Annotated in this window: 39 protein-coding genes (1 of these 39 running past the window's edge); 31 read left to right on the forward strand and 8 right to left on the reverse strand. The window is 46.4% G+C overall.

The annotated features are described in order from the left end of the window. Positions 1-86: 86 nt before the first annotated feature. Positions 87-1,013 carry a sugar phosphate isomerase/epimerase family protein gene (locus SFV55_RS23680; RefSeq protein WP_320032044.1) on the forward strand — a complete coding sequence of 309 codons (927 nt, stop codon included), beginning with the start codon at positions 87-89 and terminating at the stop codon, positions 1,011-1,013. 126 nt (positions 1,014-1,139) lie between these two features. Continuing rightward, entirely contained in the window at positions 1,140-2,567 is a 1,428-nt protein-coding gene (locus SFV55_RS23685) for a c-type cytochrome domain-containing protein (protein WP_320032045.1), read from the forward strand. A gap of 324 nt (positions 2,568-2,891) precedes the next feature. On the opposite strand, the gene mqnB is transcribed toward SFV55_RS23685, so the two are convergent. Then, complete coding sequence (gene mqnB / locus SFV55_RS23690) at positions 2,892-3,590, reverse strand: futalosine hydrolase (protein WP_320032046.1); 699 nt, start codon at positions 3,588-3,590, stop codon at positions 2,892-2,894. 3 nt (positions 3,591-3,593) lie between these two features. Then, positions 3,594-4,415, reverse strand: a complete 822-nt coding sequence (locus tag SFV55_RS23695; protein WP_320032047.1) for a hypothetical protein — start codon at positions 4,413-4,415, stop codon at positions 3,594-3,596. 161 nt (positions 4,416-4,576) lie between these two features. Here SFV55_RS23695 and SFV55_RS23700 point away from each other — a divergent pair, with 161 nt between their 5' ends. Further along, entirely contained in the window at positions 4,577-5,626 is a 1,050-nt protein-coding gene (locus SFV55_RS23700; protein WP_320032048.1) for a PorP/SprF family type IX secretion system membrane protein, read from the forward strand. A gap of 465 nt (positions 5,627-6,091) precedes the next feature. Here the strand turns inward: SFV55_RS23700 and SFV55_RS23705 are convergent, their stop codons facing one another. Together SFV55_RS23705 and SFV55_RS23710 are read right to left on the reverse strand one after the other, a co-directional pair. Then, complete coding sequence (locus tag SFV55_RS23705) at positions 6,092-7,120, reverse strand: MlaD family protein (protein WP_320032049.1); 1,029 nt, start codon at positions 7,118-7,120, stop codon at positions 6,092-6,094. Between the two features lie 160 nt (positions 7,121-7,280). Further along, complete coding sequence (locus SFV55_RS23710; RefSeq protein ID WP_320032050.1) at positions 7,281-8,786, reverse strand: N-acetylmuramoyl-L-alanine amidase; 1,506 nt, start codon at positions 8,784-8,786, stop codon at positions 7,281-7,283. 137 nt (positions 8,787-8,923) lie between these two features. Between SFV55_RS23710 and SFV55_RS23715 the strand changes: the two genes are divergently transcribed. Next, positions 8,924-11,587: a putative LPS assembly protein LptD gene (locus tag SFV55_RS23715; RefSeq protein WP_320032051.1), complete on the forward strand. Its 2,664-nt coding sequence runs from the start codon at positions 8,924-8,926 to the stop codon at positions 11,585-11,587. Positions 11,588-11,814: 227 nt separating this feature from the next. On the opposite strand, the gene SFV55_RS23720 is transcribed toward SFV55_RS23715, so the two are convergent. Next, positions 11,815-12,585 (reverse strand): GLPGLI family protein, encoded by a 771-nt coding sequence (locus SFV55_RS23720; protein ID WP_320032052.1) that lies wholly within the window; start codon positions 12,583-12,585, stop codon positions 11,815-11,817. A 189-nt stretch (positions 12,586-12,774) separates the two neighbouring features. Here SFV55_RS23720 and SFV55_RS23725 point away from each other — a divergent pair, with 189 nt between their 5' ends. From SFV55_RS23725 to SFV55_RS23855, 27 genes are all read left to right on the forward strand, one after another. Further along, the gene (locus tag SFV55_RS23725) at positions 12,775-14,223 is read left to right on the forward strand and encodes a HAMP domain-containing sensor histidine kinase (protein WP_320032053.1); all 1,449 of its coding nucleotides are present in this window, start codon (positions 12,775-12,777) and stop codon (positions 14,221-14,223) included. A gap of 6 nt (positions 14,224-14,229) precedes the next feature. Then, positions 14,230-14,925, forward strand: a complete 696-nt coding sequence (locus tag SFV55_RS23730) for a response regulator transcription factor (RefSeq protein ID WP_320032054.1) — start codon at positions 14,230-14,232, stop codon at positions 14,923-14,925. Between the two features lie 348 nt (positions 14,926-15,273). Beyond that, a complete protein-coding gene (locus tag SFV55_RS23735; protein ID WP_320032055.1) occupies positions 15,274-28,953 on the forward strand; it encodes a GEVED domain-containing protein in 13,680 nt (4,559 codons plus the stop codon). 93 nt (positions 28,954-29,046) lie between these two features. Next, a complete protein-coding gene (locus SFV55_RS23740) occupies positions 29,047-29,541 on the forward strand; it encodes a T9SS type A sorting domain-containing protein (protein WP_320032056.1) in 495 nt (164 codons plus the stop codon). Between the two features lie 61 nt (positions 29,542-29,602). Beyond that, the gene (locus SFV55_RS23745) at positions 29,603-31,426 is read left to right on the forward strand and encodes a hypothetical protein (RefSeq protein WP_320032057.1); all 1,824 of its coding nucleotides are present in this window, start codon (positions 29,603-29,605) and stop codon (positions 31,424-31,426) included. Between the two features lie 50 nt (positions 31,427-31,476). Continuing rightward, the gene (locus SFV55_RS23750; protein WP_320032058.1) at positions 31,477-33,360 is read left to right on the forward strand and encodes a hypothetical protein; all 1,884 of its coding nucleotides are present in this window, start codon (positions 31,477-31,479) and stop codon (positions 33,358-33,360) included. 412 nt (positions 33,361-33,772) lie between these two features. Beyond that, positions 33,773-34,147, forward strand: a complete 375-nt coding sequence (locus tag SFV55_RS23755; protein WP_320032059.1) for an NADH-quinone oxidoreductase subunit A — start codon at positions 33,773-33,775, stop codon at positions 34,145-34,147. 66 nt (positions 34,148-34,213) lie between these two features. Further along, entirely contained in the window at positions 34,214-34,753 is a 540-nt protein-coding gene (locus tag SFV55_RS23760) for an NADH-quinone oxidoreductase subunit B (protein ID WP_320032060.1), read from the forward strand. A 12-nt stretch (positions 34,754-34,765) separates the two neighbouring features. Further along, positions 34,766-35,278 carry an NADH-quinone oxidoreductase subunit C gene (locus tag SFV55_RS23765; protein WP_320032061.1) on the forward strand — a complete coding sequence of 171 codons (513 nt, stop codon included), beginning with the start codon at positions 34,766-34,768 and terminating at the stop codon, positions 35,276-35,278. Next, positions 35,278-36,492: an NADH-quinone oxidoreductase subunit D gene (locus tag SFV55_RS23770; protein ID WP_320032062.1), complete on the forward strand. Its 1,215-nt coding sequence runs from the start codon at positions 35,278-35,280 to the stop codon at positions 36,490-36,492. The genes SFV55_RS23765 and SFV55_RS23770 overlap by 1 nt, the downstream gene beginning before the upstream one ends. 3 nt (positions 36,493-36,495) lie before the next feature. Continuing rightward, positions 36,496-37,005, forward strand: a complete 510-nt coding sequence (gene nuoE / locus SFV55_RS23775) for an NADH-quinone oxidoreductase subunit NuoE (protein ID WP_320032063.1) — start codon at positions 36,496-36,498, stop codon at positions 37,003-37,005. Further along, positions 37,002-38,360, forward strand: a complete 1,359-nt coding sequence (nuoF, locus tag SFV55_RS23780; RefSeq protein ID WP_320032064.1) for an NADH-quinone oxidoreductase subunit NuoF — start codon at positions 37,002-37,004, stop codon at positions 38,358-38,360. The genes nuoE and nuoF overlap by 4 nt, the downstream gene beginning before the upstream one ends. Positions 38,361-38,529: 169 nt before the next feature. After that, positions 38,530-39,480: a 2Fe-2S iron-sulfur cluster-binding protein gene (locus tag SFV55_RS23785; protein WP_320032065.1), complete on the forward strand. Its 951-nt coding sequence runs from the start codon at positions 38,530-38,532 to the stop codon at positions 39,478-39,480. Continuing rightward, the gene (gene nuoH / locus SFV55_RS23790) at positions 39,477-40,496 is read left to right on the forward strand and encodes an NADH-quinone oxidoreductase subunit NuoH (RefSeq protein WP_320032066.1); all 1,020 of its coding nucleotides are present in this window, start codon (positions 39,477-39,479) and stop codon (positions 40,494-40,496) included. The genes SFV55_RS23785 and nuoH overlap by 4 nt, the downstream gene beginning before the upstream one ends. 15 nt (positions 40,497-40,511) lie before the next feature. Then, on the forward strand, positions 40,512-41,042 hold the full coding sequence (locus tag SFV55_RS23795; RefSeq protein WP_320032067.1) for an NADH-quinone oxidoreductase subunit I: 531 nt from the start codon (positions 40,512-40,514) through the stop codon (positions 41,040-41,042). A 5-nt stretch (positions 41,043-41,047) separates the two neighbouring features. Then, positions 41,048-41,542: an NADH-quinone oxidoreductase subunit J gene (locus tag SFV55_RS23800; RefSeq protein ID WP_320032068.1), complete on the forward strand. Its 495-nt coding sequence runs from the start codon at positions 41,048-41,050 to the stop codon at positions 41,540-41,542. Positions 41,543-41,544: 2 nt separating this feature from the next. Further along, positions 41,545-41,868: an NADH-quinone oxidoreductase subunit NuoK gene (gene nuoK, locus SFV55_RS23805; RefSeq protein ID WP_320032069.1), complete on the forward strand. Its 324-nt coding sequence runs from the start codon at positions 41,545-41,547 to the stop codon at positions 41,866-41,868. An 82-nt stretch (positions 41,869-41,950) separates the two neighbouring features. Next, the gene (gene nuoL, locus SFV55_RS23810; protein ID WP_320032070.1) at positions 41,951-43,846 is read left to right on the forward strand and encodes an NADH-quinone oxidoreductase subunit L; all 1,896 of its coding nucleotides are present in this window, start codon (positions 41,951-41,953) and stop codon (positions 43,844-43,846) included. Between the two features lie 11 nt (positions 43,847-43,857). Next, the gene (locus SFV55_RS23815; RefSeq protein WP_320032071.1) at positions 43,858-45,294 is read left to right on the forward strand and encodes an NADH-quinone oxidoreductase subunit M; all 1,437 of its coding nucleotides are present in this window, start codon (positions 43,858-43,860) and stop codon (positions 45,292-45,294) included. Between the two features lie 23 nt (positions 45,295-45,317). Beyond that, positions 45,318-46,697 (forward strand): NADH-quinone oxidoreductase subunit N, encoded by a 1,380-nt coding sequence (locus tag SFV55_RS23820; protein WP_320032072.1) that lies wholly within the window; start codon positions 45,318-45,320, stop codon positions 46,695-46,697. Between the two features lie 354 nt (positions 46,698-47,051). Next, a complete protein-coding gene (locus tag SFV55_RS23825; protein WP_320032073.1) occupies positions 47,052-47,891 on the forward strand; it encodes a MotA/TolQ/ExbB proton channel family protein in 840 nt (279 codons plus the stop codon). A gap of 87 nt (positions 47,892-47,978) precedes the next feature. Then, on the forward strand, positions 47,979-48,641 hold the full coding sequence (locus tag SFV55_RS23830; protein ID WP_320032074.1) for a biopolymer transporter ExbD: 663 nt from the start codon (positions 47,979-47,981) through the stop codon (positions 48,639-48,641). Positions 48,642-48,685: 44 nt separating this feature from the next. Continuing rightward, the gene (locus tag SFV55_RS23835) at positions 48,686-49,270 is read left to right on the forward strand and encodes a biopolymer transporter ExbD (RefSeq protein WP_320032075.1); all 585 of its coding nucleotides are present in this window, start codon (positions 48,686-48,688) and stop codon (positions 49,268-49,270) included. Between the two features lie 153 nt (positions 49,271-49,423). Continuing rightward, positions 49,424-50,155 (forward strand): TonB family protein, encoded by a 732-nt coding sequence (locus tag SFV55_RS23840; RefSeq protein WP_320032076.1) that lies wholly within the window; start codon positions 49,424-49,426, stop codon positions 50,153-50,155. 98 nt (positions 50,156-50,253) lie between these two features. Beyond that, entirely contained in the window at positions 50,254-50,454 is a 201-nt protein-coding gene (locus tag SFV55_RS23845; RefSeq protein WP_320032077.1) for a DUF308 domain-containing protein, read from the forward strand. Between the two features lie 43 nt (positions 50,455-50,497). Next, the gene (locus tag SFV55_RS23850) at positions 50,498-51,445 is read left to right on the forward strand and encodes a substrate-binding domain-containing protein (RefSeq protein ID WP_320032078.1); all 948 of its coding nucleotides are present in this window, start codon (positions 50,498-50,500) and stop codon (positions 51,443-51,445) included. Positions 51,446-51,480: 35 nt separating this feature from the next. Next, positions 51,481-53,121 carry a hypothetical protein gene (locus SFV55_RS23855; protein WP_320032079.1) on the forward strand — a complete coding sequence of 547 codons (1,641 nt, stop codon included), beginning with the start codon at positions 51,481-51,483 and terminating at the stop codon, positions 53,119-53,121. Between the two features lie 81 nt (positions 53,122-53,202). Here SFV55_RS23855 and SFV55_RS23860 read toward each other — a convergent pair whose 3' ends face one another. The 3 genes from SFV55_RS23860 to SFV55_RS23870 all read right to left on the reverse strand — a co-directional run. After that, a complete protein-coding gene (locus SFV55_RS23860; protein ID WP_320032080.1) occupies positions 53,203-55,233 on the reverse strand; it encodes a transketolase in 2,031 nt (676 codons plus the stop codon). A 150-nt stretch (positions 55,234-55,383) separates the two neighbouring features. Continuing rightward, positions 55,384-56,913, reverse strand: a complete 1,530-nt coding sequence (locus SFV55_RS23865) for a VCBS repeat-containing protein (RefSeq protein ID WP_320032081.1) — start codon at positions 56,911-56,913, stop codon at positions 55,384-55,386. 22 nt (positions 56,914-56,935) lie between these two features. Continuing rightward, positions 56,936-57,671 carry the end of a VCBS repeat-containing protein gene (locus SFV55_RS23870; RefSeq protein ID WP_320032082.1) on the reverse strand. 2,855 nt of this gene lie beyond the right edge of the window, so the window shows 736 of its 3,591 coding nt (coding positions 2,856-3,591); its start codon lies off the right edge, out of view; the stop codon is at positions 56,936-56,938.

The following is a 57,671-nucleotide window of genomic DNA, read 5'->3' on the forward strand; positions in this document are numbered from 1 at the left end:
TACCGCGAGCGATCCTTACACTTCGGCTACGCTCAGTGACCGGATCGCTTGCGGTAGCCAAACTCCTCAACTCCTCAACTTTTTTTATGCACAATAGACGCAAATTCCTTGCTCAATCCCTCAGTCTTGGCGCAGGGCTCATGATTGATCAATTTTCGGCCTTGGCTGAAACGCCGTTGCCATTTCAGGTTCCGGCAGATTTTTCCCTAAAAATGCTGGCCACCAATTGGGGATTCAGTGGAACCATGGATGAGTTTTGTGCCAAAGCCAAAAAGGCCGGCTATGATGGCATCGAGGTTTGGGCACCCACTACTGACACGGACCGGATTGCCCTCGAAAGGGCGACCAAGGCGAATGGCCTGGAGTATGGTTTTTTGGTAGGTTCCGGGAGCAGTGACTTTAAAGAGCATTTCACCCAGTTCATTCAGGCCCTTAAAAATGCTTCAACCTTGAAGCCCTTGTACATCAACTGCCACTCGGGTAAAGACTATTTCAGCCAGGATCAGGCCCAAAACATCATTGAATTGAGCATTACCGCAGGCAAAGCCGCAGGAGTACCGGTTTACCACGAAACCCACCGCGGGCGGATTTGTTACTCTGCGCCCATTACCCGGGCTTTGTTGGAAAAAATCCCGGGCATGCGCCTTACCCTCGATATTTCGCATTGGTGTGTGGTGCACGAATCGTTGTTGGCCGATCAAAAGGAAACCATTGATCTGGCACTCTCCCGTACCGATCATATTCACTCCCGCGTGGGGCATCAGGAAGGGCCCCAGGTTACCGATCCCCGTGCGCCTGAATGGGCAGACGCCCTCAAAGCCCACTTGGCCTGGTGGGATAAGGTGGTGGAAATGAAGGTCAATCAAAAACAGCCTTTGACCATTTTAACCGAGTTCGGTCCTCCGATGTACCTGCCAACCGTGCCTTACACCCGGCAACCGCTGGCCGATCAATGGGCAATCAATGTGCACATGATGGAATTGTTGCGTTCACGGTACCTTGTTAAAAAATAGTTGAGAAGTTGAGGCTGCCGCAGAGACTTAGACATGCCAATGGCACACGCACACCATCACACACAAACACACACCCATTCTTGCGGTAGCCTCAACTCCTCAACTTCCCTCAACTCATCAACTTTTATGCTTAATTTCCTCGGTCGTTTCCACCCCCTTCTCGTTCACCTGCCCATTGGTATTCTGCTCCTGGCGGTGCTTTTTGCCTGGCTGGGCCGCTGGCAACGTTTTCAACATTTAAAAGCGGTGGTTCCCTTGGCCTTGCTGATGGGTACACTCGCAGCCATTTTTTCTTGTGTAACGGGTTACCTCCTGTCTTTGAGCGGAGAATATGATTTGCAGGCCTTGAACCAACACCGCAACCTGGGAATTGCGGTAGCCGTATGGGGCGCTTTCTTGCTCCTGCTGCAAAAATCGGGGCTCAACCGTAGGTTTGGTTTCCTGTTTCAATTGGTTTTGATAAGTCTGGTCAGTGTTGCCGGACATCTGGGTGGTTCCTTGACTCACGGCAGTGATTATTTGACCCAGGCCTTGCCAGAGCCGTATCGTGGCTGGTTGGGGCTGCCACCTGCCGTTCTTGCTCCTGCTCAAATCAAAAATCTGCCCGAAGCCAATGCCTACGCAGCGGTAGTAGCACCTTTGTTGCAAGAAAAATGTGTTTCCTGTCATGGTTCGACCAAACAAAAGGGCAAACTACGGCTGGACAGTCCAGATTTTATCCAAAAGGGTGGAAAAAATGGGGAAATTGTCCTGGCGGGAAAAGTTGCAGATAGTGAATTGATGCGCCGCTTGTTGTTGCCCAAATCGGATGAAAAACACATGCCCCCCAAGGAGAAAAACCAACTCAGTGAGGCGGAAGTTAAACTCTTGCATTGGTGGATAGAAACGGGTGCAAACTTTGATAAAAAAGTAAAGGAATTACCGCAAAGCGAGGAGGTCAAACCACTGCTGGCTGCTTTGCAAAAAGGAGAAACTGGTTCAGTTGCTGAAGGTTCAAATTGGCCGGAAGTCAAAGTGCCCGCACCGGACCAGCAGGCCATTCAGGCCTTGAGGGATGCGGGTGCTGTGGTGCTTCCACTGGGGCAGAATAATTCCTTATTGTCCGTCAGTTTTATCAATGTTCCAGATGCCAAGGCCAAAGACCTGGCTTTGTTAAAACCAGTGGCCAAACAAGTGGTGGCACTGCGTTTGAGTGGGGTCGAAGTGAGCGATCAGGATTTGAAAATATTGGCTGAATTGCCCCACTTGACCAGGCTTTATTTGGATGGCACCAAAGTGGGTGATGCCGGTCTGGCTACACTAAAATCCGCCAAATACCTGAACTACCTCAACCTGATCAATACCAGAGTCAGCAAGGCTGGTTTGGCTCATTTGAAGGCAGTTACATGTTTGCGTGAGGTTTATGTTTACCAAACCGCAATTAAAGGTAGTGCTGATTGGCAGGTGCTTAAAAATATGTTGCCCAAGGTGAACATCGATACGGGGGGATACCTGGTGCCTACGTTGGTTTCGGACACCACTTTAGTGAAGGAGGCACCAAAAGCACAGGATTAGGAGCATGCTTTATGCAGGTTTTTGAGATAATTGATCTTTGCTGGCTTAAGCATAGAATCAAAATCATTAAGCATATTTTACCGCAGAGTTTCTCAGATTAAACACAGAGTTTCTCGGAGTTTAGGCCACCTTCGGTGACTAAGAACTCAGAGACGCATGGAATGAACATGAACGCCGAACAATCAAATTTGAATCGTGCTTAACCTCCAGCCACCAAAGGTGGCAAAACTCTTAAAACTAATAAAGCTCAGCGAAACTCCGCGTTTACTCTGCGAAACTCTGCGGTAAAAAGTTAATTCATTCAAAACTCACCGTAAACCTAGTCTAAGCCTCATTCAACTTGTTTTCCAACAAACCTTTCAACATATCGATGAGCACCCCATTTAAGTTTTCAATAGCCAGAGGAATTTCCCAGGCGTCCCGATTGCGGGGCTCAACGAAGTTGGAGATGGAACGGATTTCCAAAAAAGGGGTCTGGTACATCAAACAAGCATAAAAAGTGGCGGCCCCTTCCATACTTTCCACACTAGCATTGCTGCGGCGTTTGAGCTGTTCGATGCTGGAAGCGGAGCCGTGTACCTTGTTGACGGTAATGCCGTGTACTTTGGGTAAAAAATCGTACGCAGAGCCAAACGTATTGACCATTTTTCGATCCTGAAAAGGTGGCGCTTCAGGGTGGATCAAATTGAGTTTGAATAGATCGGTAAAACTGCCATCGGCTTCTTCGACGCCCAAATCGGCGAAGGTTTCCGAGATGACTTGCACCACTGCACCGAGTTCAAGGCGGGTATCCAAAGCGCCAGCGATGCCAGCATTGATCACCAAATCGTAACGCACCGTGGTCAGGGCCCTGGTGAGTTGAAACATGGCCAACGGCAGGCCTACCCCTGTTAGCAATATGCTAATTTCCAATTCGTTAAAGTTGAATTTCCGATTGGCGTCGGGAGCTTTTTGCTGCTCCAACCATTGCAATACGGGGGCTATTTCAAATTCGTTTGCGGCGACAATTAATAAGTTTTTCATGAATCACTTCTTTTTACGGAAAGCTAGTCCTGCTGAAGGGGTGAAGCCCAGATATGGGTGATACGCTGCGGCACAATCAAATACCAGATTTTGGAAAATGGGCAGGCCGAAGCCAAAACTCCAGCCTCCGGGGGCGGAATTCACACCAGCGCGTAGGTAAATGGCCTTGGAGGGGTTGTATTCGATACCGATGCGCATGTCCGCCGGGAAGTCAATGTCTTTGTACAATTCGCTGTATAATATCACTTTATCCCCTACTGCATAGGACAAACCGGCGCTAAAAGCGGTAGGCGTATACTCTCCATCTAGCAATTCTTGCCGAATGGCGTTGCGTACCTGGGCTGCTGCCCAAAGTTTGGGCAACAATTCTGCCTGGATGCCGAAATCTACATTGAATAAGGAGCGGTTGCCGTATTCACTGATGCTGATCTGAGACCAATGCAATTGCCCACCAATGCGCAAGCGATCCGACAATTTGCGGGCGTAGGCCAGGCCTGCCCCTGTCTCGCGGTAATCACCAGTGCCAAAATTGCGCAAGGTCAATCCAAAAACGCCCGAGAAGGTGGGCAAAGCGGCACCAAATGCGGCATGATTTAGGTCAGCCAGTAAATAACGTTGTTCCACCATGCCCATTGCGCTGAAGGTTTCCAGCTTGGCCAGCCCGGCCTGATTGCCAAAAAGGCTGTGCAAATCCGTAAAATTCAGCGAGGTTTTACCCAGGGCATTGCTGCGTGGTGAAATGGGAGCAAGCAAGGCATTCTGGCCCTGAAGGCATTGAAAACAGGTGGCTAGAACAAAGAATAGGATGGTGCGGAACCGTTTCATGGACATGTAATTGACAGGTGGTAAAACTAAGGAAATTATTTCAGCGCACCCATTTTAACAGCTTTTTGTATTTTTGAAAATGTTTATAAATGTTAAACTCTGTATATTAGCAAAAAGAAAGCCCAAGCAAACTTATCTTGAGGCTCGAATAATTCCAAAACATGAAGCAATACATACTATTTTCGATCCTGTTTTTGTCCTTTTGGGCAAAAATACAGGCGCAAGACCCCCGCTTCGCCCAATTTTATGCCTCCCCTCTGCATGTAAATCCCGCGATGGCTGGTGTAACCAGTGGTTCTGCTCGCTTGGCGGTGAATTACCGCGACTTGTACTACAGCCTTTTGGGCAATAAACCATTCAGGACCGTTTCAGCCAGTTGGGACCAGCGGTTTCGGGCGGTGCAAAAGGACTATTTTGCCATCAGTGGCTCCGCTATGCGCGATCAGGCTGGTTTGGCCAATTTTCACCTGACCCAATTTAACGTGGGAGGAGCTTACCTCAAGCAGGTCAATGGTGGACGTTTTGCCGCCAATGAGCAGTACATTGTGGTAGGTGCACAGTTGGGTTTCGCCCAGCAATCGCTCAACTGGTCGGATTTGTCCTTTTCGGCACAATACGATGCCAACGGATATTTCTTCGACCCCAATGCCCCCACCAATGAGGCCTTTGATGGGGTAAGCAGCAATCCTTATTTGGATTTTAATGCGGGAGCCTTGTGGTACGCCGTTTGGGACGACAACAAAAGTTTGTACCTCGGTGGCGCCATGCACCATTTGAATACGCCCTCTGCCTCCTTTACGGGCGATGATCAGGTGCGGATATTCCGGCGCTACAGCATCCACGGTGGGGGTGAACTTCCCTTGACCAAACAGTTGAGCCTCATGCCTGCCTTTTTGTTCATGAACCAGGGCCCCATGATGAGTACCACCCTAGGTACCAACATTCGTTATACCAACCGCGAGTGGAAGGAACTGGCCCTGCGCACCGGCATATGGACCCACGTCAACAACCGCGCTGATCGGGGTGTTGGAGTGGACGCAGTGATTGTGGCGGCTATCTTTGAATTGGAAAAATGGAACCTGGGTTTCAGTTATGATATTACTTCTTCGGGGCTGAGGGCTTCGAATTATTCGAGGGGGGCCTTTGAGATGTCACTGACTTATATTAAGCCTGATCGGAGTCGGTCGCGGTTGATTTGTCCTAAGTTGTAGCTTGACTGTTTCAGAAAAATTGTTTAAACATATCATCCTTTTAATGCGAGTTTGGGGATTAATCCCTCAACCACATCTAACATCTTGTAACCGCCCGTTTCAACGGGTGGATTTAAGCTCCCCGCCCCTCATATCTAACATCTTTTCAGAGGCTTACATCATAAAATTTTGTAGATGCAAGCCTCTGGAAAGATGTTAGATGGAATAAGGTATAACGTCTAACACCCGCCGTTGAAACAGCGGGTTACAAGATGATAGATGTGATTAGTGGTAATCCTTAGATGATCAACTTGTATTCAGTACTCTTCAATAACTCTCTGATCATAACATCGCGAATAACAAAAAAGGACCCAAAGCATACAAAGCAAAGCGTTGTCAACGTCTAACTCTGTGTCCTTTGAGTCCTCTTTTTTCCTTTGTGGTAATAAAAATGTCGCTTTGGCAATTACCACAGACGACAAACAGTTATTGCTTCTTAGCATCCAACTTATCATACTTCAACACCCGCTTTCTACCTTTCAGCGGAATGTACCGATAAGGGCGATTTTTAATATCCTGTGTCAAGGAATCAGCGTTCGCACTCAAGCGATCAATGCTGTTGTACAGGCTATCATTGCTGAGCAATTTGCCCAATGAGCCTTTACCTGCTTTGACATCGGTCATCATTCCTTCTACGGAGCCCAAAGCCTTATCCGCTTTGTCCAAAGTCACTTTTAATCCCGCTAAAGTCTGATCAACTTCTGCCATGGTCTTTTTCAAGTCCATTTCATTCAACTGGCCGCTGAATTTATCCGCATTGTTGATGATGCTGCCAATTTTGGCTTTGCTGCTGGCCAGGCTGGCACCCAGCTCGTTTAGGCTTTTGAGGGTGCCTTTAATTTCGCCGGAAGAAGAGGCCAGGAGGCGATCAGCTGAAGCGGTAGCCGATTGCAGGTTGGCCAGGGTCAATTCCAGGTTTTTCAGGCTGCGGTTGATGGGGCTATTGGGATCACCATGGCTTAGGCCCTCATTCAGTGAATCCAGAGCGCCTTTAATGCCTTTCTGAAAGATTTCTACGTATTGCTTGAGTTCTTCCTGAGGGATATTGGCCCCCAGGAAGCCAACTGCGCCGGGGATCAGGTACGAACCTGGTTCGAGCATGCCCTGGCGTTCTTCCACTGGCGGGAATTGCAGGCGAACACTTTTGGTGCCCATAAAACCATTGGCAAAAATCTCCGCACGGGTGCCCTTAGGCACTTCCAGATCCTTGTTTAAATCCAGGGTAACCAGCACTTTTTCCGAGCCTTTTTGCAGTTTGACATCGGACACAAAGCCAACATTCACCCCCTGAATTACCACCGACGAGGAAGTTTGGATGCTGAGGGCGTCCTCGTATTCCACATAGTAGAGGTTGGAGCGGGTGAGGATGTTTTTCCCTTTGATGAATTTGATTCCCCAAATGGAAAGTGCAATTGCAACAACGGCCAGAAGGGCGATTTTAACTTCGTTTGACATGAAATGCAAAATTTTGGAGGCGCAAAGATAGAAAAAGAGTTGAGAAGTTGAGGAGTTGAGGGGTTGAGAAGTTTAGGCTGCCGCAGCGATCCTTACATTTCGACTACGCTCAGTGACCGGATCGCTGCGGCAGCCTAAACTTATCAACTCCTCAACCTTTTCAAGGGATGCCCAAAACTTTTTTAGCCTCGGGCAAAGAAATCCTTTTTCCATCTTTAAATGCCACGATAAAAGCATCATTGAAACCCAGTTCCTTACAACGGCTACGCACCTGATTGGCCTGTTGGTAATCGGCGTAAGCCTGGGTACGAACCTTGTATAGATTGTCTTCCTGAGCCACTTCCAGCGGAAAAGGAAAGGTTTTCCATTTTGATTCCGTCTGGTTGGGGGCAGCTGGGGTGGCAGCCAACTGGATTTTGAAATTTACTTCAGCACTGCTGTTATTGACCATTGGATTGTTTGGGGCCGGGTTCCGATTGAGGTTGGGTCCCGGCGGCACAGGGCCGTAGCGGCTGGCTGTATTGGAGTAGCTCGTGTGGTTGGGACCAGCATTGTGACTATTGCCTCCGGGGTCATTGGCCCGTTCAGGTGCTGGAATTTCTTTGGGCTTGGCTAGTTCAGCAGTATTGGTTTCACGCTGGGACGCAGCAGTATTGTTTTGGTTTTGCTTGGAAGAGCCATAAGAATAGGCCACTGGATTAGCGGTGTTGTTGGTATTGGCAACGGCCTCTTTTTGCCCAGCATTATCATATTGACTATCGTTGTTAAAATCTGGAGACTCAGCGTGATTTTTGTACAAAGTAAAAGCTTCCAACATGGCTCCGGCCACCTGATCCTGTCCAAATTGGCCATTTAAAAATTGCTCTTCCGCAGGATTGGTCAAAAAACCAACTTCTACCAGGACACTGGGCATGGCTGTTGCTTTCAACACCACAAAACCTGCTTGTTTTACTCCACGTGATTTGCGCTTGGCTTGCTGGTTCAGCTTGTTTTCAACCAGCTCCGCGAATTGTAAACTTTGTTTCAAATACGCATTTTGAAACATGCTGATCATGATGTGCCCTTCGGGGGAATTCGGATTGTAGTCGTAATTTTTTTGGTAATTATCTTCCAGCAGGATGGCAGCGTTTTCGCGTTTCGCCACCTCCAGATTGTATTGGGCAGTGTGTAAACCCATGACGTAGGTTTCTGTACCATAAGTTCCACTGTTGTTGCCGGGCATGGCATTGCAATGTATAGAAATGAACAAATCGGCGTTGTGTTTATTGGCGATGTCGGCCCGCTCATACAAGGGAATGAACACATCCTTGTCGCGGGTCAGTACGACTTTCAGGCCGGGAAAACGTTGCTGCAACTGTTCGGCCAGTTTTTTGGCGATGGCCAGGGTTACGTGTTTTTCGTGGGCGCTGGCCCCGTGACAGCCAGGATCGTGGCCACCATGGCCTGCGTCGATGACTACGGTTTTGAGTTGGTAAGAAGTATTGGGCTTATGCAACGATGAATCTGACCAGGAATAATTTCCCAGCTTATCCTCAGGGATTCGGTGGCTTTGTATAACTTTGCCCGGCCGATGGCCAAAGGCTGCTAAGGAAATGTTAAACCCTAGGATAACAGCGGACGAGATGAGGATGAGCTTCGTTTGGAAGGAAATCTTTGTTTTTGTCATAGTTCGTGGGTCTAAATTAAGCGTGGTATTTAGTTCGGTGGATAAAAATTGATTGGGGTTTGATTATGAACAAAATGCAAAATAACCGAATTCATTTTTGGAATGCAACAAGTAGCTGGGCAATTTTATTATTTTGCTTGGGATTCACTCCTTTACTGGCACAAGATCCCTATCCAAAACTGCCTGATAGCCTAAGCGTTGCAGACACCCTTCCGGTTGTTTTCCCTGATTCTTTTCAGTTCAGTGCACCCCGAACCATTCGTTTTTCCAATGATTCCCTGGATGCTCCGGTGGAATACAACGCAGTGGATTCCATGGTATTGGACAATATTGCGAAAAAAATCTATCTATACGGTCAGGCTTCTGTAAAATATACGGACATCAACCTGAAAGCGGCTTTCATTGAATTGGATTGGGCCAACAACCTGGTTACCGCTGAAGTACGTGAGGATACAGTGACTGGGCAAATGATTGGAGTACCAGAGTTCCAGGATGGGGACCAAACTTTTACCGCCAAACGAATGCGCTACAACTTCAAAACCCGCAAGGGCATGGTTTATGATGTGCGCACCAAACAAACGGACCTTTTTGTGCATGGTTCGAGGATGAAGTTCATTCAAGGAGAGAAAAAAGACACCTCAAAACCTGAAAACACCCTTTTTGGGCAAAAGTTGCTTTTTACCACCTGTGAAGCCGATCACCCCCACTTTGGGGTACGGAGTACCAAACAAAAAATTATCCCAGATAAATTGGCCATTGTGGGGCCTTCCCAGATAGAAATTATGGGGGTTCCTACCCCGATTTGGTTGCCATTTGGGTTCTTTCCTTTAAAAAAAGGGCGGAGTACGGGTTTATTGTTTCCGCGCGATTACGAGTATTCGGAGTCATGGGGCTTTGGTTTGCGGGACATTGGCTGGTATTTCCCGGTGGGGGATCACTTAAACCTGGCTTTGCGCAGCAACATTTACTTTAAGGGTACTTATGGTTTGGCGTTGCAAGCTGATTACCGCAAACGGTATCAATTTTCGTCGGGACTAAACCTGCGTTTTGACTCCCAAGTGCAGGAAAATCTAGAGACTGGAAAATACGGACGCACCAAAAGTTTTGGCATCCAGTTCAATCTCAACCAGGAAGCAGCAGCCCACCCCAATGCTAAAATTGGTGGCAACATCAACATCCAGGGAAACCGCAACAACCAGCGGGTGTTCAACGACGCGTATAACGTATTGAACTCCCAATTGTACTCCAACCTGAATTTTTCCAAAACCTGGCCAGGGAAACCCTATAGCCTCAGTGCTTCGTTCAACCACAGCCAAAACCTGAACAATCGCAAGGTAACCATCAATTTTCCGAACGTACAATTCCAGACCCAGACCCTCTACCCCTTCAAGAAAAAGGTTACCAACGACAAGTGGTACGAAAGTATCGCGCTGCGTTATGCCGGCGAGGCACGCAACAGTTTTGTCACCAACGACACCTCGATTTTTACCCAAAAAATGTGGAATGACGCCGTTGCGGGGGCCAGACACAACATCGACGCCAACACTTCTTTCAAGTTGTTGAAATACATCAACGTCAACCCCAACGTGAGTTTTAATGAAATATGGCAGCTAAAATCGATCTCCAAGTCTTTTGACTCCCGAAATGTCATTACTGCAGATACCCTTGACGACCCCTTTGATCCAGCGAAATCGCTGATCCGTTACGATACAACTTTTGGTACGGTCCGAACCGATACCTTATCAGGTTTTGCCTCCTTCCGGCAGTTTTCGGCAGGGGTAAGTTTAAATACCCGGATTTTTTTCACCCTCAAAACGGGCAAGTTTACCCCCTTGCGGGCGGTGCGCTGGGAAATGCGGCCCAACCTCTCGTTCAACTACTCACCTAACTACCTGAATCCCGCCCTGAATTATTTCGACAGCGTCCAACAGGATTCGCGCTTTCCTCTGATCAAACAGATTTATTCGCGCTTTGACAACATCGCGGTATACGGCACCCCCACGCCAAGCGGCCGACAGATGGCCATCGGCTACAGCCTCAACAACATTTTCCAGGCCAAGGCTTATTCCAAAAGGGATTCGATGGAGAAAAAAATCAAACTCATCGACAACCTGGTCATCGGTGGCAGTTACAACTACGCTGCTGACTCTTTGAAGTGGAGTCAACTCAGTATGAGTACAACAGCGCGTTTTTTCAAGGGCATGACCACCATGGGCTTTTTTATGAGTTTGGACCCCTATCTGGAAAACGCTCAGGGCTTGCGTTACAACCGTACGGTTTGGCAGCAGGGCAGAATAATCCCAAGGATGGAAACGGCGCGTTTTTCCTTTGTGACCGATTTGACGGTGCAAAAAATCCGCGAAATGTTTCAGGGAAAAAAAGAGGAATTGATTACGGATGTACGCAACAATCAGCCTAAAAAAAGAGACGAGCAGGAACAGGATTTTCTAAGCTTGTTTGAAAACTTCAGCATCTCCCACAACCTTGATTTTTCCTGGGAAGCACGCGGCAAGGAAACCGTCTTTCGGATGGGAACCAACTCGATCAACGCGCAGGGGAATGTGGAATTGACCAAAAATTGGGGCGTATCGGTGGGCAATATTGGATATGACTTTGTCAGCAAAGGATTGACTTATCCTGCGATTGGTTTTACCCGCGATCTGCATTGCTGGCAACTTTCTTTTGCCTGGCAACCTCAGCGAGGTACTTATGTGCTGAACATTCAAGTGAAACCAGGCACCCTGGATTTCATTAAGATACCTTATCAGAAGAACAACTACGACAGTCGCTCAGGGTTTTAGGATTTCAGAATGGGGATTTCGAGCACGATTGTATTCCAAAAGTGAAGGATATGAATTGCCACGTGCTTTAGCTCGTGGATAGGTATTGCCCTTTGTTATGGGCTTTAGCCACAGCTTAAATCTTCAAGCGAGTGGCTAAAGCCCAAAATAAAGAGTGTTCCGATGCCCCCAGGCTGAAGCCAGGGGCAATTCATGTCCTCCGAGCAAAAGGTCCTTTGCTCGTGGGTTTAGTTTCGAATGATAATCTGGCGACCAGGTCCACCCTGCATCATACCAGATTCACGCATTTCTTTCATTTTCTCCTCGCGGATTTTGTTGTATTCCGCGCGGGTTACTTTTTTGCCTTTTTCTGGCATCTTAATACTGCCTTCCGCTGGTTTTTGCAACTTAACTTCAGTAGCAGTAATCACACTGCGGCCGCCGTCGAAATCAACCTCCAGAATCATTCCAGGCAAACCACCATAACCCTGTGGGCCAAGAGCAACTGGGATGGTTGGTGCAAACCAGGCAGTGACAAGCCGGGCACGGCCCATCAAGCTGTCGGTGAAGGTAGCCGAGATACAAGGGTAATCCAGGATTTTCTTTTGCTGCCCGGTTACTTTCCAGGCCCGGGTTTGGATCACGTCATCGATCAAAAACGGCTTGCCAAACAAATCCACTTCTTCCACCTGGCGGTTGTTGGCCAGGTCCTTATAAATCGGCGGGTTGAAGCGGCGCATCATAAACCGCATTCCACCACCTTCACCTCCAGCCGCTTCATCAGTAGCCGAGGCAATTTCCTTGTAGAGGGAAGTGGTAGCAGTAAAATTGAGGTTGAACTCATTGGTCATGGATTCAGGGATATTCCGAACCATGTTAGGGTCCATTCCAGCAGGGGCATTGGCCTGGACTTCCCGACGCATGTACACCGTTTGTTTGAACAGTACCGTACCTTCGTTGTTTTGAGCAGTAACAGCCAGGGACAACAACCCAAAAAATAACAGCAGTAAATTCCTCATGGGTAATTCCTTTTTTGAAAGACAAAGCTAAGCTTGAATCGGCCAGTCCCCAAGTTAACGTTCCTTGATTTAAGGTTAATAATGGTTAAAGGCAGGTGCGCGGCCTTTTGCTTTACTGTAACTTTGTGCCGAAATAAATTTTCAAAATCTACTGATTTGTATCGGCACAATACATTATACCGGGCATTAATGACAGGCAGCTTGCTGCTCCTGGCTATTTTCCAGATTTACTGGCTGAGAAAGGTATATGAGGAACAAGAGAGCATTCTGCGCCACCAATCGGAGAATGTTTTTATTCAAACCATCCGCGATTTGCAGGATTCCCTGATCCAGCGCAAGATCGTCTTCATGGAGGAAGACCCCAAACGTTCCATCAGACAAGTCATTCCGCCCAATTTCCAGTTTGAATCCAAGACTCCGCCTCCATCCAAACCTTCCACGATGGTGGTTGTGCGGATGGATAGCGTCACCTTTGTTCACCGCGACACCTTTCCTGAAAAAAGGCCCATCAATTTTTACCTGCGGCAGCGCAGCCCTAAGGATGAACGCATTCGCCGTTCTTTCGGCCTGCGCCGGGGAATTGGTTTGGCTTTGAGCAAAATCCCCAAGGGCGCCAATGCCATGTTCGAGCTATCCGACGATACCATTCCAAAGGATCAATTGATCAAACGGTACAAAAGTCAGTTGGAAAAAAATGATCTACCCTTGGCTTTCTCGGTGAGCAAAATCGACTCCCTGCCCGATGAGGTGGCCAAAGCAGGGATTATCCATTACGCCCCAGCTAGCATTCCTCCTTTCCAGTTTTATCAGTTGGAGGTGGAAGATTACCGCTGGTTTTTGCTCCAACGAATGGCACCCCAAATGATTTTTGGTTTGTTCCTCTTGCTGTTTACCGGACTAACCTTCTGGGTGATCTTCCGCAGTTTGCGGCAACAACAGCAGTTGACCAAGTTAAAAAACGATTTCATCAGCAACATTACCCACGAGTTAAAAACGCCCATTGCAACTGTAAGTGTTGCTTTGGAAGCCCTGAAGGATTTTAATGCGCTAAACAACCCACAACGCACCCGGGAATACATCGATATTTCTCAGCATGAAATGCAAAGGTTGTCGATGCTGGTGGATCGGGTCCTGAAAATGTCGATGTTTGAAAGCCAGACGTTACAAATCCAGCGAGAGCCTTTTAATTTGAAAAATGCAGTTCAAAAAATCCTGGAGTCGCTTAGTCTGCAATTTGAAAAAAATCGGGCCAAGGTGAACTTTACTACCGAAGGTCAGGATTTTCAAATTGATGCCGATCCGATTCATTTGACCAATGTGGTGTACAACCTATTGGACAATGCTCTAAAATACAGCAAAGACCAACCCAACATCGATATCAATCTGGCTGAGCACAATGGTTCCCTCACCCTCAGTGTCAAAGACCAGGGCATTGGCATACCCAAGGAATTCCAAGGTAAGGTCTTTGACCAGTTCTTTAGAGTTCCTAATGGAGATCGGCACAATGTAAAAGGATATGGTTTGGGCTTAAGTTATGTTGCGGGAGTCATTCAACAGCACGGTGGTCAAATCATTTTGGATAGTGAAGTGAATCAAGGAACCCGTTTTACGGTATTTTTGCCCAGACACAATAAATAAGATGTAGTGGCAACAAAAGTACTGTACGTAGAAGATGAGCTATTTTTGGGCAAAATTGTCCAGGAAAGCCTAGAAAGCAGGGGGTTTGAAGTGGTAATGATCGACGACGGCGCCCAGGTAATGGCAGCTTTTGATTCTTTCCTCCCCGATATTTGCCTGCTCGACGTAATGCTGCCCAATCGCAATGGGTATGAATTAGGCGAGGACATTCGCCAAAGCTTCCCTACCCTACCCATTATTTTCCTGACCGCCAAAACCCAAACCGAGGATGTTTTGAAGGGATTCAACTCGGGGGGAAATGATTACATCCGCAAACCCTTCAGCATGGAGGAATTGATTGCGCGCATTTACAACCTGCTCAACTTGAGTGGGCAAGTTCCAAATGAAAATGGGAACGAACAAAACGGAATTATCCACCTGGGAAAATACGAATTTGATTTGCGCAAGTACGAGTTGAGGTTTCATACCCAAATCCGCAAATTGTCACATCGGGAAGCAGAACTACTCAAAATCCTGGCCGACCATCGCAACTTTACGGTAGAGCGAAAATTGATCATGCAACAGATCTGGGGCGATGATTCTTTTTTTAATTCGAGGAACTTAGACGTCTACATCACGCGCCTGAGGGACTATTTGCGCGAGGACGATCGGGTGCAAATCATTACGCTAAAGGGGGTGGGGTATCAGTTCATAGTAGATTAGAAGCTTAAGCAATAAAGGCAAGTGAATATATGGTAATTATTTTTGTCAAAAAAGCACAAAGTCAGTCAGCGATAAAACGACCTCTTAATTCCAACAATAGAATTGGAGAATCTGAAAAAATCCCCCACCCGCCTGTACAACATATTATGGTTTTACTTATCTTCGCAATGAATTTTTATTGACTACCTTGAATGCGACTCTTAGGAATCGATTGCTGTTCAAAGACGACCTGTAAATGTTTGTGTTGCGATCATTCCATTTCTAACATTGAATCTAATCACAAAAGTTGCAACAACATTATTGCCAACCGCTTTGGCACTAACGCTATTTCTTATAAACCATTATCTCATGAAAAGAGCTTTACGCTTCAGTAGTTTTATTGAAGTGCCACTTTCTACTTGTTTTTTTCAAAACAAAAAGATGGCCTGCTTAAAACTATTACTGGTGACACTGCCAGTACTCTTTTGTGGCAGCTTGGCCTTTGCTCAGTCCAGCACTCCTCTTTGGGCTGCTACTCCATCCGATCACATCACCAACATGACCAGGCCTTTCGATTTCGCAGGCATGGTCAATGCTCCCAATGCTGGATTAGAGTCGAGTGATGGCTCTGAGGAGATCTTGGCTGCTGAAATCGGTCGGGTTTCTGTAAATCCAGCAAGCCATACAGCTTTTACTGGTCGCAACTCCAGGGTCACCTCCCCTGGCACCGGCTTTTTGCTTGAGGCTCCAGCGCCCAAGCTTGCCCCTGCTGCTGCTTCCATGGTAGGTCAGTTGATGGGTTTAAAAATAGCCCCGGCAACATACTGCCAAGGCGAGTCCTTTAGCTTATCCTATCAGTTCGATGGCGGTGACGGTATATTACCAGGAAATACTTACACCATCCAACTGAGCAATAATAATTTTAGTGATCATCTAACAATCGGACGCCTGGTATCCTCCAATCTGACCGGTTCAATCCAAGTAACCATACCTTTTGACGCCGCTATAGGAGGAGGATACGAGTTTCGGGTTGTAGCCAGCACGGGTGCGGCAACAAGCACAGAATATGGATCTTACACCATTGCTGGTGCACGTAATCTTCAACCTGTTATTGATGTCAATGCGTGTTTGACCCAAAACGCTACTTTTACTACCGCGACTACCGCATTGTCTCCTACCTACCTTTGGAAAAAAGTGTGTACCATTCCTGGAGCTGTGTTTACCAACTCCAAATCAGGGTTGGATGCTATGGGAACTTATGCAGCTAATCTTTACTATGCCAACTCCAAATTATATGTGGCTACATCCAAAGGATTAGGAGTTTCAAGTAATAATGGAGCGAGTTTTGCCCTACATCTAAGTGGTCAAATCAACGATGTATTTGCCAACGGGAATGGAATATATTTGGCTACCCCAAATGGCGTAAGAGTAAATAATACAATGGCATTGGATGGTACGGGTACTTTTAGCACAGCCATCGGTAACCCGATCACCGCTGTTTATGCCCGTGGATCCGATGTGTATGCTGCAGGGAGCGATGGTATTTATTTTTCGAATGATGATGGAGTGAGTTTTCCTGACATACCTGGCCATCCTGTGGGCACGACTAAATACACGACAGCTCAGGGCCTTGGTTCCAACTCGGTCAATGATCTTTTCATCGATGGAAACGGAACGGTTTACGCTGCAACGACGATGGGGATTTCCATTCTCTATCCTGGTCAGACGAACTTTGTCACGACTAATCTTGTGACGCACCCAATGAGTGGTTTGCTTAGCAACAACATTAACTCGGTATACGTCGATGCCAAAGGTGTTATTTATTTGGGCACCAATGACGGGGTATCGGTTTCTACCGATGGTGGAACAACATTCACAACCATTACGGATGGTTTAGGTAACTCTGCTGTAGGGGACATTTTTGTGGATGAGGCCAACAGCATCATTTATGCGGCAACCACCGGTGGTTTGTCAATGATGCACCTGGGTGCCAACAAATTTACCAATTTTACTGCTCGTCAGGGATTGGGTGCGGATTTTATCACTAGCCTGGCTGTTAACAACGGAACAGTATTTGCTGGCAATGGTAATGGTGTCTCCAAAGGCAATATTCCTGCTGCAATAATAGATGCTAGTGGTACCAACAATGCTGCTTCCTACAGCATTATGGGACTGGATTATCTGGATGCCAACTGCCGTTTCTTTGCCGAAGTGACAGTGCCTGGATGTACCACCCCTGCTTACACCAATATCGCCTCGCTGAATGACATTCCGCCACAGATTTCGGTGATTAGCCCCACTACCTCCACAACCAAGTGTGATAATCAAGATGGTAGCTTTACCCTTACAGGTTTGTATCCCAATGTGAGCTATCAACTGCAGTATTTGGGAGGAGCCGGAATTCCTGCTTCTGGTGCCACCGTAACGGCAGATGCCAGCGGACAAATTGTGGTCAGCTTTTTGGCCCCAGGGACCTATACTGAGGTCCACGTTCGCAGTACGGTAGGTCAAAACTGTGAGTCTAATAAGCTGACTGTAGTGATCAATCCACCAGCTGAACCTGCACCACCAGTGCCCGATATGTTGTCGGTCACCCCCGTTTGTGGTGGCTCAAATGTAACGGTGGGGATGCCAGCACAGGTTGCTCCGCTCCAATACCGTTGGTACACTAAGCTTCCTGCTGGTTCTGCAGATTTAGCCGATCCAGGCACCTCCACGGACGACTATGTGATAACGGCTCCAAGCAGCAGTGGTTCCGTGTGGGTAAGGATTCGCAACACCAACACCAATTGTTTGAGTGACAGTGTTAAGGTTGATTACACCGTTAACCCTGGTGTAACCATCGATCACGCTAAAACGGAACCAACTACCGCTAACCCCAATAGTGGTACAATTACCATCACTGGACCTGCGGGGACTTATAACCTAAGTTATGTTGACCCTGTCAGTGGGCCTCAAACGTCGAATAATATTACTTTCCCTCACACCATCTCTGGTTTGGGGGTAGGTAATTATACCAATTTCGTTGCCACCAATCCGGCCACCGGTTGCGTTTCTAATACGATCGCCTCTTGCCGCTTATTGGGACCTCCGTCTGACGATGTGATCAGCACCAAAAATTTGCAAACGGTAGTATGCGGAATCCCAGGTGTAACGGGGGGGTACCTACAGAAGGTGACCGATCCAAGTCGGGTTAGTTCAACTTCAATTACAGCAGCGATGCCAGAAACTGTAGGGGCCATTGCTGCTGGCCGGATTCGCCAGACCCAGGGCACTAATCCTACCCCGGCTGACTTGAACGAAAAAGTAGAAATGCGCGGTTGGGTTCAATTCAACCTATCCAGCATTCCGATTAATGCGACCATCACGAAAGTAGAGTTCACGCCAACATCCGTTCAGGGTGGATTCCAGGCTGTAAATGATGTAGAAATCAATACTTCTGCTACTGGAGACATTCAGTTTGACATCACTCAAATGACTGATGACAACTATGGGCCTTATGCTAACTTTAATGACCGTGCATTCAACGATCTGTTTGACGTCAAGTACAATGATTTTGTAATCGGCTCCAATGCTACAGGAGCCAAAGTTGATCTTGGCCCCTCAGCAGTAGCGGATGCTCAAAGACGCTTGGCTAGTACAAATCAACTGTTTCAACTCGGACTTACCTTATCTGGAACGGATTTTGATGTGCCTGTCTTCCAATTCCACGGTAAAGTATTTGACCTTTCCGCTAACCAACAGCTTTGTATTACCTACGTATTGAAAGACTATGGCGATTTACCCGAGCCAAAATTCGCTACAGATTTAGCTGGTGGTTTGGTCGGTCCAAGCCACGTCATCAATCTAATTGATCTGAATAGCGATCCCAATATCACGAGTAACCCACTCCAACCTGCCATGTACATTGGAGCTACGCCTCCCGATGCAGAAGTAAACGGGCAACCCAATGCCACCGCTACGGGAGATGGAAGTGACGAAGACATCAATGACAGCTGGTTCACCAACCCAGCCACCAACAATACCCTGGTTGCAGGGAGCACCATTACATTGACCGTTCCGGTAACCAACAACTTGCCTGAATATGTTAACGTTGTGGTGTTTGTAGACTGGAACAATAATGGGGTATTTGAGAACACTCCCGCCGAGCGTTACACAAAAAAAGTAGATCCCAATCCCAATTTGCCAAACGTAGGAAATCAAGTTCTAGTACCCTTTGATCTGGCGATACCCAATGTTCCCAAAGCCGACTCCATAGGCGTTCGCATCCGTTTAACCTCTGGAGCGGTTTTTGATGCCTATGGTCCTGCACCAGATGGTGAAGTGGAAGATTTCATCATTGAATTGCGTGGCACTGACTATGGGGACTTACCGGATGCAACCACAGCAACAGGCAACAACGATTACCAAACCCTTAAGGCAAATAACGGCGCCCGCCATGGAGTACCCGTTACCCCACTGATTTACATGGGTACGGCTATCGATACGGAAAGTGATGGGCAGCCTAACCTGAGCTCGGTTGGCGATGACAACAATCTGCCGATAGATGATGAAGATGGTATCATATTCTTGGGTCCGTTGGTTCCTGGGCGTAATGCACAATTGGCTTTTAAAGGAGTCAATAAGGTGGGTATTGATGCCAAACTCCATATTTGGGCAGACTGGAACAACGACGGTACGCTGGAATATGTTAGCGGAACCACCTTCGCTTCTTCTGCAAGTCCAATTTCTCAAATCATTACGTTTGCAGTTCCTAATGGCGCAACTTTTGACGGCGGTAAGGTATTCTTTAGATTCCGGTTCACAACAGATGTAACCTTTAATACTGCCATTCCAAATCCAAGTCCTAATGGCTTGGTTTACGACGGGGAAGTAGAAGATTATTTCCTGCCGATCTTCAAAATGGGCAACCTCGTATGGGAAGACCGCAACCACAACGGTCTGCAAGACAATGACGAGATCAACCTGGGGATTCAAAATGTTAGAGTTGTCTTGCGTTTTGGCGGTATTGATCCAATTACTGGTGCTTACGATGAAGTAACTCAAAATACCGCTACCAACCCTAATACACCCAATATTGATAATGGCGTAGACGCAGTAAGAGACTTTGTACTTCAGACTTTTACCGATACAAAAGGAACCTATTGCTTCATTGGTCTAATTGAGGGGCGTTATCAAATTATTTCAGTGGATACCTTTGGTTTGACACCAACTCGTTTTGATCACATCAAAAACGTAACCGAAGAAGATCTGGATAGTGATGGCAAACCATTGAAAAACCCTTGGGCTTATGTAAGTGGTGACCGTCGGCAGTCCAAGAGCCAAATTGTGACCTTGAAGGTAGATCAAATTGGTACCGACGAAGAGGGCATCCTAGATCAGGGTAACCCACAACTGCTCGATCCAAACGCAATAGGGGTATTCCCTGATGATCGGGTAGAACAACGCATCGACTTCGGTTATGTGGGGCTGGACCTTGGCGATTTGGCCGAGTCAACGAATATCCCATTCCCAGCTAATCCACTGACTCCACCTGACCCCTCTAATACTAGCTTTATTACCACTGAAAATGGTACGACACCAGAAGGGCCTAAACACATCGTTACACCGGATCTGCGTCTGGGTAACTGCCAGGATGTAGAGTGGTTAGGTCAACCTGACCAAGATGCAGGCGCTGAATTCAAACCTGGTCCTGACTCTGGGGGTGATGATCCAATTGCCAACTTCAGCAACTACCCTAATTTCTCATATGATCCTTCGCAAGGTCGTCGTTGGCCGTTCCACGATGTGGCCAAGGTTTGTGGTGACGATGAGGATGGTATCCGTTTCCTGACCCCAATGGTACCCGGTTATGACGCCATTCTTTCGGTTAAGTATTTTGCAAAAACCAACCTCGATGGCCCGGATGCTTACCTGCACGCCTGGTTTGACTGGAACGGTGATGGCAACTTTGACAATGGCGCGGGGGGGATTGACCCCAATGAGCACATCATTTTCTACAAGCGCGATGGGGTTGTGGTTTCCAATATGTTGGAGCCAATTACCCAAGCGGTTAAACTGGAAATGAGCTACCTGACCACACCCGGTGACTCCCTGACCTTGACCTTCAAGGTTCCGGCAGATGTGAAATACAACAATGGTAATATTTTGTCTCGCTTCCGGATCAGCTTTGATCCTTACCTCGGGCCAAATGGAATTCTGGCACCTAGCCTCAACTTCCCTGATCTACAACCGGGCGCAGGCAATACCCAGGTTCCTGGGGGCATCATTCCTTATGGTGAAGTGGAAGACTATTTTATCGCGCTATCTAAAGTAGGCAACACCGTATTTGAAGACCGCGATCACGATGGCTTCCAGGATGTACTTGAGCCAGGAATCAAAAATGTTCCGATCAAACTGCAATTCGCAGGTGCTGATGGCATTTTGAACTCTGGCGATCCTTACGAATTCACCTATCACGATACGACTGACGCCAATGGCCGCTACTACTTCTGTGGCTTGATCGGCAACGTTGATCCTTCTGGTATTCCGAATCCAGTTTACCAACTGATTGTGGAAGACCCCGCAGGTATGACTGCAACGTTCAACAATACAGATCCATCGGACGATATTTGTATCGATGACAACAGCAATGGTGACGACCTATTGATTGATTTCGTTCAAGCTCCATTTGGACACCGCATTACCACCGACACCTTCACCATCACCAACCCGATGATGTTGTGTTTGGATGAAAATGCGCCACGTAATGATGTAGGCGGCCTGGTTACAGGAAACAACCGGCCGAATCCAACGGTTGCTGACGCCTTAAACAACTTCCCAGACAACCAATACGACGAAACCCGTGACTTTGGTTATACTGGATTTGATTATGGCGATCTGCCCATCAACAGTGTATTAAAAGGTTCCAAGTACCTGACCCTGCGCGACTCCGTGAATGGTCCAGGCGACCCACTGGATTTTAAATACGGCCCACGCCACGCCATCCAACCTCGCCTTTATTTGGGTGATGGTGTAGATGGTGAGCTGAATGGCAAGCCCGATGCGGATGCAGGTAGCAAAGCAGGTGGTGATGACGACGATCCAGGTGCGTTTAAGAAAGGTAAAACAGCAGATGATGAGAATGGCATCCGCCTGTTGTCTCCGCTGATCCCTGGTGAAGTTGCGTACATTAAAGTGAAGTACACCTCTCAGGATACTACTAATGTTCCAGCGGATGATCAGCTGGACGGAGTATTGGACGGATACAAAAATGTACCTGCATACCTCGACGCTTTCATGGACTGGAATGGCAATGGAGAAATTGAACTTCCAGGTGAAAAAATCTTTTGGACGCATCAAGGTATCTCTACGGCCAACTTTGATAAATACGAAGTAAAAGATACCGTTGATACTTACACTGCCAAGCTGATACCAATATCTAATTCTGGTTTAGATAGTGTCATCCTGGCCTTTAGAGTACCGACATCTGCTACTTTCGACACAGGTACAGTATTCATGCGCTTCCGTTTGGGCTGGACCAACTATAGTGCTCCATTTGGATCAGGTGGATTCCCAGCTGCATTCCCTATCGGTTTAGGGCCAGACAACAATATTTTCCACATGACTCAGTCACCTTATGTGAAGTCATTCGAAAATAATTTGCCAACGGGTGCAATTCAGGCACCACCTAACAACTGGACCAATGCCGCTGACAATACCGGAAGATACCCTTATCCTCAAGGGGAAGTAGAAGATTACGCCATCCCTGTTGCTCAAATTGGCAACCTGGCCTGGTACGACCACAACGTGAACGGACATCAAGACGATCCGCTGTTGGCGCTGTACAATCAATACAAAGATGAGTACGGGGTAGATACCCTGCAACTGGTACTCATTTGGGGTGGTGTTGAGAACAAAAATGGAACCTTTGATGCAGTGGGTTATCAAGATCATACAGTAAGTTCAGCGGGTACAACTACTGATATTCTGTACAACTTGTCCCTCGCACCTCCTGCAGTAGGTAGTAATACACCAGGATTGGTGGTAAAAACCAACCCACAAGGTCTGTATTCTTTCCGCGGCTTGATTCCTGGCAGGTATTACCTCATTCCGAAAAAATACCTCGATTTGGTCGCTGATGGCCATGCCATTGATAGCGCTCAATTCGTGAATCAAGGGCCGAAGCATCGAATTTTGACGCTCAAAAACAACACCATCACCACCGATTCAACCGATAGTGATGCGATGCCTGGAGCAGCTTTCACCATTGCTGACGGAAACCCTCGTGATCCGGAAGTTTCGGTAGGAAACCTGCCTGTAAACGAAAACGGTCAGAAGGATGTACAAGATGTGCCCAACCTGATGACAGGTTCTCCATCAGTATTCCCGGACAATCAGTGGGATAAAACCATTGATTTCGGCTGGATCGATGAGCCAGTGATGGAGTCTAACCTGGATATCGTTGGAGTGAACTTCCCTACCAGTCAGATTTGTGGAAACTTCAATGTCATCATGCACGTGTGCATAAAAAACACCGCAGAAACTCCTCTGGATAGTTTGATGATTGACCTTAATCTGGCTAACGCGTATGGCGATGCCTATGTAGGTACACCTAAGTTGAGCATTGTTGATAAAGCCTATACGACCAATTCCGGTGATGTATTGGTGCAGAAGTCAATGGTTGGAGCTAAAGCGGCCCTTACGCCCTATCTGAACGATGGAATCTATGATGGATCGTCGCCGGGTAAAATCTCCATTTTCAAAGACAATGTTGATGATAGCCCCTTCTATCTGCCAGGTGATTCAGTAGTTTGTGTTCAGGTTGAGTTTGAAATCAATCCAACCAAGACCAACACATTCAATGCAAATGTGCCTAAAGGCTGGCATTCTCAGGCTCAGACTTGGGCCAGAGCAGTGGGCTTCCGCAGAAATGCCAATGGAACAAATGGGCCAAAAACACCAATTATTGATTACTGGCCAAGAAGTCCAAGATTCCTGAAATACGTTCAAATCACTGACCTCACCGATGAGGTTGATGATCCGATGCCAATGGCAAATATTCCATATCCTGATGCAGGTGACGGAGTTGAGTTTTATGGCTCTGTGGTTAACCGTGGTACAGACAATGTTTATTTCCCTGTTCCAACCGCTCCGGTGCCCTTGGCTTCTTATATGTCTGATCCAAGAAGAGATAAATACCACCAATCTCAGAAGGATGTATTGAACCGTACTGAAAATGACCCAGCTATCCAAAACGATGAATGCTGGATCAATACGAAGTGGAATAGCGGCTACAAAGAATTCGAAATTGCATTGGATGCCAAGTGCGAAGCAGTAGTAAATGCAGATCTCCTTGTACCCAATTTCATAGATGCGTGTGGTTTTGACAAGTACCCAATGGGAAGTTACTACCGGGTAATCATTCAGGACAAGTGGACAGAAGAAACCCTCTGGGCTTCCGTAGATCGTGTTCCATTTGACGTGAAGAAATACCGCGATCGTCAATTGATCTACAAGGTGAGAAGTGTGGCCAACCACTGTAACATCATCTGGGGCCCAATCAACTTTGTGGACAAGATTCCGCCAGTTGTGACCTGTCCGCCGAATACTTCGCGTAAGTTGAATGCTAAAAATGAGATCGTTGGCACCTATACCTTTGTATGTTCTGACGTGGATAGCATTTACAACGTGGCCAAGTCTTGGAATAAGCCTGACTATGCTTATTACACTGGGCTAGCTACTGCAACTGACGCTTGTGGTGATCCAAGACTGGAAAATGTTAAGGATGAAATTGAATACTTTGCTGATTGTAACGCATCTGCAGCTCAAGGATACCTCTACGCTCAGATTCGCCGTACCTTCAGTTTCATAGATTTGATGGGCAACAAGGAAAATTGCACCCAGTTGATCTACATCTATCGCCCAGTCATCAAATTACCATTGTGTAAGATCGAAGTACCGAATGATAAAGCGAAAGGTGATAATTTGATCCTGCCAGCCGATTTGGCAGGTAAGAAATACGATATCGCTGGAAGTGTACCTTATTTCATTAATGGCTCAGGTAAGAAGGTTTTCATCACTGGAAAAGATTACTGTGGTTTTGCCTTTAACTATACAGATGAAGTTTCCTTCTCTACTGGCCAGGGTTTGTGTGGCAAGAAGATCATTCGTACCTGGTCAATCTTTGACTGGTGTTATGGTACTGGATCAGCTTATCCGAACTACTTGATGCAGCCAGAAACTCAAAACGAGTGCTATGCTGAAAGTAGCTGGAATAGTGGCCGCTATACCTGGCAACAAACCATCATTGTTGGCGACAGCGAAAGACCAATCATTACTGCCCTGGACGTTGATAGGGATGGTAAGGTAGGTGCTTATACTGGTGCCCCTCAAGCCAATCCCAAAACAGCTACTGCAACTTACGATCCTGATGACGTACTGGAATACTCTACAGGTCCTATGGATTGTACTGGGGGATTTGTATTCGACCGCTCCAGCTTCAAAGTAACTGAACAAAGCGATTGGTGCTACGAAATCCGCGTAGTAGAACGTGTTGCCATTCTTGACCTGGATGAGCGGCCCACTGGTGTATTCGTGCTCAAAACTGACCCAGGTGTGAAAGTAACTGGTGATTGTGCCAAAGGTTACACCGTATCTGGAGTGCCAATTCTCGGCGACTGGTTTGTAGAAGTGCGGGTTTACGATGCATGTTATCAGGACAGTGTTGTTTGGATTCCTGTTCGCATCGTAGACAAAATTTCCCCAGTCATGAAGTGCGACGACAAGTTGAACATTACCCTTGATAACCAGGGCAACGGCTTTGTTGCGGCAAAAAATCTGGACGAAGGTAGCTGGGACAACTGCAAAATGAAGTGGGTAAAAGTACGCCGTCCAGTAGCAGAGGCCTGTGTAACGACAATGTTGAAGTTCCCACGGGTAGTTGACGCCAATAAGAATGGCAAGCTTGATCCTTATGATCCATCAAAAGGTAAGCTTGACCTGAATGGCAACGGCAAAGCTGATGATTACGATTACATCGACCTCAATAGCAACGGGGTTGCCGAGATCGAAGAATACTTTACCATTGGTGAATACTTCACAAAGAACCCACCAGCCGCTGGTAATGGATCTGGCATGATCATGACGCCATTGATGGATACTGTGCCGTTCTTCTGCTGTGATGGAAGTGCCTTGATGGTTGAACTGTGGGGTATGGACAAATTTGGCAACCTCAACTACTGCTGGAACAACATCCAGGTAGACGACAAAACGCCAATTCAATGTCTTGCTCCTTGGGAAGCTACCATCTACTGTGACGATAAGAGTCTTGAGTTCATCGACGACAAAGTAAAGTCCGCCAAAGTATTTGGTGATGTGATCATCAATAGCGGCGCAGTTTGTATCCAGGCAGATACCACCTACAGCACAGTGAAACGCCTGAAGTGTGGCGCTGGTACCATCGAACGGATTTGGGTATTGACCAAGCAAACTGCACATGGACCTATCTCGACTACTTGCAAACAAATCATCCGGGTATTGCCAGTACGCGAATACAATATCTGCTTCCCTAAAGACGTAGATCAACGCGACTGCAAAGTACCAGTGATTGATACCGCTGTCGTAAGTGAACTCGGTTGTGACATCCTAGCGGTCAATGTTAGTGATAAACGCTACGACGCTTCCGATGACGAGTGCTACAAAATCTTCCGTACCTACACTGTCATCAATTGGTGTGCTTACGACGATAATTGTGGCGATCCAATGACAGAAGGTTCAGTGTTTGTAGTTGACCGGGCCCTATTCGATAACTTTGGCAAGGAAAGGCTTTATGTATTGGTCCGTGATGCGGATCGCGACCTGGATGAAGAATTCTATCTGTCGAAGAACCTTACCACGAACGAACCATTGAGCAACGATAGAAAGAGTGGTGATTACCATGTCTTTGGTGATGCTGACTGGAATGGTGATACTGACGGTAGCGGCTACAAATCTACGGATTACAGCAGCTTTGCAGGCCGTGAAGTAAGGATGCCTGACTGCGATCAAGCCTTTAATGGTAATCCTTATGGTTTGCCAGTTGGTGAATACTACCATTCATTTATGTACACTCAGATCATCAAAGTGTACGACGAGGTGAAACCTGTTGTTACTGCTGATGCAGCCAAGTTCTGCATCCGTGAAGGTGCCGACTGTCTGGCCGACATCAAAATGGTGGTAACTGGTAAGGACAACTGCACCAATGAGGTCACCCTTGAGACCCAATTCTTGATGATTGCTCCGCTACAAACTCGGGATGCAGGCAGCATGATTCTCTACGGTACTCCACGCTGGAGCACCAAAGCATTGGGCAATGGCCAGTTCGAAATCATTGTCAGCAACTTGCCTCAAGGCAAACATGACCTGATCGTAGTGGTACGCGACGAGTGTGGTAACCTGAGTGAACCTACCAGAATCCCATTCACCGTTGAAGATTGCAAAGCTCCTGCTCCAATCTGTATCAATGGTTTGAGTACTGAACTGATGCCTGATGGCGCTGGTGCAGGTATGATGACCGTGTGGGCTTCCGATTTTGTAGCTTCAAAGATCTACGATTGCAATGGCCAAGGCCCTGAAACCAATACCACTGGTCAAAAACTGGTCACCAAGTACTCCATCAACCGGGTGGGTAGCCCAGTAGTTGAGGCTCAGACCAGCTTGGCGCTTAATTGCAACGATGCAGGCAAAACCATCCTAGTGGAATTGCATGCCTGGGACAATGCCGGAAACCACGACTTCTGTGTAACCTACATTGAAGTACAGGACAACCGTAAAGTTTGTGGAGGTTCAGGTAATGTAGACCTGGGTAGCATCTCTGGTTTGATCACCACCGATGAAGCTGAGCCACTCCAGGGTGCTCAAGTTGACCTGAGTGGGGCCGCTACCATGCAGTACAACACTCCAGGTGCTGGTACCTTCGCCTTCAATAGCCTGACCAAAGGAAGTGACTTCAGTGTAAGTGCCCAATTGGATAAGGATCACATCAATGGAGTTACAACTTTCGACCTTGTTCTGATCCAGAAGCACATCCTCGGAGTGAAGCCGCTCGAAGGTGCTTACCGCATGATTGCTGCTGACGTCAACAACTCTAAGTCGATCAGTACCCTGGACATGATCCAGATTCGCAAGTTGATCCTGCAAATCGATACCAAGTTCAACAATGTACCTAGCTGGAAATTCGTCGATGCAGCTTACAAGTTCCCGGATGCACAAAATCCATTCACGGCTGAGTACCCTGAAATCGTCAACGTCAATGACCTGGCTGGTAATGTCAGAGCTGACTTTATCGCGGTCAAAATGGGTGATGTCAATGGCAGCGCCGCAACCATCAGTGGTGTAGCAGCCGCTGAAGTGCGCAGCAACCAGGCCCTGATGTTGAAAACCGACGATATCGCCATGAAGGCCAACACTCCTTACGAGATTGCCATCCGTGCAAAAGACTTACAAAACATCCAGGGCTACCAGTTCACCTTGAACTATGACCTGAATGCAGTCGAACTCGAAGGAATAACATACGGAGTAGCCAAGGCTGAAAACTTTGGAATCTTCAAGGACAAAGGTGCCATCACCACCAGCTGGAACCTCAGCAGTACCCTCAATGCCGCTGGCAATGAGGTGCTGTTCACCTTGAAATTGAGAGCCAAAACTGCTGTGAAATTGAGCGAAGTGTTGAACATCAGCAGCCGCCTCACTCCAGCAGAAGCCTACGACAAACAAAATGAGGCCATCGGCGTCAAACTCAGCTTCGGTGCCGATGTCACTCAGGATTTTGCTGTACTGCGCCAGAATACCCCCAACCCCTTCCAGGATGAAACCCTCATCGGGTTCTATCTGCCGAAGGCCACCAAGGGCACTTTGACCATCCGCGATACCAAAGGAAGTTTGGTATACCGCCAGGAAGGCAATTATGTCAAAGGTGAAAATAGGGTCATTCTGAAGCAAGCTGATTTGAGAGCCAGTGGGGTCTTGTACTACACCTTCGAAACCGCTGACTTTACCGATACCAAAAAAATGATTCTCCTCAATCGTTAATCACCAGGAGATGACTTTACCATCCTTGCCGTTGTTGAATGTACTTCATTCGATAGCGGCAAGGTTGTAAAACACTCCTCCAATATAGAGATTATGAACTATGGTAAATTGCTACTGATGGGTTTAGGATTGTGTTTGACCGTTGTGGTATCACAAGCACAGTCTTTATCCCCTCAAGTCGTTAGTTCTGCCGGAGGCAAAATGCAAAGTTCCACCATGAGTTTGGATTGGACTTTGGGTGAAACGGCAGTATCTCGTTGGAATACGCCCACTGGTTTCACTACGGAAGGCTTCCATCAGCCCGTGTTGCAGGTAAGCCTTCTGCCTGAATACAGCGCCCCCAAAGTGAGCATTGCTCCTAACCCCGTACAGTCTATACTCAACGTACAGGTAAAGGACGCATCTCAAAAAGCTTTATTCGTGCAATTGGTGGATGTCCAAGGCCGCGTAATTGTTCAACGGACTAGTTTGGGCCTAGGCAATACCGAACTCAACATGAGTGATTTGCCTTCGGGTATTTTTTTCCTGCAAGTGTTGCAACAAAATGGAAAAACTTTGGAAGCATTCAAAGTATTAAAAACCAATTGATTACCAACAATCTAAACCAAATTGTTGCGTATTGTCTTTTTTAACTTTTAATCCAATTGGCATGAAAAAATTATTACTCTTTTTGATAGCGATTAACCTTTTGTGCGGATTCACCGCGTTTGCGCAAAGTACGGATGTCGCTCAAGGAATAAACTTTCAGGCGGTAGCAAGAGACGAAGTTGGACAGATCATTAGCAATCAACCTGTTTCGTTAAAAATTGCTCTAGTATCCAAAAACGGATCCGCTGCAGAGTACTACAGTGAAACCCATCAAGTCATCACTGACCAAAATGGTTTGTTCCAAATCATCATTGGTGAAGGTAAAGAAGCCAATGGTAAATTAGCCGATGTGCCCTGGGCCAAAGACCAGATTTGGTTAAATGTTTCGATGGATGCTAAAGCCAATAAAAACTTTGCATTGGTGAGTTCGGCCAAGCTGCTGTCGGTTCCCTATGCCATGCATGCCGCTACTGCAGGACAAATTGTAAATGAAGATGCTGCCATTGATTTGCCTTTTGAAAAAAATCAGTCCATTTATTGGACTACTGGAGGCAATAGCAATACCAGTCCGGCTATTCATTTTTTGGGTACTCGCGACAACAAAGATTTGGTCATCAAGACTAACAATACCACCCGCATGAACATCATGGCGGATGGCCGAATCAGAACATTCAGTGTGTGCCCGAACAACGGTGACGGAGACCCTGAAAGTTACGCTATTGTGGCCAAAGGCTGTAAGCAAGGTGTATTCATCAAGGTGAATGGCTCACGAAGCAATGCCACTAATTTCGTCACTTTTGCCGACGACGATGGCATTCATGGTGCCATAGAAGGAGAAACCGCAAGTGAATTAGCGGACAGCTGGGCCTTTAAATCCCAAAATGCGATATTTGTCCTTAAAGGGATAGCCTTGCTTGCTGAGGCAATTGCGGATGGTATTGAAGCTGGTGGCCAAGCAGCTAGTGGACTTGCTGCAGGTGCGGCTGCGGGTTCAAGCGCCAGTGCGATAGCAAAAACCACTGAACAATTAGCTTTAGCCGCTGAAGCGATCAATTGGAATGCTCAAAAATTTGCTGAAGTGGGAGTGAGTTATTCATCGGGTTCAGCTGACTATGCAGAATGGTTAGCGCGCAAAAAAGGGGAGCGCGACATGCACCCTGGAGAAATTGTTGGTGTAAAAGCTGGGCAGATTTCTCTGGCGACTACGGAAGTAGACCATTTTATGGTTATTTCTACCCGCCCCATTATTTTGGGTAACGCACCTCAACCCGAAAATCGTCAGCATTTTGAAAAAGTAGCTTTTATGGGCCAGGTACCCGTAAGAATAGCTGGAGCAGCGAGCATCGGAGATTATATCTTGCCTTCTGGCAATAATGATGGCGTTGGGATTGCGGTACATCCTACTGACATGAAATTGGGCGACTACTCCCGCATTGTGGGCGTAGCCTGGGAGGCAGCTAAAGAGGCACCGATGAACCTGGTGAAAGTTGCAGTGGGCATCAACAGCAACGACCTTACCCGTAAAGTAGATGAGCTCAACCAAAAAGTAGATCAAATTATGGCCTACTTGGACGGTAAAACTACATTGAATCCGGATGGAACCTTGATGGCCACTACCCCTACGGCTAAACCTCAGACTACCTTGACCAAACAACTCAGTGATGAAGAATTTGATCAACTCATTGATCAACATTCTGATTACCTGACCCAGCTGTACGCGAATACCAAAAAAACGCTGATTAAGCAAGGCTATGACCCCAGCAACAGCCCAATGTTGGTCGAACTATTGGACAACCCCATTCCCACGATCAAGAAAGTGCGCCGTGATCCAAACTACCTGACCCAGTGGGCCTTCATCGATCAAAAATTCAAATCAACCAAATAGGTTGTTCCTGTCTGCAATCAAGATTTTTCTTGATTAAAAATTGCAAGGGTATGAAAAAGATTTTATTGATTCTAAGCATATGTAATATCCTACTGATTCATGCAGTAATGGGGCAAACACAAGCTGTTGCTCCCACCAATGGTATGAACTACCAGGCGGTTGCTCGGGATGCTACGGGCAAAATTTTGGCCAATCAGCAGATTACACTCAAAATTTCCTTCAGTGCCAATACTAAGGAGAAACAGGCTTTTTATACCGAAGTACATCAAGTCACGACGGATGAATTGGGCTTGTTCAACCTGGTGATTGGTGAAGGCAAAGAACCGGTAGGTGCCATGAAGGATATTCCTTGGGCTTCCGAACAAATTTGGCTGGATGTTGCGCTCAAGACTGGACAAGCGTTTTCACTGATGGGTAGTATTGAACTTCGCTCAGTGCCTTATGCCTTTCATGCCGCTACCGCCAGCCAATTGGTAAATGAGTCATCTGCAATTGAGTTGCCATTGGAAAAAAACCAATCTATTTATTGGACGACTAGTGGCAATACCAATACCAGTCCTCCTACTCATTTTTTGGGGACCCGAGATAACAAAGATTTCGTGTTAAAAACCAATAACACCACCCGGGTTCAATTCCTGGCAGATGGACGGATTCGAACCTTTAGCGTTTGTCCAGACAATGGTGACGGAAATCCCGAAAGTTATGCATTAGTGGTCAAAGGCTGCAATCAGGGGCTATACATCAAGGTGAGTGGCCAGCGCAGTAATGACAACAACTTTCTCACTTTTGCCGATGATGAGGACATTCATGGTACTGTAGAAGGCGAAACTAGTGGTGAATTGGCAAGTAGTTGGAGTTTTATATCTCAAAATATCCTTTTTACCATGCAAACGGTGGCTTTGACTGCAGAGATTGCTTCTGAAGGGGTAGAAGGGATAGGACATATAGCTGCGGCAGCTACCGCGGCAGCAAGTATCCTTTTGGCTTGGGCTGCCCCAGGATTTACCCTTGCATCGACTGGAGATATAGCTAATGGTACATCTAAACTGGCAGAAATTGCAGCTCTTGGTTTTGAAATAGTGAATTTTAACGCTCAAAAATTTGCTGAAGTAGGAGTAAGTTATTCATCAGGTTCAGCGGACTACGCAGAATGGTTGGAGCGCGCGAAGGGTGAACCAGACTTACATTATGGGGATATTGTAGCCGTAAACGGGGGGGAGATCTCCTTGAATACCACACACGGCTCTCATTACATGGTAATCTCTAAACGCCCTCTCGCGGTGGGAAATGCCCCGCAACCAGATCAGCAATACCGCTACGAAAAAGTGGCCTTTATGGGACAGGTACCGGTAAAAGTAGCTGGCAAAGTGGACATCGGTGACTACATTCTCCCTTCAGGAAACCATGATGGAGTAGGTATTGCGGTGAAACCTGCTGGGATGAAGATCGCAGACTTTGCCAAAGTGATCGGAGTGGCCTGGGAAGCCGCCGAAGATGCTCCACTCAATTACGTCAATGTAGCGATAGGTTTGAATAAAAATGGTCTTGCCCCCAAAGTAGAAGAAATTTCCAACAAGGTGGACAACATCATTGCCTATTTGGAAGGCAAAGCGCCTCTGCATCCGAATACCCAGGTAAGCACAGGCAAGCCAACGGTTGGGCCTGGAACAGCCAATATAACTACCGCTCCTGCTGCTAAAGTAATGAGCGATGAACAATTCGATCAATACTTGAACGATCATGAGCAAGAGATCAAAAATAACGTGGCTAAAATCCAAGCGGAGTTGATCAAACAAGGTCAAAATTTAGACAACATTCCAGAACTGAAAGCTTATTTTAGCGATCCGATCCAAACGATCAAAAAAATGCGTAAAAATCCGCAGTTTGCGACTCAGTGGGCTCAGGTTGATCGGAAGCTTTTAGAGAAGAAATAGAAATTCTCGTATGTTAAGAAAGGGTACCTACCCTGCTACCGCCTAATGATCTGTTTATTAGGCGGTTTTTTTGTTTCCCACAGGAAACCTTATTCTAACTCTTGCCCAATCCTCCACATTATATTCCGCTTTTGATTTTTTTTCCAAATCAAACTATATTTTCAGTATCAAATGAAAGTATAAAATACTAAAAATCATCTCTTTATGTTTTTTATTTAGACTTCGTACAAATAAAATTATTACAAACCTTTACTTCGCAATACTGTTAATAATCTGAAAATGCTTTGATACTTTTGCTGCTGAATTCCCATTGACACCATTTTGGCCGAACAAGTTGTACTATCCCACGAATAATTTCATGGGTTGTTGGTGCCGATTGTTGCAGTGGTAATTGTCCAAACACAATTAAACTATGGAAATCCAATTCGATTATATCGCAATTCTGATTCAATTGCTGGTGGCTGGCGGCTTCGTTGTCACTACCATGCTGGCTACCCACATGTTAGGCCCCAAGCGCCATAGCGCCCAAAAAGCTGAAGCATTTGAATGTGGCATTGAGTCGGTGGGTAACGCTCGTTTGCCTTTTTCCATCAAGTATTTCCTTACTGCCATTCTCTTCGTGTTGTTTGACGTAGAGGTGATCTTTTTCTACCCTTGGGCAGTCAATTTTAAGGAATTGGGTGGAGAAGGGTATTTAAAGATGTTGCTATTTATTGCCCCCTTGTTCTTAGGCTACCTTTATATTCTGAAAAAGGGTGCCCTCAATTGGGAAAAAGGACAAATGTAATTCGAAAACAAGTAGAGTTTTGTTTGAATTTATCAATCATCACTCATCACTTATAATTCAACAATAATGGCTGTTAAACTGGTTGAAAGTCCCGAAGGTCACACCGGACAAGGTTTTTTTGCCACTTCCCTAGATAAAGCAATTGGTTTGGCGCGCGCCAATTCCATTTGGCCACTCCCTTTCGCTACCTCCTGCTGTGGTATCGAGTTCATGGCTACCATGGGTGCACATTATGACCTGGCCCGTTTTGGTTCTGAACGCCTCAGCTTTTCCCCTCGCCAGGCTGATTTGCTGATGGTAATGGGCACCATCGCTAAAAAAATGGGGCCAGTGCTCAAACAAGTTTACCTGCAAATGGCCGAACCGCGTTGGGTTTTGGCCGTAGGTGCCTGTGCTTCTTCAGGAGGAATATTTGATACTTACAGCGTTTTGCAGGGCATCGATAAGGTGATCCCGGTTGACGTGTATGTTCCTGGTTGCCCTCCTACCCCCGAAGCCATCATCGACGGGGTAATGAAGATTCAGGAATTGGTGAAAAATGAATCTTTGCGCCGCCGCAACAGTGATGAGTACCAACAATTGTTGAATTCTTACGGCATTGAATAATCGAAGTCCATTATGACTGCTACCGATATTACCCACGAATCAATTGTGGAAAGACTTTCAGCCCAATTTCCGGGTAAAATTCTTAGCCATGATGCTCCATTTGGTTTGCTTTCCTTAAATGTGCCACGTGAAGAGGTGATCGACATCATCAAATGGCTCAAGGAAGATGCAGCATTCCAGTTCATTTTCCTGACCGATCTTTGTGGCGTGCATTTTCCTGAACAAAGCGGACAGGAACTGGGCGTGATTTACCATTTGCATAGCCTGGTGCACAACATTCGTTTACGCCTGCGGACCTTTTTTCCAGCCAATGATCCAGTAGTGCCTACTGCTACTACCGTTTTTAAAGGGGCAAACTGGATGGAAAGAGAAACCTTCGATTTTTTTGGCATTCAGTTTACAGGACACCCCGATTTGCGCCGGATTCTGAATGTAGACGATATGAATTATCATCCTATGTTGAAGCAGTATCCATTGGAAGATGGAACCCGCACCGACAAGGACGACAAATATTTTGGCCGCTGATGGATACCTTACAAACCACTCCACCCGGACTCGAAGAGGAAAAGCAATACAATACGCTTAACCTGGGTCCTACCCACCCCGCAACGCACGGTATTTTCCAAAACGTGCTGCAAATGGATGGCGAATACATCGTATCTGGTGAGGCCACCATTGGCTATATTCACCGCGCCTTTGAAAAACTGGCAGAACACCGGCCTTTTTATCAAATCACCCCCATCACTGACCGGCTCAATTATTGCTCAGCCCCCATCAACAACCTGGGATGGCAGATGACCGTAGAAAAGCTCTTGGGTGTTCAAACCCCCAAGCGGGTGGATTACATGCGGGTGATCATCATGGAATTGGCCCGCATTACCGACCACTTGATTTGTAACAGTGTAATCGGGGTAGATACCGGGGCTTTGACCGGCTTCGTTTACGTGTTCCAACAACGGGAGCATGTTTACGAAATTTATGAAGCAATCTGCGGTTCCCGTTTGACCACCAACATGGGGCGTATTGGTGGTTTTGAACGCGACTTTGACGACAATGTGATGCGGCGTATCCGCAAGTTTTTAGATGAATTCCCCAAAGTGTGGAAAGAATTTGAAGGCTTGTTGTCTCGCAACCGCATTTTTATGGATCGAACCATTGGCGTTGGTGGCATCAGCGTGGAAGACGCGTTGAGTTACAGCTTCACTGGGCCTAACTTGCGTGCCGCCGGTTTGGACTACGACGTACGGGTGATGAACCCCTACTCTTCCTACGAAGATTTCGACTTCATCATTCCCATTGGCCAATCGGGGGATGTATACGACCGCTTCTGTGTGCGCAATGAAGAAATCTGGCAAAGTTTGAGCATTCTGGAGCAAGCCTACGCCAAATTGCAACAAATGCCCAAGGGTGATTATTTTGCCGAGGTGCCCGAGTTCTATCTGCCTCCTAAGCAAGATGTTTATACCAAAATGGAGGCCCTGATTTGGCACTTCAAAATCGTGATGGGTGAAGTGGATATCCCCAAAGGTGAAGTATACCATGCGGTGGAAGGGGGCAATGGCGAATTGGGATTCTACCTCATCAGTGATGGTGGTCGTCAACCCTACCGCTTACACTTCCGTCGTCCCTGTTTTATTTATTACCAGGCTTTTCCCGAAATGATCAAGGGGTCAATGCTTTCAGACGCCATTCTGACGATGAGTAGCATGAACGTGATTGCGGGTGAATTAGATGCTTAACCAATGATCGAGACAAAAAACATAACTTTTTCACCAGAACGTCTGGCCCAGGTTCAAACGCTGATCAAGCGGTATCCTGAAGGAAAGCAGAAATCGGCCATTTTGCCCATTTTGCACCTGGCCCAAAAAGACTTCGGTTGGATCAGTGTAGAAGTGATGGATTATGTAGCTGAATTGCTCGATATTCAGCACATCGAGGTGTACGAAGTAGCCACTTTTTACACCATGTTCCACGTCAAGCCTGTCGGCAAAAATGTGTTGGAGGTTTGCCGTACCGGCCCTTGTATGCTGGTAGGTTCTGACAACATTGTCAAGTACCTGGAACAAAAGTTGAATATCCAGGATGGGGAAACTACCCCAGATGGAATGTTCACCATCAAAACAGTGGAATGCCTCGGGGCTTGCGGTTACGCACCAATGATGCAAGTGGGTGAAACGTACCACGAGTTTTTGACCGAGGAGAAGATTGACCAACTATTGGAAGCCTTCCGACAAAATGCCACACAGCTATGAGTAGGTTGAAAATATTGACCGAGCACATCCATAAACCGGAGATTACCGGGATTGAAGGATACATCAAAAATGGCGGATACCGTGCCGTAGATAAGGCATTGAAAAAAATGCAGCCAGATGAAGTCACTGAGGAAGTGAAAAAATCTGGCTTGCGTGGTCGTGGTGGTGCGGGCTTTCCAACCGGGATGAAGTGGAGCTTTATTTTTAAAGGCAACGACAAACCACGTTACCTGCTCTGCAACGCCGATGAATCTGAACCAGGTACTTTCAAAGACCGGCTTTTGATGGAAAAAATCCCTCATTTGCTGATCGAAGGTATGATTGTTTCCAGCTTTGCGCTGGGTGTCCGTACCGCTTACATTTATATTCGTGGCGAGTACATGTACATCATGCATATTCTGCAACATGCCATTGATGAGGCATACGCCAAAGGATACCTGGGTGAATACATCCAGGGTACGGGCTTTTCCCTCGATTTGCACGTTCACCCTGGCGGAGGTGCCTATATTTGTGGTGAAGAAACCGCTTTGATAGAATCGCTGGAAGGCAAGCGGGGGAACCCGCGCATCAAACCCCCTTTCCCTGCTGTAGAAGGTTTGTGGGGCTGCCCAACCATCGTCAACAATGTTGAAACCATTTGTAAAGTCCCTTTCATCATCAATGAAGGAGGTGAAACTTACGCCAAAATTGGGATTGGGGCCAGTACTGGTACCAAGTTGATTTCAGCCTGTGGCAACATCAACAAACCAGGCGTATACGAGATTGAACTGGGGATTCCTGTAGAAGAATTCATTTACTCCGACGAATATTGTGGCGGCATCAAGGGCGGGAAACAACTCAAGGCACTCGTGCCCGGTGGATCTTCTGTACCCATTCTGCCCAATCGCCTGATCACCAAAACGGCCAAAGGTGAACCTCGCCTGATGAGCTATGAATCTTTGTCTGACGGTGGGTTCGCCACTGGCAGTATGTTGGGTTCGGGTGGTTTTATTGTTTTTGACGAAGATCAATGTGTGGTGCGCAACACCTGGAATTTCTCCCGCTTTTACCACCACGAATCTTGCGGCCAATGTAGCCCTTGCCGGGAAGGTACTGGCTGGATGGAAAAAATCCTGCACCGCCTGGAACATGGTCACGGCCACATGGAAGACATTGACTTGCTGTGGGACGTACAACGCAAAATTGAAGGCAATACCATCTGTCCGTTTGGGGATGCTTCGGCCTGGCCGGTGGCTGCTGCCATTCGTCACTTCCGCGACGAATTTGAGTGGCACGTCCTCCAGCCTCAGGAAGCTACCCGCCGCAATTATGGTATGGGTCGTTCCGCTGAACCGATTGAACAGGTAACCGCGTAAAAACACCCCATGACTTTAGTCGTGGGATATCCGCCACCCCACGGATTTATCCGTGGGAGGCACCATAAAAAACAACCCATGGCTTTAGCCGTGGGAGAAACTCAACCCATGACTTTAGTCGTGGGAAACTCAACCCATGGCTTTGGCCGTGGGCACATGACAACAAACGATGCCAAAGGTAACCATCGACAACATCACCATCGACGTACCACCCGGTACCACCATCCTGAATGCAGCCAGGATGATCGGAGAAAATGTGCCACCCGCCATGTGCTACTACTCCAAGCTGAAAGGCAGTGGTGGTAAGTGCCGGGTTTGTTTGGTAAAAGTGACCAAATCTTCTGAGCAAAACCCACGGGGGATGCCCAAGTTGGTAGCCTCTTGCTGTACCCAGATTGCAGATGGAATGGTGGTAGAAAACGTCACTTCTCCAGAAGTAATCGAAGCACGTAAGGGAGTAGTAGAGTTGTTGTTAATCAACCACCCGCTGGACTGTCCGGTTTGTGACCAGGCGGGTGAGTGCCATTTGCAGGACCTTTCCTACGAACATGGCGCGGCAACTACCCGCTACGATTTTGGTCGCAGAACATTCGATAAAATTGACATTGGTCCCTATATTCAGTTGCACATGACCCGTTGCATCCTGTGCTATCGCTGCGTTTACACTGCGGATCAATTGACCAATGAACGCCGTCACGGGGTCATCAATCGTGGTGATGCCGCTGAAATCAGCACTTACATTCAAAATGTCATCGACAATGACTTCTCTGGCAACGTCATCGACGTATGTCCGGTGGGTGCACTGACCGATAAAACCTTCCGCTTTAAAAGCCGGGTATGGTTCACCAAGCCGATGAACGCCCATCGCCATTGCGATAAGTGTAGCGGCAAGGTTACCTTGTGGTTTCAGGGTGAAGAAGTATTGCGGGTAACCGGAAGGAAAGACAAATACGGTGAAGTAGATGAGTTCATTTGCAACACCTGCCGTTTTGAAACCAAGCAAAAATCAGACTGGGTGATTGAAGGCCCACGCCGAATCGATACCCATTCGGTCATTGCCCAAAATCATTTGCCTTACGAATTGGATGTTGTTCATCCTCAAATTGAAGCAGCGCAATGATACTCGCATCAGTTATTACTTTTAAGCTTTCGCTAGCGGTGATCCTTTTTGTAATCACCTTGGGCATTGCTGCTTACAGCACTTATTTTGAGCGCAAAGTTGCGGCATTTATGCAGGATCGGATCGGCCCCAACCGGGCGGGCCCCCTGGGATTGTTACAACCCATCGCAGATGGGGTCAAAATGATCTTCAAGGAAGAACACCGCCCAACGGGTTCAAACCGCGTATTGTTTATCCTTGGCCCCAGCATCGCGATGTTGACAGCCTTGATGACCAGTGCGGTGATTCCCTGGAGCCCCAAGTACTTCGAAATCGGGGGGCAAAAATATGCACTACAAATTGCTGACATCAATGTGGGGATCCTTTACATTTTTGGTATCGTTTCTCTGGGTGTTTATGGCATTTTGATCGGTGGTTGGTCTTCCAATAACAAGTATTCTCTTTTGGGTGCGGTACGTGCATCTTCACAAATGATCAGTTACGAATTGGCGATGGGCCTGTCCATCATTCCAATCATTCTGGGCAGTGAGTCCTTGCAATTGAGTGCAATTGTTGATTCTCAACACGAAATCTGGAATGTATTTAAATACCCCATTGGTTTTTTGATCTTCCTGATCTGCGCTTTTGCCGAAACCAACCGTACGCCCTTTGACCTCCCGGAATGTGAAACCGAATTGGTTGGTGGCTATCATACCGAATACACCAGTATGAAACTGGGTTTCTTTCTGTTCTCTGAATACGTCAACATGTTTGCGTCTTCGGCAGTGATTTCCACTCTGTTTTTTGGCGGCTACCACTTCCCGGGCATGAGTTTGTTGCCTGCTGGTATTGCTGTACTGCTAGGTGTAGCGGTGCTTTTTGCCAAAATCGTCTTTTTCATTTTCTTTTTCATGTGGATTCGCTGGACGATTCCACGCTTCCGCTACGATCAACTGATGCGTTTGGGTTGGCAAGTACTGATGCCCCTGGCCATTTTGTTGGTGGTCGTATATGGTGCAATTTTTAGTTTCATCTAAGCAAAACGGGTAAACATGCAATTGACCAATCGTTCCAAACAAGTTTCGAACAAGGAAATGACCTTTACCGAACGCATGTACCTGCCAGCTATCGTTGGTGGCTTACGGGTGACGTTTTCGCATATGTTGAAAAAAGGTGCTACGGTTCAATATCCTGAACAAGTGCGTGAGCATAGCGTCATTTTCCGCGGCCAACACGTACTCAAACGAGATGCCGAAGGGCGTGAAAACTGCACTGCCTGTGGACTTTGTGCGGTATCCTGCCCTGCAGAAGCCATTACAATTGTAGCTGGTGAGCGCCAAAAAGGAGAAGAACACCTTTACCGCGAGGAAAAATACGCGGTAGAGTACGACATCAATATGTTGCGCTGTATCTTTTGTGGTTTGTGCGAAGAAGCCTGCCCCAAAGATGCCATATACCTTACCGACCGGATTGTGGGCTCCAATTACGAGCGCTCCGATTTCATCTTTCACAAAGAAGATTTGGTAGAAAAGGTAGCCCTGGAAGGCCGCATCGACATTAGCAAACGCAAGAAGGACAAATAAAGCACATGGATCAGGTCATTTTTTACGGACTCGCGCTCATCACCATTGTTGGAGCACTGGCTACCATCTTCTCCCGCAATGCCATGTACAGCGTATTAGCCCTGGTGGTTACTTTTTTTGCCATGTCCGGCCTTTACCTACAACTCAAAGCGGAGTTTGTGGCAATCGTGCACATCATTGTATATGCAGGGGCCATCATGGTACTCTTCCTTTTTGTGGTGATGATGCTCAATTTGAATACAGTGAGCACAATCATCCGTAGCAATGTCAACATTAAATGGATAGCCGTTTTGGTTGGTATAAGCATAGCTGGCATTCTGGGTTACGGTACCTATGTTACTACCCTGCCAGTTAGAGGAGACAATACTGCTGAAAATGGTACGGTCAAAGTGCTTGGCAAAATGCTTTTCAACGAGTATTTGTTGCCCTTCGAACTAACCTCCGTCCTGCTCATTGCGACCATGGTTGGGGTAATTGTACTGACCAAAAAAGAAGAATAGTTATGGAAAAAAGTATATTCGATACCGTTCCACTCGAACAGTTTGTGATCCTTAGCCTGATTCTTTTTTGCATCGGGATGATCGGAGTATTGCGCCGCCGCAACATGATTGTGGTCTTTATGTCCATTGAATTGATGCTTAACGCAGTGAATTTGTTGGCAGTAGCTTTCTCTGCTCACCGGGGAGATCCCAGTGGACAAGTGTTTGTCTTTTTTGTAATGGTTGTTGCTGCAGCGGAAGTTGCACTGGGCCTGGGGATTTTAATGATGATTTACCGGAATGTAAAATCGGTAGACATCAATGCCTTGAAGCAGTTAAAATGGTAAATAAGTTGAAAGGTTGACTATCCAGCACTTCGAATTCGCTCAGTGACCGGCTGGTCAACCTTTCAACTCTTCAACTTTTTTTATGGAAAACCTAATTTGGCCTATTGTCGTCTTACCCTTATTGGGGTTTATTGTACTGGGACTTGGGTCTAAAATTTTACCTAAAACCGCAGGAGGAGTATTGGCTTCACTCTTTGTGCTGATACCTTTCTTGTTATTGCTCAGCGATGCTGCTTCAGTTTTCGAACGAGGGTTGATTGAAAAAGCCTTGTTTACCTGGATCAGTTCCTCCACGCTGAATATCGAATTTGCCCATTACCTCGATCCTCTTTCCCTAATCATGATGCTGATCATTACCGGGATAGGTTCTTTGATCCACATCTATTCGATTGGGTATATGCACGACGACCCGAGGTCGAATATCTTTTTTTCCTATCTCAATCTGTTCATTTTCTTCATGTTGCTCCTGATCATCAGCAACAATTACCTGTTGTTGTTTGCAGGATGGGAAGGAGTAGGGCTTTGTTCTTATCTTTTGATTGGGTTTTGGTTCAAAGTGGATGAGTACAATGAGGCAGCCAAGAAGGCATTTGTGATGAACCGAATTGGAGACCTCGGTTTTTTGATGGGTCTGTTTTTGATGTATTACCAATTTGGTTCACTCAACTACAACGTAGTCCTTAACCCTGAGAACCTAAGCCAAGTATCTACCGAAGTCATCACAGCCATTACCTTACTGTTTATAGTAGGTGCTGCTGGAAAAAGTGCCCAGATTCCCTTGTACACCTGGTTGCCCGATGCCATGGCTGGTCCTACCCCTGTATCGGCTCTGATCCATGCTGCGACGATGGTTACTGCAGGGATTTACCTGACCATTCGTAGCCATGCCCTTTTTGACCTCGCTCCATTGAGCATGCAGGTGTTGACTGTGGTGGGATTGGTTACTTCTATTTTTGCGGCAACAATCGGCTTGAAACAAAATGACATCAAAAAGGTCCTCGCCTACTCTACCGTTTCACAGTTGGGTTTGATGTTTTTTGCACTGGGATTGGGTGCCTATGTCGCTGCTTTTTTCCACTTACTTACCCACGCGTTTTTTAAAGCCTTGTTGTTTCTGGGCGCAGGTAGTGTCATTCATGGCTTGGGTGGCGAGCAGGACATCCGCAAAATGGGTGCTTTACGCAAAGTAATGCCCATTACCTTTCTGGTGTTTTTGGTCGGTACACTGGCCATTTCCGGAATTCCACCCTTTTCCGGTTTTTTCTCCAAAGATCAAATCTTGCTGGCAGCCTATGAAAAAAGCCCCTTACTGTTTGCACTGGGAATCATAGCCTCTTTGCTGACGGTATTTTATATGTTCCGCATGTTTTTTTTGGTGTTTTATGGTAAAAGCCGGGTGGATCACGATGTGCTACACCATGCTCATGAATCACCTTTAAGCATGACGATTCCCTTGGGTGCTTTAGCTTTGCTCTCCGTGTTTGGGGGCTTGCTCAACTGGCCAAGCCTGATGGGTGGCAATACCTGGTTGCAACACAATATGGCAGGGGTTTTAGGCATCGAGGAAGGTCATGAGCATCACCATGCTGTTTCGGCCAGCACCGAATGGATGTTGATGGGGATTGTGGTTGCGCTGGTATTGGCAGTCATCGCTTTTGCTTACTCCATATATATAGGTAAAAATACCGTACCAGTTGAAGATGAGGCAGAACAAGGTTTTGGACGGATGCTCAGTCGCAAATATTTTGTAGATGAACTGTACCATACCTTGTTTGTACAACCGATTCAAATGTTATCGGAGTTTTTTGGCCGGATTGTTGATCCCAAAATTTTTGACGGGATCATCAATGGTGTGGGCCAGTCCATCACGGGTGCAGGTGCTTTATTAAAATACATCCAACAAGGCGCGGTAGGTTTGTACCTCTTCGTCTTTGCCCTGGGCATTATCCTCTTGTTGGCATTACAAATCCTGTTTTAACGAAAACGCTCATGCTGACTACACTTTTACTCTTTATACTCATTTTGGGAGGTTTTCTCCTCACGTTGATTCCGGGAACCAACAGCACACGGTGGCAGGCACTTTTTCTTTCGGTGCTCGCTGGTGCTCTGAGCGTTTACATGGCTGCGAATTTTGTGCCAACTGGAGGTGTTCAATTTGAGGCCCAAAGCAATTGGTTGCCCAGTTTGGGAATCACCTATCATGTTGGTGCTGATGGCATCAGTATGGTAATGCTTTTGTTGACCAATTTGTTGTCACCCTTGATCTTCCTATCTACAATCAAACAAGATCTGGAGAATCGTGGGTTGTTTTACGGACTGATGCTGATGATGCAAGGCGCAATGACCGGAGTTTTTGTGGCTCAAGACTTGTTCCTGTATTATATTTTCTGGGAATTGGCCCTTATTCCGGCTTACTTCCTGGTTTTGTTGTGGGGTACTGGCCAACACCGCAAGACCTCAATCAAGTTTTTTATCTACACATTACTGGGTAGCCTGTTGATGCTGGTGGCCATTATCTTTTTAAGCCAACAATGGAGCCCAGCTTCTTTTGATGTTTCCAAGGTATATGAAGTGGACCTTAGCCCGGAAGCAGCAAGTTTTGTCTTTTTGGCATTCATGTTGGCTTACGCTATCAAAATTCCACTTTTCCCTTTCCATACCTGGCAACCAGATACCTATACTGAGGCACCCACTGCAGGAACAATGTTGCTTTCGGGGATTATGCTAAAGATGGGTTTGTACAGCATTATTCGTTGGGTTTTACCAGTTGTGCCTGGTGCAGTACAAGCACATGGCCCCTGGGTGATTGCTTTGATTGTGATTGGTGCGGCTTATGCCAGTGTTATTGCCATCCAACAAAAAGACCTGAAACGTTTGTTTGCCTACTCATCCATTGCTCACGTAGGGCTGATTGCTGCGGGTATTTTGACCATGAGTAGTGAGGGCTTGACGGGTTCTATCTTACAAATGTTTGCTCACGGTGTCAATGCAATCGGTTTATTTTATGTATGTGCCATTTTGATGGACCGTACCCAGACCAATGATATTGCTTCACTGGGAGGGATTCGCAATCTTGCCCCCTGGTTTGCAACCACCTACTTTATTGTTTTGCTGGGTAGCGTGGCCTTACCTTTAACCAATGGTTTTCCAGGGGAATTTATGCTACTCTCTTCTTTGTTCAATCAAAACTGGGTTTGGAGTTTGGTCGCTGGCTCAGGGGTTATCCTCGGGGCAGTGTATATGTTTAAATCTTACCAAGGGGTGATGTTGGGGGAAACCAAAGTCAACACTTTTGCTGATTTGGACTTGTGGGAAAAACTGGTTTTGGTTCCCATTGTTATCGCGATCATTTTGATGGGTTTGTTGCCAGGTTTAATTACCCGGATTGCCCAACCCTCTATTGATCAATTGTTGCAATCACTTTGAAAACGACCCATTAAACATAAGGTATGTATCCGATCATTATACTTTCACTGGCGGGCATTTTGTCCATGTTCATTGGGGCATATAAATTAAAAAAACTGGCCCTGCCTGCCGTTTTGTTGGCTACATTGGCTGGTTTTGTTGCCAATTTTCTGCCGCAGAACTTGCAAGACGCACCTGCTTATTCAGGCATGTTAAAGTTTGACAGCTTCGCCGTCAATTTTTCCGCCGTCTTAATGGGCATTACTTTGGTCATTTTGATCCTGAGTCGCCGCTATTACCGTGACACTACTGAACACCTCGGGGATATTTATGCCTTGTTCCTGTTTTCAGTTGTAGGAGGTATGATTATGGTAGGCAGCTACAACCTGGTGATGTTCTTTGTTGGGTTGGAGATCCTGTCCATACCTTTATATATATTGGCCACTAGCGAAAGAAACAATTTACTTTCCAATGAAGCTGGATTGAAGTATTTCTTGATGGGCTCCTTTATCACCGTATTCCTGCTGCTAGGGATGGTACTGATGTATGGGATGAGCGGTAGTTTTGATTTTGGTGCCATTAGCAACTATTTAAGTAGTGTACCACAAACTGCACCCCTGGTCAAGTTGGGTGTCATGCTCATTATGATTGCCTTCATTTTTAAAATTTCAGCAGCCCCTTTCCACTTTTGGGCACCGGATGTTTATCAAGGTTCTCCTGCAGTAATCATGCTATTTATGTCTACAGTGGCAAAAACTGCTGCGTTTGGAGGTTTTCTACGTTTTTTAACCCAGGCAATTGCCCCTATCGAAGGCAACTTCACTCCATTGCTGGCGGTATTGTCTGCATTGACGATGACCATAGGTAATTTGATGGCCCTAAACCAAAATAACCTGAAACGTTTGTTGGCCTTTTCCAGCATTGCCAATGCAGGTTATGTGATGCTGGCACTGGTTGGTCTGGGCGCCAACTCCGCCTCTACCGTACTGTATTATATGTTGGTTTATTCCATTGCCAACGTGATTGCCATTGCGGTGTACCTTACGGTTAAAGAAAGTTTGGGTTCCGGGGCTGTTGACGGGCTGAAAGGTTTGTATCAAACCAAACCACTCCTAACCTTTTGCCTCGTATTGGCGATGCTTTCACTCGCTGGAATCCCGCCCTTGGCCGGGTTCATCGGCAAATACGCTGTTTTTGTAGATGCGCTCCATAACGGTTACGCTTGGTTGGTAGTGCTGGCTGCATTAAATTCGGCCATTGGTATCTTTTACTATTTTAAGGTAATGCGCACTGCATTTCAGCGTGCCGAAGAAGGTCCAGTCACAGTACCATACGTACTGGGGTATTCAACCGTTTTAGTGATCTGTACCCTAGTTTTGTTGGTGTTGGGCATTTTCCCCAATGTCGTTTTAAACGGATGGTAAGCCCCTGTTATGTTACCTGAATGTCGACCAAATAAAAAATCTTGTATTTTTTACAAATAATAAAATCTACTGTATAAAGGGCAAAATGCGGGCATTTTGCCCTTTTCTTATTGTATTTTCAACACTATCAAAACTTTACCCATCAAATTATAGCACTTGTTGTGTTTTCTTCCACGTTTAAACATCTTTATTATTGTCATAAGGTGTGCAAAGCCCTATTTTCCGGGAAATTTTATACTTGCAAAGAATTATCTTTTGTTTATCTTCACGGCTGTGAACACTTCCTTCCCACGTTTTCTATTGGTAAAACATTTGTTAACTAAAAAATAATTTTTTCTAAAATCCTGATTAGCCATGAGTAAATCGACAAAACCAGCTGCGAGTGCAGCCAAAAAAGCTGAGTCTGGACAATTCAGCCGCGTTTTCGCTTATCTTATTATTCCGATCCTGTTGGTCGTGGCCATTTTAATTTTCAACTATGTTCTGGGAGCTGCCGGTAACTTCGAGAACGGTGACCGTAATGGACACCCAAAACCAGGCAACTATCTTGGGATGATGTACAAAGGTGGTACCCTGGTACCCGTACTGATGGCCAACTTCCTTTTGGTAATTGCTGTGTTTATTGAGCGCTTTTTGACCATCACTGCTGCTAGTGGTAAAGGTTCGATTCCTTCTTTCGTAAAGAAAGTACAGTCTTTCCTTTCCAATGACAACGTAGCATCTGCAATCGCAGAGTGTGACAAGCAAAGAGGTTCTGTAGCCAATGTTGTTAAAGCTGGTTTGGGTAAATACCAGGAAATGGCAACTACAACCGAAGCTTTGGACCGCGACCAAAAAGTACTGGCTATCTCTAAGGAGATCGAGGAAGCAACTTCTCTGGAAATGCCAATGTTGGAAAGAAACCTGGTTATCCTGGCAACCATCTCTTCGATCGCAACACTGTTGGGTCTGTTGGGTACGGTAATCGGTATGATCAAGGCCTTCTCCGCTTTGGCAACTGCTGGTGCTCCTGACGCCGTTGCACTGTCTTCAGGTATCTCTGAAGCCTTGATCAACACAGCCCTGGGTATCGGTACTTCAGCCTTTGCGATCATTTTCTACAACTTCTTTACAACCCGTATCGACGGTATGACTTATGCCATCGATGAGGCCGGCTTCAGCATCGCTCAAACTTTTGCTGCTAAGCACAAGTAATTTTTTTTAAAAAAAATTGCTCTGCCACACACCACTTTGTAGCTAGCCTGCATCTAGGTAAGTAGAGCATTTTTAAAAAGAAGTATTATGGCCAAAATTAAAGTTGCTCGGAAAAGCACGGCAATTGACATGACGGCGATGTGCGATGTAGCGTTTCTTCTGTTGACCTTCTTCATTCTTACCACGAAGTTCCGTCCATCAGAAGTTGCCGAAATCAGCATCCCTGCTTCAACTGCTCAGATTCCGGTGCCAGACAATAACATTTTGCTGATTCAGGTAAACAAAGAGGGACAGGTTTACATGGGGGTTGATGATCAAAACACCCGTAACCGAGCCCTTCCCAAAATTCAGTCTGAGTTTGGGGTACAGTTTACCGAAGCACAAGCAAAAGTTTTCAGACTGCTGGATGCCTTCGGGTTACCCATCAGTCAGCTTCCTGGCTTGCTCTCCATGGAAAGCAATGACAGGGCGAAAGCCAAGCAGGCGGGGCTCTCTTTGGAGGTGGTTCCACCAAACCAAAGTGAATTCATGCGGCTAGTGGAAATTTACCGCTTTGCCAATGAGGAACAACGAATTGAAGATGGACGTCCACCTGAAGATCGTATGAAAATTGCGATCAAAGCGGACAAAGAAGCTGATTATGAAATTGTAAACGAAGTAATCGCTCAGCTTCAATTCAAAAAGATCAACAAATTCAACTTGATTACTTCCTCTCGTGGCGCTGGTGATTCCGGTGAAGCAAAGGAATAAATCGAAGGTAACCTAATTTATAAGTCCATAAAAGCGCTACAGCCATGGCAGAAATGAACATCCCTGAAAAGGGTGGGAAAGGCGGAAAAAAGCGATCTAAAAAGCAGTCAACCCGTGTGGATTTGACTGCGATGGTTGACTTGGGGTTCCTTCTGATTACTTTCTTCATGTTGGCTACAACTTTCAGCAAGCCTAAGGCAATGGAAGTAAACAAGCCTGCTAAGGAAGAAGACCAAAAGGTAGAAGAGAAGCCAATCAAGCAATCAAAAACCTACGCCATCGTTTTGGGCAAACGCGACATGGTATATTGCTATGTGGGTGCCGACGATGATCCGAGTGTAAAAGTGGACAGTGTTACTTTTTCTCGTTCTGGATTGCGTTCGATGATTGTAGATCGTCAAAAAGCAGTACAAGAACAGTGGGGTAACAAGGACGAATTGTTCGTGATGATCAAACCACTTCCTGAGTCGAAATACCGCAACATGGTAGACATTCTGGATGAAATGGCCATAACCGGTGTAAAACGTTACGCCATTATTGACGAATTCAATCCAATTGACTCCCTGATTGCTGTTCAATCTGGAAACCGTTTGCGTCCCAAAAAAGGGTTTACATCCCTTGAAAAATAAGTAACTCATTCCTTAAATGATTCTTTCATGAACCAAGACAATGCAACTGGATTTGTCGGTGATATCATGAAGGCGGATTTGGATGACCTGATCTTCCAATACCGGAACAGGAGTTATGGCGCGTATCAATTGCGTAAGGCATACCATAGACGTATGACACGCGCAACCATACTGGCTATACTCTTCTTTGCTCTTGCAGCAACACTTCCGAGTATTATTTCGGCCATCAAAAGCAGTATTCCTGAAGACGAAACGTTAAACGTCGAGGTACAGCTTACGGAACCGCCATCACTCGATAAAAAGAGTGAGCCACCACCGCCACCACCACCACCGCCGCCACCACCAGCTAGACCAACCATTGCCTTTACTATTCCGGTAGTAAAAAAGGATGAGGAAGTTGCGGAAGAAGTACCACCACCGATGGTAGAGGACCTCAAGGACAAAGAAATTGGGGTAAAAGACATCGAAGGTAGTAATGATGCTCCACTGGAAGGTACCAATGACTTGGATATTCCAGAAGCGGCACCTGAAGTGGTTAAGCAAGAAGAAAAAGCACCACCACCCACCCAAGAGGTGTTCAAAGTGGTAGAACAGATGCCTTCTTTCCCTGATGGCCAGGCCGCTTTGCTTCGTTATCTTGCCCAAAACATCGAATATCCAACCATTGCGAAGGAGAACGGTGTAGAAGGGATGGTAGTTGTGCAATTCGTAGTAGAACGGGATGGTTCTATTGCTGGTGCTCAGGTAGTCAAAGGTATTGGAGCAGGTTGCGATGAGGAAGCCTTGCGCGTTGTGCGCGGCATGCCTAAATGGCAACCAGGTAAACAACGCGGACAACCTGTTCGGGTTCAGTTTAACCTGCCAATCCGCTTCAAACTTGAGTAAATCAAGGTGTTGAAAAGTTAAAGGTTGAAGAGTTGAAGAGTTAAACGACTCTTCAACTCTAACTTTTCAACTCTGAACTTTTCAACCCGACAACAAAAATGAACCTTCTTCGTATTGCGTTTTTGTCATTGTTTGGACTAGCCTATATCCTCGCCGGCGTATTTGTCCTCAAAACAAAACCTATTAGTCCTTTTGCTGTGAACACCTTGCTCGGTGTAATCTTTGTGGCGTATGGTGTTTTCCGCATTGTAAGGCAGTTTTTTACATCCAAAGAATCTGAGGAAAAAGATGATGCTTGATCTTTCAGCTTATAATATCTCGATCATCGTGAAATCACTATCTATGCGTTGGTTTGTCATTGTTTCCCTTGCTTTATTCGTTTCCTTTGGATGTAGCAACCAAGGTAATTCGCCTGAAGATGGCGCTACCTTTGGTAAAATTCGTATCCTAGCCGATGAAAGCCTGTTTCCCCTGGTTATTGCAGAGGAAGAAATGTTTGAACACAACTATAATCGAGCTCAGCTAGACATAAAGTACTTGCCAGGAATCCAGGCGATGAACGAATTCCTTAAAGATACTGCCCGCACCATAATCAGTGCACGATCACTAACCCCTGAAGAAATTGCCTATTTGAAAAAACTGGATTCCAGGCCCATTACCAACCAAATTGCTACTGATGCGGTGGCATTTATGGTTCATCCCAATAACCCTGATACAGCGCTGACTTGTGAAAGTATTCTTAAAGTTTTGAAAGGTGATGTTACATCATGGGACCAATTGAGTCCAAATAATCGAAGTGGAAACATCAATCTGGTGTTTGACAATCAAAATTCCAGCACGGTTCAATTCGTCATGGATATGATCAAACTCAAAAAACTACCAGCAAACGCCTACGCTTTGAAAGATAATCCTTCCGTGGTGGAATATGTGGCCAAACATCCCGGCGCACTGGGAATCATTGGCTACAGTTGGATCAGCGATTATGATGATCCACTGGGTAAGAAGTTGCGGTCGGAGGCCAAATTGATGGCTGTATCCGTTTGTGAAGGAGACAATGCGGCTAAACCTTATAAGCCTTACGCAGCAAACATGATTGATAAATTGTATCCCTTTCGCCGGGATATTTTCATCATTACGCGGGAAGGTCGTTCAGGGTTAGGTACTGGTTTTGCGTCGTTTATTGCAAGCGATATCGGACAACGTATCATCCAAAAAGCAGGCATTCCACCTTATTACAAGCTGGAATACAACATTGAATTGAGGTCGGAACCATTTAAATTAGAAAAATAAGCAAGTAATTGCAAACCATTCAAAATTCATCGGCAATGAAGAAACTTGTGTTGTGGTCTGTATTCATTTTGGTTTCGCAAGGAGCATTTGCGCAAACCGTGGCGGAAATCCAAAAGATGATGTCTGATGAAAACATCTCCGGTGCCCGCAAAATGGCCAGAGAATTGATCAAAAAGGAGCCAACCAATGGTGATGGTTATTACTATTTGGCAGAAACCTTTTACTTTGACGAGGCTCAAGACTCGGCAGCCTTTTGGTACAATAAAGGCGTGGCTTTAGCACCAGAATCTCCAGCACCCCACATTGGTGTTGGGAAAATTGCTTTGGATAAGGGCTTGGTACAAGATGCTGAAAAATCATTTGGACGCGCCTTGCGCTTTGTCAAGAAAAAGCCTGCTGAAGCCTATGCCTTGATTGGCAGCGCTTACCTGACTTGCCAAAAGCCCAATTCTGGAAAAGCTTTGGAAAACTTTACACTTGCTCGTGACAATGACACCAAAAACCCACGCTACTTTATGTTGCTTGGTGATGCATTGGTAGCTGCGGACAAGATTGGTGAAGCGCAAACCAACTATACTTTTGCCTCTGAAAAGGACAAAGAAAACCCTGAAATCCTGATGAAAATCGCTCGTACTTACCTCAAGAGCGGGATTCAGGATGTTGGTCAAAAGAACCTGGAAGACATCATCGCCAAGTTTCCGAGCTACGCTCCTGCGTACAAGGACCTTTACGAGATTTATTTTGGGAAACAGCTTTATACCAAAGGTACGCCCCTGCTTTCCAAATATGTAGAACTGGTGGGTAGTGATATTGACGCTCGTGCTCGTTTGGTAAGATTTTTGACTGCACTGGCGAAAGACTACGACCGTGGTGCCACCGAAGCCAAAACGGTACTGGAGCAAGATCCAACCCGGGTAGAAATGTACCGTTGGTTGGCTTGGACAGGGTACGAAAAAGGGGCCAAAAATACCAACAAGGACGAGGCAATGGCCATGTTCAAAGAATCATTTGAAGCTTCTAAAATGTTCTTTGAAAAGGATCCTGGTCGCAAAAAAGTCTCCAGTGATTATGAGTATTATGCCAAAGCTGCCATAAAAGTCGGAGAATTGGATATTGCAGCCCAAAATTTCTACAAAGTCATTGAGCTGGACAGCACCAAAACCGATTTCTACGATGTAATTGGCAAAATGTATTTTGATGCCAAGAAGTTCCAGGAAGCGCTGAACGCTTACTCTACCAAAATCACCAAGGTAGCTCCCAACAACCAGGATTTCTTCTACATTGGCACCTGTCAAATGCAGTTGAAGAACTTCGCACTGGCCGATTCTGCTTACCGCAAGGTGAATGAACTGAATCCAACCTATGCAGCAGGCTGGTACACCCGTGCGCGGATCAACGTGAACCTGGATCTTGAAAACGAGAAAAAAACCATGGCCAAGCCATACTATGAAAAATACCTGGAATTGATGGCTCCATCTTTGGAGAATCCAGACCAGCGTACCAAGGCAACCCTGATGACTGCGCTGGGTTATTTGGGAGAATACCACGCCAAGTATGCTGATCCAGCAGATTACCCCAAAGCGTTGGAGTATTTTGAAAAGATCGCAGTGCTTGATCCAACCAATGAAAGTGTCAAATCGACCATCAACAATATCAAAGAAGCGATGAAGAAATAAGGGTTCTTCAAAGCGAAAAAAAGAGAAGGGTTCTGGAAATGCATTTCCAGAACCCTTTCTTTTTGCTGTTTGCGTTTGTTTTTATCCCAGTAAGGAAACTACCTGAGCAACAACGTTATCTGCGGTAAAGCCAAATTTTTCATCCAACACCTTGTACGGTGCAGAATATCCAAAATGGCTCAAGCCCCAAACCTTACCCCGGGTACCCACCAGCCCACGCAGGGTAACTGGCAAACCAGCAGTAAGCCCAAAAGTGGGTACATTTGAAGGCAATACCGTTTCTTGATAGTCTACTGTTTGAGTGCGGAACAGTCCTTCAGAAGGTGCAGAAACAATGCGTACTTTCAAACCTTTTTCTTCACTCAATATCTTGGCTCCAGCAACCAGGGTGGCTACTTCAGAACCATTGGCTACCAAAATCACATCCGGTGTACCCGCACAATTTTGCACGATATAAGCACCGCGTTCAGCCTGGCTAGCCTCGGCAAAACGGCTGGATGCCGCGGGCAGGTCATTGATGTTCTGGCGGGACAAGATCAAACCAGAGGGCGAATCCTGATTTTCCAGGGCCAATTTCCAGCAGATGGTGGTTTCATGGCTATCGGCAGGCCGCAAGGCCAACACGCCATTTTTGCCCGAGTGGTTTTTCAATTGCTCCAACAAACGCAATTGTGCTTCCTGCTCGATTGGCTGGTGCGTAGGCCCGTCCTCCCCTACCCGGAAAGCATCGTGGGTCCATACAAAAATCACCTGCTTTTCCATCAGGGCGGCTACCCGAATCGCAGGCTTCATGTAGTCCGAAAAAGCAAAAAAAGTTGCACATACCGGAATCACTCCACCGTGCAAAGACATACCGATCGACAAGGCAGCCATGGTCAACTCGGCGACCCCGGCCTGCAGGAATGAACCCGAAAAATCACCTTTGGTAAACGCGGTGGTTTTTTTCAGGAAGCTATCTGTTTTGTCAGAGTTGCTCAAGTCTGCTGAGGCCACAATGAGGTTTTCTACCTTTCCGGCCAGGTAAGCCAATACATTACCGGATGCGTTACGGGTAGCGTCATTTTCTTTTTGGGCAATTTCACCCCAGTTGATTTCTGGTAATTTTCCACTCAACCAGGTAGAAAGTTTAGCCGCTTGGGCAGGATTAGCTTGCTCCCAGCTTGCAAATTTTGCCTTACGCTCCGCTGCCGCTTTGCGCTTTTGGTCCAAAATGCCCGCATAGTATTCGGCTACATCAGGGAAAATCTGGAAAGGATTGTTGGGGTCACCACCCAACCCTTCAATGGTTTTGGTAAAAGAGGCTTTGGATTGCCCCAGGGGTTTACCGTGCAATTCCACTTCACCTTCAAATGCCGAACCATCTTCTTTTTTCACCCCTTTACCCATAATGGTTTTGCCGATGATCAGCGAAGGGCGATCGGTTTCGGCAATGGCAGCCTTGATCGCAGCGCGCAAAGCGTCGTGATCGTTGCCAACCACGGTTTGTACATGCCAATGCCAGGATTCGTATTTTTTGGCGGTATCTTCATTGGTTACTGCATCCACTTCCGTGGAGAGTTGAATGTCATTGGCGTCGTAAAACATCACAATATTGCCCAAACCAAGAAAACCAGCAATGCGGCCAGCGCCTTGCGAAATTTCCTCCTGGACTCCGCCGTCCGAAATGTAGATGTAAGTTTTATGTGCTACTTCTTCTCCAAAACGTTGAGCCAGGAAACGCTCAGCAATGGCCGCGCCAATACCAAAGGCATGTCCCAAACCCAATGGTCCGGAGGTATTTTCAATCCCCCGTTCAACGTCTACTTCCGGGTGTCCGGGAGTTGGACTTCCCCACTGGCGAAAATTGCTGATTTCCTCCAGGGTAAAGTTGCCCAACAAGGCTTGTTGCCCGTATAACATGGCTGACATGTGCCCGGCATCTAGAAAAAACCGGTCGCGCAGGGGCCAGTGCATGTCACTTGGATCGTATTCCAAAAACTCGGAATAAAGAATATGGGTAAAATCAGCACCACCCATGGGGCCACCAGGGTGACCAGACTGTGCTTTTTCCACCATCGCAGCCGACAGGATACGAATGTTGTCGGCAGCCCGCAGAGAAAGGTTATTTGCCATAACTTTAATTGATAGCAGTTTGTGTGTTAATTGTTTGTTTATTAAAAAGAATCGGCCAAAGATAAGCAACGTGTTTGGAAAAAACAGGAAAAGGAAAGCGATTTTGCGCCCTGGCCAAGAACACAGAAAAATTAAGTTCCCAAATTTTTGTTATTTAAGTTGGTTCTTGAAGAGCAAAACCCCAATCCCATGCTGTTTCCAATCCTGGCGCAGAGGTTTTGGCACTGTATTATTGATGCTGCATGCCCCCAGAATGATATCGCAGTCGCCATCCTGATCCACATCGCCTTTATCCATCAGCAACCAATTGGCTTTGTCTCCCAGGGGAAAGGCCTGCGCTTTGAATTTCAGATTTCCCTGGTTCCTAAATACGACAAAACCGCCCAGTGGTTTTTGTGCATAATCGGGGAAATAGGAAGTACAAGCCAAATCAAGGTTGCCATCCTGGTCAAAATCTTCTGCCAGTACTTTTCCTGCCCCATGCATTGGCAAAAATTTCTTTTCCACAAAATATTGGTCGCCCTGATTCAGTAAAATGCGAATTCCATGGTAGCCTTTCAAAGCATAGCTGTAATCATAATTGTCCCCAGCCGAGTGGATGAGGTCAAGTTTTCCATCCTGATTCATGTCGGCAATCTCCAAGTAGCTGGATCCGTAGATGGGTAAAAAACGAGCTAGCAATCGAGGATCAAATACTCCTTTCCCAAGGTTTTTGAACCAAATTATCTTTTCGTCACCCTGACTGAGGAGTGCGACGATGTCTTGTTTGCCATCCTGGTCCAGATCAACTACATGAGCCACCCGGGCACCCGGGCCATTAAAAAGCTGGTATATTTTACTTTTTCCATCCGGGCTTGTTTCATGCCAACTCAAAGCACCAGTGTAATGCCCAAATTCACTAATGGCAAAAGCTTCACCCTTGTCCTCCTTTTTGTCAAAAGAGGCAAACTGCACGGGGCGATTCAGTGAATTCACCAAAGTGCGCAGGACTTTCCAACGCCCTGCTTTTTTTCCAATTTCGATTAGAGCACCCGAGTAGGCATCATTGGGGTCCATTTTTCCCATCAACAACAATTGAAGTTGGCCATTTTGAGTGATGTCGATATCACTGGCTGAGGATGGAGTGAACAAAGAATCCTGAAGTTCCTGTTTGGGCCCATTGAACAAATACAGCTTCCCTTCCCGCTGCCCTGCAACGAGGATGTTCTGCGCCGGAAAATATTTCACCAAGGAAAAATTGGGGTTTTCCCCTGGGGATTGCCACAAAATTTGTGGTTTGAATTGTTGGCTGTCTAGCATTATGGGTGAAGCGCCCTGAGAAGGTTCTATTTTTTCAGGAGCATTTTTGAGGTAATAGGCTACAATTTTGCTCCAATCTTTTTTGCTGATCATTGGTTTCAGGGGCAAACCACCTTTTTCCAGAATGGTCTGGTATTCCTCCATATTTAACTCCTTAAAGTCCGGATCGGCGACCCCCATCCGGATGGCCATTTGGGGTAAAACCCCCATTTCCCAACCCTTTTTGTCCACCAGGTCGGGCTTCGGAAACAAATGGCATGCCCCACAGTACAATTCTGCAAGTTTTTGTTCCTGGTCTTTTTGATCACAAGCGGTATTGGTCCAAACCAAAACAAGAAAACCAACAAATACTACAATTGAAAAGGTATTAAGCTTAGTCAACGTTTTAGATTTAACTTTTGAATTAAAATTTAATTACGCGTTTTTTACCACTAAAATCATACAAGGTTACCTCCTGAGTAGTTTTAGGAAGTACCATTTTTCGAGCGGATTGAGATAAAAATCCAGCTCCCTGATACAGTTCATAAAACAAGGTTTTTCCATCACCGAGTTTTACTTCAGCCCGCGCATCGTTTTGGGTGTAGGCCAACAATTTTGGACTTGAGTTATGGGGAGAAAACACTTGTAATGGCCCTCGGTTTTGGCTGGCTACAAAATACAACTCGCCCTTGGCACTACTCAATTGCACCAAACTTTTGGCATCGCCAGGCACATAAAATCCAGACTGTTGCAAGGAGCAATTTTTAAATCCACCTTTGCCATCTCCCAATAACAACAAGCCATTTAAGGCGTCACAATGCCCGGTAGTTACTTCCATGCCATAATCGTTGCCCACACAAAGGGCGTCGACCTGCCCATCAGCATTCCAGTCTCCGGCAAGCATGCCATAAATTGGGGCCAACTGAGCTGTAGTCGGCAGGGCCTCTATTGCAAATTTTCCTTTGCCTAGGTTGCGGATAAAGCTGCTTTGCAAATAGGTAGCAGTTAGGTGGAGCGGTTTAATGGTTGGAAAATTGCTCAAATATTGACTCATGTTGATTTGGGCAAACTCGGCGTGCATCAAGTAACTCCGCTTGCTCAGGATCAATTGTTTGTCCATGTCCAGGCGGTTGTGATAAGGGAATTCCTCTGGTTTACCT

Source organism: Haliscomenobacter sp. (genome assembly GCF_033763495.1).
In the GTDB taxonomy this organism is placed as follows: Bacteria; Bacteroidota; Bacteroidia; order Chitinophagales; family Saprospiraceae; genus Haliscomenobacter.

Excerpts from the sequence above, each read along its gene's own strand:
- SFV55_RS23680 (WP_320032044.1), top strand. The coding sequence starts at position 87 with ATGCACAATAGACGCAAATTCCTTGCTCAATCCCTCAGTCTTGGCGCA.
- SFV55_RS23685 (WP_320032045.1), top strand. The coding sequence starts at position 1,140 with ATGCTTAATTTCCTCGGTCGTTTCCACCCCCTTCTCGTTCACCTGCCC.
- mqnB (WP_320032046.1), bottom strand. The coding sequence starts at position 3,590 with ATGAAAAACTTATTAATTGTCGCCGCAAACGAATTTGAAATAGCCCCC.
- SFV55_RS23695 (WP_320032047.1), bottom strand. The coding sequence starts at position 4,415 with ATGAAACGGTTCCGCACCATCCTATTCTTTGTTCTAGCCACCTGTTTT.
- SFV55_RS23700 (WP_320032048.1), top strand. The coding sequence starts at position 4,577 with ATGAAGCAATACATACTATTTTCGATCCTGTTTTTGTCCTTTTGGGCA.
- SFV55_RS23705 (WP_320032049.1), bottom strand. The coding sequence starts at position 7,120 with ATGTCAAACGAAGTTAAAATCGCCCTTCTGGCCGTTGTTGCAATTGCA.
- SFV55_RS23710 (WP_320032050.1), bottom strand. The coding sequence starts at position 8,786 with ATGACAAAAACAAAGATTTCCTTCCAAACGAAGCTCATCCTCATCTCG.
- SFV55_RS23720 (WP_320032052.1), bottom strand. The coding sequence starts at position 12,585 with ATGAGGAATTTACTGCTGTTATTTTTTGGGTTGTTGTCCCTGGCTGTT.
- SFV55_RS23725 (WP_320032053.1), top strand. The coding sequence starts at position 12,775 with ATGACAGGCAGCTTGCTGCTCCTGGCTATTTTCCAGATTTACTGGCTG.
- SFV55_RS23735 (WP_320032055.1), top strand. The coding sequence starts at position 15,274 with ATGAAAAGAGCTTTACGCTTCAGTAGTTTTATTGAAGTGCCACTTTCT.
- SFV55_RS23740 (WP_320032056.1), top strand. The coding sequence starts at position 29,047 with ATGAACTATGGTAAATTGCTACTGATGGGTTTAGGATTGTGTTTGACC.
- SFV55_RS23745 (WP_320032057.1), top strand. The coding sequence starts at position 29,603 with ATGAAAAAATTATTACTCTTTTTGATAGCGATTAACCTTTTGTGCGGA.
- SFV55_RS23750 (WP_320032058.1), top strand. The coding sequence starts at position 31,477 with ATGAAAAAGATTTTATTGATTCTAAGCATATGTAATATCCTACTGATT.
- SFV55_RS23755 (WP_320032059.1), top strand. The coding sequence starts at position 33,773 with ATGGAAATCCAATTCGATTATATCGCAATTCTGATTCAATTGCTGGTG.
- SFV55_RS23760 (WP_320032060.1), top strand. The coding sequence starts at position 34,214 with ATGGCTGTTAAACTGGTTGAAAGTCCCGAAGGTCACACCGGACAAGGT.
- SFV55_RS23765 (WP_320032061.1), top strand. The coding sequence starts at position 34,766 with ATGACTGCTACCGATATTACCCACGAATCAATTGTGGAAAGACTTTCA.
- SFV55_RS23770 (WP_320032062.1), top strand. The coding sequence starts at position 35,278 with ATGGATACCTTACAAACCACTCCACCCGGACTCGAAGAGGAAAAGCAA.
- nuoE (WP_320032063.1), top strand. The coding sequence starts at position 36,496 with ATGATCGAGACAAAAAACATAACTTTTTCACCAGAACGTCTGGCCCAG.
- nuoF (WP_320032064.1), top strand. The coding sequence starts at position 37,002 with ATGAGTAGGTTGAAAATATTGACCGAGCACATCCATAAACCGGAGATT.
- SFV55_RS23785 (WP_320032065.1), top strand. The coding sequence starts at position 38,530 with ATGCCAAAGGTAACCATCGACAACATCACCATCGACGTACCACCCGGT.
- nuoH (WP_320032066.1), top strand. The coding sequence starts at position 39,477 with ATGATACTCGCATCAGTTATTACTTTTAAGCTTTCGCTAGCGGTGATC.
- SFV55_RS23795 (WP_320032067.1), top strand. The coding sequence starts at position 40,512 with ATGCAATTGACCAATCGTTCCAAACAAGTTTCGAACAAGGAAATGACC.
- SFV55_RS23800 (WP_320032068.1), top strand. The coding sequence starts at position 41,048 with ATGGATCAGGTCATTTTTTACGGACTCGCGCTCATCACCATTGTTGGA.
- nuoK (WP_320032069.1), top strand. The coding sequence starts at position 41,545 with ATGGAAAAAAGTATATTCGATACCGTTCCACTCGAACAGTTTGTGATC.
- nuoL (WP_320032070.1), top strand. The coding sequence starts at position 41,951 with ATGGAAAACCTAATTTGGCCTATTGTCGTCTTACCCTTATTGGGGTTT.
- SFV55_RS23815 (WP_320032071.1), top strand. The coding sequence starts at position 43,858 with ATGCTGACTACACTTTTACTCTTTATACTCATTTTGGGAGGTTTTCTC.
- SFV55_RS23820 (WP_320032072.1), top strand. The coding sequence starts at position 45,318 with ATGTATCCGATCATTATACTTTCACTGGCGGGCATTTTGTCCATGTTC.
- SFV55_RS23825 (WP_320032073.1), top strand. The coding sequence starts at position 47,052 with ATGAGTAAATCGACAAAACCAGCTGCGAGTGCAGCCAAAAAAGCTGAG.
- SFV55_RS23830 (WP_320032074.1), top strand. The coding sequence starts at position 47,979 with ATGGCCAAAATTAAAGTTGCTCGGAAAAGCACGGCAATTGACATGACG.
- SFV55_RS23835 (WP_320032075.1), top strand. The coding sequence starts at position 48,686 with ATGGCAGAAATGAACATCCCTGAAAAGGGTGGGAAAGGCGGAAAAAAG.
- SFV55_RS23840 (WP_320032076.1), top strand. The coding sequence starts at position 49,424 with ATGACACGCGCAACCATACTGGCTATACTCTTCTTTGCTCTTGCAGCA.
- SFV55_RS23845 (WP_320032077.1), top strand. The coding sequence starts at position 50,254 with ATGAACCTTCTTCGTATTGCGTTTTTGTCATTGTTTGGACTAGCCTAT.
- SFV55_RS23850 (WP_320032078.1), top strand. The coding sequence starts at position 50,498 with ATGCGTTGGTTTGTCATTGTTTCCCTTGCTTTATTCGTTTCCTTTGGA.
- SFV55_RS23855 (WP_320032079.1), top strand. The coding sequence starts at position 51,481 with ATGAAGAAACTTGTGTTGTGGTCTGTATTCATTTTGGTTTCGCAAGGA.
- SFV55_RS23860 (WP_320032080.1), bottom strand. The coding sequence starts at position 55,233 with ATGGCAAATAACCTTTCTCTGCGGGCTGCCGACAACATTCGTATCCTG.